This window comes from Ruegeria sp. BE3 (assembly GCF_056538865.1).
In genome coordinates this window covers 223988-279282 of the sequence record NZ_JBQFTW010000004.1, presented here as the reverse complement: position 1 = coordinate 279282, position 55295 = coordinate 223988, and the positions used below count along the sequence as shown (strand labels likewise).

56 protein-coding genes and 1 tRNA gene (1 of these 57 cut by a window edge) are annotated in these 55295 nt (G+C 58.8%); 23 read left to right on the top strand and 34 right to left on the bottom strand.

The genetic code is table 11. The annotated features are described in order from the left end of the window. Positions 1 to 7 precede the first annotated feature (7 nt). Together mce and ACR0AZ_RS12760 are read left to right on the top strand one after the other, a co-directional pair. On the top strand, positions 8 to 412 hold the full coding sequence (mce, locus tag ACR0AZ_RS12765; RefSeq protein ID WP_010441821.1) for a methylmalonyl-CoA epimerase: 405 nt from the start codon (positions 8 to 10) through the stop codon (positions 410 to 412). Between the two features lie 5 nt (positions 413 to 417). After that, a complete protein-coding gene (locus ACR0AZ_RS12760; protein WP_480470526.1) occupies positions 418 to 693 on the top strand; it encodes a DUF1467 family protein in 276 nt (91 codons plus the stop codon). Between the two features lie 4 nt (positions 694 to 697). Here ACR0AZ_RS12760 and ACR0AZ_RS12755 read toward each other — a convergent pair whose 3' ends face one another. The 3 genes from ACR0AZ_RS12755 to ACR0AZ_RS12745 all read right to left on the bottom strand — a co-directional run bounded on the left by ACR0AZ_RS12755 (position 698) and on the right by ACR0AZ_RS12745 (position 2357). Beyond that, complete coding sequence (locus ACR0AZ_RS12755) at positions 698 to 1396, bottom strand: EI24 domain-containing protein (protein ID WP_480667588.1); 699 nt, start codon at positions 1394 to 1396, stop codon at positions 698 to 700. Continuing rightward, complete coding sequence (locus tag ACR0AZ_RS12750; protein WP_480667587.1) at positions 1393 to 1971, bottom strand: nitroreductase family protein; 579 nt, start codon at positions 1969 to 1971, stop codon at positions 1393 to 1395. The genes ACR0AZ_RS12755 and ACR0AZ_RS12750 overlap by 4 nt, the downstream gene beginning before the upstream one ends. A gap of 137 nt (positions 1972 to 2108) precedes the next feature. Next, entirely contained in the window at positions 2109 to 2357 is a 249-nt protein-coding gene (locus ACR0AZ_RS12745) for a hypothetical protein (protein WP_480470523.1), read from the bottom strand. A 120-nt stretch (positions 2358 to 2477) separates the two neighbouring features. Here ACR0AZ_RS12745 and ACR0AZ_RS12740 point away from each other — a divergent pair, with 120 nt between their 5' ends. The 5 genes from ACR0AZ_RS12740 to ACR0AZ_RS12720 all read left to right on the top strand — a co-directional run bounded on the left by ACR0AZ_RS12740 (position 2478) and on the right by ACR0AZ_RS12720 (position 4402). Next, entirely contained in the window at positions 2478 to 3179 is a 702-nt protein-coding gene (locus ACR0AZ_RS12740; protein ID WP_480667586.1) for a M48 family metalloprotease, read from the top strand. Further along, complete coding sequence (locus ACR0AZ_RS12735) at positions 3179 to 3541, top strand: YigZ family protein (RefSeq protein WP_480658450.1); 363 nt, start codon at positions 3179 to 3181, stop codon at positions 3539 to 3541. Before ACR0AZ_RS12740 ends, ACR0AZ_RS12735 begins: the two co-directional genes overlap by 1 nt. A 68-nt stretch (positions 3542 to 3609) precedes the next feature. After that, on the top strand, positions 3610 to 3861 hold the full coding sequence (locus ACR0AZ_RS12730) for a DUF6455 family protein (RefSeq protein WP_480667585.1): 252 nt from the start codon (positions 3610 to 3612) through the stop codon (positions 3859 to 3861). A gap of 14 nt (positions 3862 to 3875) precedes the next feature. Beyond that, positions 3876 to 4136, top strand: a complete 261-nt coding sequence (locus ACR0AZ_RS12725) for a DUF6455 family protein (RefSeq protein ID WP_480470519.1) — start codon at positions 3876 to 3878, stop codon at positions 4134 to 4136. 8 nt (positions 4137 to 4144) lie between these two features. Then, positions 4145 to 4402, top strand: a complete 258-nt coding sequence (locus tag ACR0AZ_RS12720; RefSeq protein ID WP_480667584.1) for a DUF6455 family protein — start codon at positions 4145 to 4147, stop codon at positions 4400 to 4402. 5 nt (positions 4403 to 4407) lie between these two features. Here the strand turns inward: ACR0AZ_RS12720 and ACR0AZ_RS12715 are convergent, their stop codons facing one another. Further along, positions 4408 to 4650, bottom strand: a complete 243-nt coding sequence (locus ACR0AZ_RS12715) for a CDGSH iron-sulfur domain-containing protein (protein ID WP_480470517.1) — start codon at positions 4648 to 4650, stop codon at positions 4408 to 4410. 215 nt (positions 4651 to 4865) lie between these two features. Here ACR0AZ_RS12715 and ACR0AZ_RS12710 point away from each other — a divergent pair, with 215 nt between their 5' ends. Together ACR0AZ_RS12710 and ACR0AZ_RS12705 are read left to right on the top strand one after the other, a co-directional pair. Then, positions 4866 to 5054, top strand: a complete 189-nt coding sequence (locus ACR0AZ_RS12710) for a hypothetical protein (RefSeq protein WP_480470516.1) — start codon at positions 4866 to 4868, stop codon at positions 5052 to 5054. A 133-nt stretch (positions 5055 to 5187) separates the two neighbouring features. Then, positions 5188 to 5544, top strand: a complete 357-nt coding sequence (locus tag ACR0AZ_RS12705; protein ID WP_480667583.1) for a diacylglycerol kinase — start codon at positions 5188 to 5190, stop codon at positions 5542 to 5544. A 4-nt stretch (positions 5545 to 5548) separates the two neighbouring features. On the opposite strand, the gene rimO is transcribed toward ACR0AZ_RS12705, so the two are convergent. Next, positions 5549 to 6946, bottom strand: coding sequence for a 30S ribosomal protein S12 methylthiotransferase RimO (rimO, locus tag ACR0AZ_RS12700; RefSeq protein WP_480667582.1), 1398 nt, complete (start codon positions 6944 to 6946; stop codon positions 5549 to 5551). Positions 6947 to 7039: 93 nt separating this feature from the next. Here rimO and ACR0AZ_RS12695 point away from each other — a divergent pair, with 93 nt between their 5' ends. After that, a complete protein-coding gene (locus tag ACR0AZ_RS12695; RefSeq protein ID WP_480667581.1) occupies positions 7040 to 8968 on the top strand; it encodes an AsmA family protein in 1929 nt (642 codons plus the stop codon). Between the two features lie 27 nt (positions 8969 to 8995). On the opposite strand, the gene ACR0AZ_RS12690 is transcribed toward ACR0AZ_RS12695, so the two are convergent. The 4 genes from ACR0AZ_RS12690 to ACR0AZ_RS12675 are packed head-to-tail and all read right to left on the bottom strand — an operon-like array spanning position 8996 to position 13565. Beyond that, a complete protein-coding gene (locus ACR0AZ_RS12690; protein ID WP_480667580.1) occupies positions 8996 to 10492 on the bottom strand; it encodes a phosphomannomutase/phosphoglucomutase in 1497 nt (498 codons plus the stop codon). A gap of 15 nt (positions 10493 to 10507) precedes the next feature. Continuing rightward, positions 10508 to 11341: a 3-deoxy-8-phosphooctulonate synthase gene (gene kdsA / locus ACR0AZ_RS12685; protein ID WP_480470511.1), complete on the bottom strand. Its 834-nt coding sequence runs from the start codon at positions 11339 to 11341 to the stop codon at positions 10508 to 10510. Positions 11342 to 11347: 6 nt separating this feature from the next. Beyond that, positions 11348 to 12928, bottom strand: coding sequence for a KpsE/RkpR family capsule polysaccharide export protein (locus ACR0AZ_RS12680; RefSeq protein WP_480667579.1), 1581 nt, complete (start codon positions 12926 to 12928; stop codon positions 11348 to 11350). Beyond that, a complete protein-coding gene (locus tag ACR0AZ_RS12675; protein ID WP_480470509.1) occupies positions 12906 to 13565 on the bottom strand; it encodes an ABC transporter ATP-binding protein in 660 nt (219 codons plus the stop codon). The genes ACR0AZ_RS12680 and ACR0AZ_RS12675 overlap by 23 nt, the downstream gene beginning before the upstream one ends. A gap of 198 nt (positions 13566 to 13763) precedes the next feature. Between ACR0AZ_RS12675 and ACR0AZ_RS12670 the strand changes: the two genes are divergently transcribed. Together ACR0AZ_RS12670 and ACR0AZ_RS12665 are read left to right on the top strand one after the other, a co-directional pair. Continuing rightward, a complete protein-coding gene (locus tag ACR0AZ_RS12670; RefSeq protein WP_480471915.1) occupies positions 13764 to 14351 on the top strand; it encodes a uracil-DNA glycosylase family protein in 588 nt (195 codons plus the stop codon). Then, positions 14344 to 15132, top strand: coding sequence for an SseB family protein (locus ACR0AZ_RS12665; protein ID WP_480470508.1), 789 nt, complete (start codon positions 14344 to 14346; stop codon positions 15130 to 15132). The genes ACR0AZ_RS12670 and ACR0AZ_RS12665 overlap by 8 nt, the downstream gene beginning before the upstream one ends. A gap of 12 nt (positions 15133 to 15144) precedes the next feature. Here ACR0AZ_RS12665 and yghU read toward each other — a convergent pair whose 3' ends face one another. Further along, a complete protein-coding gene (gene yghU, locus ACR0AZ_RS12660; protein ID WP_480470507.1) occupies positions 15145 to 16020 on the bottom strand; it encodes a glutathione-dependent disulfide-bond oxidoreductase in 876 nt (291 codons plus the stop codon). A 245-nt stretch (positions 16021 to 16265) separates the two neighbouring features. Here yghU and ACR0AZ_RS12655 point away from each other — a divergent pair, with 245 nt between their 5' ends. Next, positions 16266 to 16784 carry a YHS domain-containing (seleno)protein gene (locus ACR0AZ_RS12655; RefSeq protein WP_480470506.1) on the top strand — a complete coding sequence of 173 codons (519 nt, stop codon included), beginning with the start codon at positions 16266 to 16268 and terminating at the stop codon, positions 16782 to 16784. 59 nt (positions 16785 to 16843) lie between these two features. On the opposite strand, the gene ACR0AZ_RS12650 is transcribed toward ACR0AZ_RS12655, so the two are convergent. Together ACR0AZ_RS12650 and metF are read right to left on the bottom strand one after the other, a co-directional pair. Then, positions 16844 to 17506: a DnaJ domain-containing protein gene (locus ACR0AZ_RS12650; RefSeq protein WP_480470505.1), complete on the bottom strand. Its 663-nt coding sequence runs from the start codon at positions 17504 to 17506 to the stop codon at positions 16844 to 16846. Positions 17507 to 17697: 191 nt separating this feature from the next. Continuing rightward, positions 17698 to 18564, bottom strand: a complete 867-nt coding sequence (gene metF, locus ACR0AZ_RS12645) for a methylenetetrahydrofolate reductase [NAD(P)H] (RefSeq protein ID WP_480470504.1) — start codon at positions 18562 to 18564, stop codon at positions 17698 to 17700. A gap of 94 nt (positions 18565 to 18658) precedes the next feature. Here metF and ACR0AZ_RS12640 point away from each other — a divergent pair, with 94 nt between their 5' ends. Then, complete coding sequence (locus ACR0AZ_RS12640) at positions 18659 to 19564, top strand: LysR family transcriptional regulator (RefSeq protein WP_480470503.1); 906 nt, start codon at positions 18659 to 18661, stop codon at positions 19562 to 19564. A 95-nt stretch (positions 19565 to 19659) separates the two neighbouring features. Then, a complete protein-coding gene (locus tag ACR0AZ_RS12635; protein ID WP_480667578.1) occupies positions 19660 to 20445 on the top strand; it encodes an inositol monophosphatase family protein in 786 nt (261 codons plus the stop codon). Between the two features lie 59 nt (positions 20446 to 20504). On the opposite strand, the gene bhcD is transcribed toward ACR0AZ_RS12635, so the two are convergent. The 4 genes from bhcD to bhcA form a co-directional block, all read right to left on the bottom strand. Then, the gene (gene bhcD, locus ACR0AZ_RS12630; protein WP_480667577.1) at positions 20505 to 21470 is read right to left on the bottom strand and encodes an iminosuccinate reductase BhcD; all 966 of its coding nucleotides are present in this window, start codon (positions 21468 to 21470) and stop codon (positions 20505 to 20507) included. Between the two features lie 77 nt (positions 21471 to 21547). Continuing rightward, the gene (gene bhcC, locus ACR0AZ_RS12625; RefSeq protein WP_480667576.1) at positions 21548 to 22711 is read right to left on the bottom strand and encodes a 3-hydroxy-D-aspartate aldolase BhcC; all 1164 of its coding nucleotides are present in this window, start codon (positions 22709 to 22711) and stop codon (positions 21548 to 21550) included. Positions 22712 to 22722: 11 nt separating this feature from the next. Further along, on the bottom strand, positions 22723 to 23694 hold the full coding sequence (gene bhcB / locus ACR0AZ_RS12620; protein WP_480667575.1) for a beta-hydroxyaspartate dehydratase BhcB: 972 nt from the start codon (positions 23692 to 23694) through the stop codon (positions 22723 to 22725). A gap of 10 nt (positions 23695 to 23704) precedes the next feature. Then, positions 23705 to 24895, bottom strand: coding sequence for an L-aspartate--glyoxylate aminotransferase BhcA (bhcA, locus tag ACR0AZ_RS12615; protein WP_480470498.1), 1191 nt, complete (start codon positions 24893 to 24895; stop codon positions 23705 to 23707). Positions 24896 to 25086: 191 nt separating this feature from the next. On the opposite strand from bhcA, the gene ACR0AZ_RS12610 reads away from it, so the two are divergent. Then, a complete protein-coding gene (locus tag ACR0AZ_RS12610; RefSeq protein ID WP_480470497.1) occupies positions 25087 to 25905 on the top strand; it encodes an IclR family transcriptional regulator in 819 nt (272 codons plus the stop codon). Between the two features lie 6 nt (positions 25906 to 25911). Here ACR0AZ_RS12610 and ACR0AZ_RS12605 read toward each other — a convergent pair whose 3' ends face one another. Both ACR0AZ_RS12605 and putA read right to left on the bottom strand, forming a co-directional pair. After that, a complete protein-coding gene (locus ACR0AZ_RS12605; RefSeq protein WP_480470496.1) occupies positions 25912 to 26655 on the bottom strand; it encodes a rhomboid family intramembrane serine protease in 744 nt (247 codons plus the stop codon). Between the two features lie 42 nt (positions 26656 to 26697). Beyond that, complete coding sequence (gene putA, locus ACR0AZ_RS12600) at positions 26698 to 30096, bottom strand: bifunctional proline dehydrogenase/L-glutamate gamma-semialdehyde dehydrogenase PutA (RefSeq protein WP_480667574.1); 3399 nt, start codon at positions 30094 to 30096, stop codon at positions 26698 to 26700. Between the two features lie 103 nt (positions 30097 to 30199). On the opposite strand from putA, the gene ACR0AZ_RS12595 reads away from it, so the two are divergent. Then, complete coding sequence (locus tag ACR0AZ_RS12595) at positions 30200 to 30685, top strand: Lrp/AsnC family transcriptional regulator (RefSeq protein ID WP_480658421.1); 486 nt, start codon at positions 30200 to 30202, stop codon at positions 30683 to 30685. A gap of 31 nt (positions 30686 to 30716) precedes the next feature. After that, positions 30717 to 31277: a tetratricopeptide repeat protein gene (locus ACR0AZ_RS12590; RefSeq protein ID WP_480667573.1), complete on the top strand. Its 561-nt coding sequence runs from the start codon at positions 30717 to 30719 to the stop codon at positions 31275 to 31277. Between the two features lie 158 nt (positions 31278 to 31435). On the opposite strand, the gene ACR0AZ_RS12585 is transcribed toward ACR0AZ_RS12590, so the two are convergent. After that, positions 31436 to 33079: a hypothetical protein gene (locus ACR0AZ_RS12585; RefSeq protein ID WP_480470492.1), complete on the bottom strand. Its 1644-nt coding sequence runs from the start codon at positions 33077 to 33079 to the stop codon at positions 31436 to 31438. A 188-nt stretch (positions 33080 to 33267) separates the two neighbouring features. Here ACR0AZ_RS12585 and ACR0AZ_RS12580 point away from each other — a divergent pair. The 4 genes from ACR0AZ_RS12580 to ACR0AZ_RS12565 all read left to right on the top strand — a co-directional run bounded on the left by ACR0AZ_RS12580 (position 33268) and on the right by ACR0AZ_RS12565 (position 38290). Further along, positions 33268 to 33341: transfer RNA gene (locus tag ACR0AZ_RS12580), tRNA-Gly, on the top strand. A gap of 140 nt (positions 33342 to 33481) precedes the next feature. Next, complete coding sequence (locus ACR0AZ_RS12575) at positions 33482 to 35302, top strand: ABC transporter transmembrane domain-containing protein (protein WP_480667572.1); 1821 nt, start codon at positions 33482 to 33484, stop codon at positions 35300 to 35302. Between the two features lie 159 nt (positions 35303 to 35461). Then, positions 35462 to 37351 (top strand): acyl-CoA synthetase, encoded by a 1890-nt coding sequence (locus tag ACR0AZ_RS12570; RefSeq protein ID WP_480470490.1) that lies wholly within the window; start codon positions 35462 to 35464, stop codon positions 37349 to 37351. 15 nt (positions 37352 to 37366) lie between these two features. Further along, entirely contained in the window at positions 37367 to 38290 is a 924-nt protein-coding gene (locus tag ACR0AZ_RS12565) for an alpha/beta hydrolase (RefSeq protein ID WP_480667571.1), read from the top strand. A 3-nt stretch (positions 38291 to 38293) separates the two neighbouring features. Here ACR0AZ_RS12565 and ACR0AZ_RS12560 read toward each other — a convergent pair whose 3' ends face one another. From ACR0AZ_RS12560 to ACR0AZ_RS12490, 15 genes are all read right to left on the bottom strand, one after another. Next, on the bottom strand, positions 38294 to 39130 hold the full coding sequence (locus ACR0AZ_RS12560; RefSeq protein WP_480658415.1) for an alkaline phosphatase family protein: 837 nt from the start codon (positions 39128 to 39130) through the stop codon (positions 38294 to 38296). Between the two features lie 149 nt (positions 39131 to 39279). Beyond that, the gene (locus ACR0AZ_RS12555; protein WP_480470487.1) at positions 39280 to 40917 is read right to left on the bottom strand and encodes an ABC transporter ATP-binding protein; all 1638 of its coding nucleotides are present in this window, start codon (positions 40915 to 40917) and stop codon (positions 39280 to 39282) included. Further along, positions 40914 to 41771, bottom strand: coding sequence for an ABC transporter permease (locus tag ACR0AZ_RS12550; RefSeq protein WP_480667570.1), 858 nt, complete (start codon positions 41769 to 41771; stop codon positions 40914 to 40916). The genes ACR0AZ_RS12555 and ACR0AZ_RS12550 overlap by 4 nt, the downstream gene beginning before the upstream one ends. Beyond that, positions 41768 to 42724, bottom strand: coding sequence for an ABC transporter permease (locus ACR0AZ_RS12545; protein ID WP_480470485.1), 957 nt, complete (start codon positions 42722 to 42724; stop codon positions 41768 to 41770). Before ACR0AZ_RS12545 ends, ACR0AZ_RS12550 begins: the two co-directional genes overlap by 4 nt. A 1-nt stretch (position 42725) precedes the next feature. After that, the gene (locus tag ACR0AZ_RS12540) at positions 42726 to 44312 is read right to left on the bottom strand and encodes an ABC transporter substrate-binding protein (protein ID WP_480470484.1); all 1587 of its coding nucleotides are present in this window, start codon (positions 44310 to 44312) and stop codon (positions 42726 to 42728) included. A 125-nt stretch (positions 44313 to 44437) separates the two neighbouring features. Next, positions 44438 to 46432 (bottom strand): CocE/NonD family hydrolase, encoded by a 1995-nt coding sequence (locus ACR0AZ_RS12535; protein WP_480667569.1) that lies wholly within the window; start codon positions 46430 to 46432, stop codon positions 44438 to 44440. A gap of 44 nt (positions 46433 to 46476) precedes the next feature. After that, positions 46477 to 47580: a glycerate kinase type-2 family protein gene (locus tag ACR0AZ_RS12530; RefSeq protein ID WP_480667568.1), complete on the bottom strand. Its 1104-nt coding sequence runs from the start codon at positions 47578 to 47580 to the stop codon at positions 46477 to 46479. Then, positions 47580 to 48017, bottom strand: coding sequence for a D-aminoacyl-tRNA deacylase (gene dtd, locus ACR0AZ_RS12525; protein WP_480667567.1), 438 nt, complete (start codon positions 48015 to 48017; stop codon positions 47580 to 47582). The genes ACR0AZ_RS12530 and dtd overlap by 1 nt, the downstream gene beginning before the upstream one ends. 33 nt (positions 48018 to 48050) lie before the next feature. Beyond that, on the bottom strand, positions 48051 to 48719 hold the full coding sequence (locus ACR0AZ_RS12520; protein ID WP_480470480.1) for a nitroreductase: 669 nt from the start codon (positions 48717 to 48719) through the stop codon (positions 48051 to 48053). Positions 48720 to 48778: 59 nt separating this feature from the next. Further along, entirely contained in the window at positions 48779 to 49870 is a 1092-nt protein-coding gene (locus ACR0AZ_RS12515; RefSeq protein ID WP_480667566.1) for a TFIIB-type zinc finger domain-containing protein, read from the bottom strand. Between the two features lie 34 nt (positions 49871 to 49904). Next, positions 49905 to 51053 carry an SPFH domain-containing protein gene (locus tag ACR0AZ_RS12510; protein ID WP_480667565.1) on the bottom strand — a complete coding sequence of 383 codons (1149 nt, stop codon included), beginning with the start codon at positions 51051 to 51053 and terminating at the stop codon, positions 49905 to 49907. Positions 51054 to 51075: 22 nt separating this feature from the next. Further along, complete coding sequence (locus ACR0AZ_RS12505; protein WP_480667564.1) at positions 51076 to 52032, bottom strand: DUF2927 domain-containing protein; 957 nt, start codon at positions 52030 to 52032, stop codon at positions 51076 to 51078. 14 nt (positions 52033 to 52046) lie between these two features. Continuing rightward, a complete protein-coding gene (locus tag ACR0AZ_RS12500; protein ID WP_480470476.1) occupies positions 52047 to 53237 on the bottom strand; it encodes a toxic anion resistance protein in 1191 nt (396 codons plus the stop codon). 30 nt (positions 53238 to 53267) lie between these two features. Next, a complete protein-coding gene (locus tag ACR0AZ_RS12495; protein ID WP_480470475.1) occupies positions 53268 to 54182 on the bottom strand; it encodes a 5-bromo-4-chloroindolyl phosphate hydrolysis family protein in 915 nt (304 codons plus the stop codon). 175 nt (positions 54183 to 54357) lie between these two features. Further along, on the bottom strand, positions 54358 to 55254 hold the full coding sequence (locus ACR0AZ_RS12490) for a pseudouridine synthase (protein WP_480470474.1): 897 nt from the start codon (positions 55252 to 55254) through the stop codon (positions 54358 to 54360). Between ACR0AZ_RS12490 and ACR0AZ_RS12485 the strand changes: the two genes are divergently transcribed. Then, positions 55235 to 55295, top strand: the 5' portion of a protein-coding gene (locus ACR0AZ_RS12485) for a nucleoside deaminase (protein WP_480470473.1). It continues 389 nt past the right edge of the window; the window shows 61 of its 450 coding nt (coding positions 1–61); the start codon lies at positions 55235 to 55237; the stop codon falls past the right edge of the window. The genes ACR0AZ_RS12490 and ACR0AZ_RS12485 overlap by 20 nt on opposite strands.

The following is a 55295-nucleotide window of genomic DNA, read 5'->3' as shown; positions in this document are numbered from 1 at the left end:
GAGTTCCATGATCGGTCGTCTCAACCATGTTGCCATCGCGGTTCCCGACCTCGAGGCCGCTTCAGCCCAGTATCGCAACGCTTTGGGGGCCAAGGTTGGCGCGCCGCAGGATGAGCCCGATCATGGGGTGACTGTCGTGTTCATCGAACTGCCCAACACCAAGATCGAACTCCTGTACCCGCTGGGTGAAAACAGTCCGATCAACGGATTCCTCGAAAAGAACCCGTCGGGTGGCATCCACCACGTTTGCTATGAGGTCGAGGACATCATCGCCGCACGCGACCACCTGAAAGAGACCGGCGCGCGCGTTCTTGGGTCGGGTGAACCTAAGATCGGTGCTCATGGCAAACCGGTTCTGTTCCTGCACCCCAAGGATTTCAACGGTTGCCTGGTTGAGTTGGAACAGGTCTGACGCCGATGACGATCACTGCTGCTCTGGTCCTGTTTGCGGTCATCTGGTTTCTGACCCTGCTGATCGTACTGCCGATACGGATTAAAACGCAGGGTGACCTTGGGGATATCGTTCCGGGCACCCATGCGGGTGCGCCGGAAGTGCATCACATGAAAAAGAAGCTCTGGATCACCACGGGGATAACAGTGATTCTTTGGGCGATCATCGCAGGCATCATCATTTCTGGTCTGATCTCGGTGCGCGATTTCGACTGGCTCAATCAGCTGGAACCGCGCGAGTAGCGCTTCAGGCGCGCGTGTTAGACAAACCGTGATAGAGATGGGTGAAAGTTGCGGCCCCCAGGATCGGGATCAGCAGGTTCACCAACGGTACCGACAAGGGAACGGCCATCAGAATCCCTGCCACCCAGATGGTGAGGCTGTGTTTTGCGCGCAGTTTCCGTGCCCCTTCGCGGCCTAATCGGCGCATGGCGGCGAGGGTGAAATACTCTCGTCCCAGCAGAAAACCGTTCATGCCCCAGAAAATGAACAACGCGAAAGGCGAGAACACGGCGTAGAGGATCAGAGCCAGGAGATTGGCGACGATCAGGACACCCAGAAAGCTGAGCGTGTCACGCAGCGCATCACCAAAGGGAATACGTTGGGCCGGAGGCAAGCCGGGATAATGCCGGTCCTCGACTGCTTGGGCTACTTCGTCGAGAAACATGGATGTGATTGCAGACGCCACCGGCACCATCAGGAATACTGACAGCACCATCATCAACAGAAACGACGACACGCTGAGCAGATCGTTCAGCCATGTCACCTCTCCCAGTATCGGCAGCGTCGCTTGTTCCCCGACCAGAACATTGATCAGCCAGAGAAACCCGGCATAGGCCGCCACCAGCAACGCGAAGGTCAATCCGACGCCAAGCAGCAGCACCTTGCGGAACCGGAGATCACCGATCTGGCCGAGCGCCTTAAGAAACGATTGAATGATGATCATTCCGAAACCCACTGGGTCAGAGCGGTGACATTGGGTCGTGGCCGTTCGGGTGGAGCCGTACCCTCGGTTGCGATGTGGATGAAACCCGCGATGGATTCGTTGTCCGCCAGACCCAGCGCTGCCTGACAAAACGCTCGATCATGGGATTGCCAACCCGACAGCCAGTTCGCACCCCAACCTGCTGCCAACGCGGCGTTCAGAAGCGCCAGGCAGACGGCCCCGGCGGAATAGGTCTGTTCGATTGCCGGGATCTTGTCCGAAGGTTTCTGTACTTCGATGACCGCGACCGCCAGATGTCCCATGTCGAACTGGCTGCGGGCCTTTGCAATCTCTTCCGGAGTCTTGCCGAGAGATTGACCGCACGTCTCGGTCAGCTCGGCCAAACGCTGCATTGCGCCCTTTTCGATGACAACGAACCGCCAGGGCTCAAGCTTGCCATGATCCGGGCTGCGCGCTGCGGCTGTGAGCAGGGGTAACAGCTCATCGCGGGTCGGGGCCGGGGCGACCAGAGTCTTCGCCGGGCGCGAGCGGCGCACTTGTAGAAAATCCAACGCAGCTTGGTTCTTCAGGGACATATGTTAATTTCCTTCACATGGGCAGTCTGTATGTCGGAGGCATGCCGACCGCTTTCAAGGGCAAACTGCCCCTGAAAGGATGACAAATTCAATCGGAAATACTGTCTGTGATCGGATACCAGGGCAGAACTTAGCTGCTATTCCTTGGGGCCATCGGTTTCGCGAATCTGGTAAACACCTTCAGGCAGGTCCAGTGCCGCAGCCAGATCACGCACCTGTTCGGGCGACAGCGTGATCTTCTGGATCTGATCGGTTCGGGTGTCCAACTGCTCGATAGTTACGCATTCGGCGAAGCTGTTGATCACAATATCTTCCTGCAAAGGCTTCGCGCCTTCATCCACCAGCGTGATGACTGTCGAGTCAAATTCGTGTTCGATAGAAAACATGAATGCAGAGTGCCGATCACGGGGCTGTAATGCAACCCGATAGGCGTGCAATCCGCGGTGGTCCCGTCTGGTAAGCCGGGTTATGCTCGACCACGGTCGAAGCGCCTGAAAGGAACCCGAATGCGCCGTCTTGCCCTGATGTTGGTGTTGCTTCTGACCGCGTGTGACACTCCGTCGTTGGTGGCCGTTCCAGCCGAGAACTGGAAGCCAAACTCTACGAGCAAGAAGACCACGGCCCGCAGCTTTGAGCAAGTCGGGCGCGATGTTGCAATTGCTGCCGGAAAAGAGTGCCGCCGCCGTGCGCCCTCAAGCAATTGCGACTTTGTCGTATTGGTCGATCTGAACCCCAATGCGCCTGCCAATGCATTCCAGACGCTAGATGACGATGGCCGTCCGCTGATTATCTTCACTCAACCGATGATCCGGTCGGCGCAAAACGCTGATGAAATCGCTTTTGTCATGAGCCACGAGGCTGCGCATCACGTTCTGGGTCATATCGCGCGGCAGGCTGCCAATGCGAAGGAAAGCGCGAAAATCTTCGGTGATCTCGCGCGAGAACGGGGCGAGGATGCGGCAGGCATCGAACGGGCGCAGAAATTGGGGGCTCAGGTCGGCGTTCAAAACTATACGCAGCAGTTTGAATTGGAGGCAGATCAAATGGGCACGGTGATCACCAATTCGGCCGGATATGATCCGCTGGTCGGCATGATGTTCTTTCAGCGCATTCCCGATCCGGGCGACCGATTCCTCGCTACGCATCCGCCCAATGCCAAACGGGTCGAAGCGGTCTTGCAAACGGCGCGTCAGCTGGGATTGCAGTAATGGCGGGTTTGACGCAGTTAGGCGTCGTCCTCAGCGATCGAGGATCAAAATACGCTGTGACGGGTGCACAGGTTACCAGTCGGGCCGAGGTGGATGCCGTGCTCGCCGATCTGAAATCCGACAAAGCCTATGCCAAGGCCACGCATAACACCTGGGCGGCGATGCTGCCGACAGGAGCGCTTAAGGCGGACGACGGGGAAACCGGCGCCGCGATGGTGATTTTGCGGATGATGGAACGGGCCGGGTTGTCGGACCACGTCATCATCGTAACCCGCTGGTATGGCGGTAAGAAACTTGGCGGTGACCGGTTTCGAAGGGTTCAGGACGCGACACGGGCCTATCTGGATCATTTGGGCCTTTGACCTGAGTCAAGGCGCGCTTGGCCGGATCGGATAGCTTTCCCAAAAGCGTGACAGGGAAAGGAAACCGCATGTCCCACCGCGAAACGCTCAAACGTCATGCCGGTCTTGTGGACGAGATGGCCACAACGCTGGGCGTAGATTTGCAGGAAGCCGCACTCGACGGAGCCGTGCGAATTGATGAATTATCAGAGGCCGTCCTGCGCTGTACAGGCTGCCCCAACCCAGGTCACTGCGAATCGTTTCTGGCAGAAACTCCGGCCGCGTCCCGAACCCCGGAATATTGCCGAAACCAGGAGTTGTTGCAGCGGTTGATACCCTAGGCTCGGGGGCTGTCATGACACAGCTCGGTCAGGTGATGACACATCTCAGGTTGGTGCTGCGCATGGCACGCACGACCGGTACAGATTTGGTCGCAGCGCATCGTGATGGTCATCTGAGCCAGCAGGATTGGGCCGAGATGATTCAGCTTTGCCGCGGATGCGAATGGGCGTGTGCCTGCCCGGACTGGATGGATGACAACAAAACCGCAGAACGCGCGCCTTGCACCTGCCCGAACCGGGATCGGTTTACAGCGCTGAAGCTCCGAGAGTCATAGGTGAGCAGATGCCACAGGTTCCATTGGGGGAAATCGAAACGCATTTCTGGCTAACACGCTCGGTCGCACGCTGTATGGGGGTATCCCTGACCGAAGCGATGGCCGAAGGTAAACTGACCCCCGACGACTATGCCCAAATCGTAACCCGCTGCCGCGCCTCTGATTGCAGCGAGAAATGTCAGGTCTGGCTCGCAGCCCAGCAGTCACGGGCCAAGGAAGCACCTGCGTCCTGCGCCAATTCGAAACCGCTGAACGACCTGCTTTGATCGCCTTACAGTTCGGCGTGAGATCCGTCACACAGTGGTGGATTTGTGCTGTGTTTGCAGCCGCAGAAGAACAGCTTCTTGTCACTCTCAGCGGTGTATTTCATCGGCTCCAGCCCGGTATCCTTATGCGAGCCATCACAGAATGGCTGACGTTGGGATTTGCCGCACGCGCACCAGAAATAGGTTTTTCCCTTGGTCACTTCGACCGGAAAGGGACCTTTTTGAGCAATGATCGGCGCATCTGACATTTGGCGTCTCCGTTGTTGGCTGGCATCAGAAACACAGTGTAGAGCGTGGAAATGAAAAGGATAGAGCACCGGTTCAGATCGCGGCCCCAGCGTCGTTCCGCCTTAATTCACAACCTCGTGATCGATTCGGTTGCCAGATCAGTAACTTGGTCTTATTCTGACACCGGCCCCGAAAAACTGGGCAATATCAGAAAAGTAATAGAGGATTGACGGACATGAAACTGAAATTTGCTGCCATCTGCGCTACAGCTGTTGTTCTGACTGCATGCTCGCAGCAGGAAGAGCCGACCCCGGTCTACATCCAGCCTGATTATGATAAGTACGGTACGCCCAGCTGTGCGGCAGGCTATGAACTGGCCACGACCGAAGCGGGCCAGACTGTCTGTAATCCGGTCACACAATAAATCGCCTGCAGGCGGTCCCGGTTGGGGCCGTCTGCATCCGTACCGCTTAGACCGCCGCATTCGAGGCGGTTTTTTCTTGCCTTTTCACAGTCGCTGCTGAACCTGTGGTCACGAATTTCCACCGGACGGACCTATGCGAAATTTCTTTACCCGCCTGAATGACCGCACCCGCTGGAGCTGGCAGGGCCTGCGCGTCACATGGCGTGACGAGTATTCCTTTCGGAGCTGGGGCTGGGCCAATCTGATCTCGGCCGCGCTTGCGTTTCTTCTGCCATTGGGCCCGACAGAACGGGCGCTGATTCTGATCATGGGTTTGCTGGTGCTGGTGGCCGAGCTGTTCAATACCGCCATCGAACGTGCTGTCGATCACACCTCAACCGATCACCATGCTCTTGCGGGGCAGGCCAAAGACGCAGCCAGCGCAGCGGTTGCGCTGACCGCCATTGCAGCAGGCGTGGCATGGGTGTTCGCGCTGATCGGGTTGTTCTGAGCGTTCAGCCTGACGACTGCAGCCGCCCCCACAGATCATACTCGCCAGCTTCATCGACTTCGACCGAGACGATATCTCCGGGCTTCAGAGCCTCGAACCCCTCGTCGATAAACAGATTTCCGTCAATCTCGGGCGCATCTGATTTGGTCCGGCAGGTTGCGGCTTCGTCATCGATCTCATCGACGATCACCTCAAGCGTCTGACCAACCTTCGCCGCCAGTTTCGCCTCGGAAATGGCCTGTGCCTTCTCCATGAACCGATCCCAGCGCTCTTGCTTTAGCTCGGCAGGGACGTGATCCGGCAGGTCGTTCGACCGGGCACCGTCCACGTTTTCATACTGGAAACAGCCGACGCGATCCAGTTGCGCCTCATCCATCCAGTCCAGCAGAGTTTGGAATTCAGCTTCGGTTTCGCCGGGATAACCGACGATGAAGGTCGAGCGCAGGGTGATGTCCGGGCAGATGGCGCGCCACGCTGTGATTTCATCCAACGTTTTTGCCCCCGCTGCAGGACGAGCCATGCGTTTCAGAACATCCGGGTGGGCATGTTGGAACGGAATGTCGAGATAGGGCAGCAAATTGCAGCCCGCATCCGCCATCAGGGGAATCAAATCGCGCACATGCGGATAAGGGTAGACATAGTGCAACCTTACCCAGGCGTCGAACTGCCCCAGCTCCCGTGCCAGATCGGTGATATGGCTGCGCACCTCGCGGTCTTTCCACGGGTTCATGTCATATTTGCGGTCCAGCCCATAAGCCGAGGTGTCCTGCGAGATCACGAGCAACTCGCGCACGCCGTTGTCGACCAGTTTCTCGGCTTCGCGCAGCACCGCATGGGCTGAGCGACTGGCGAGCTTGCCGCGCATATCGGGAATGATGCAGAACTTGCACTTGTGGTTACAGCCCTCGGAAATCTTGAGATAGCTGTAATGGCGCGGCGTCAGCTTGACGCCAGAGGCGGGCAGCAGATCGACATAGGGGTTCGGGTCTGGCGGCACGGCGGCGTGGACCGCATCCAGTACCTGTTCGTATTGATGAGGTCCGGTGACGGCCAAAATCCTGGGATGGTGTTCGCGGATATAGTCCGGCTCGGCCCCCAGACAGCCCGTCACGATAACCTTGCCGTTCTCAACCAGCGCTTCGCCGATGGCCTCCAGCGACTCGGCTTTGGCGCTGTCCAGAAACCCGCAGGTGTTCACAATCACGGCATCGGCGCCCGCATAATCCGGCGAAATGCCGTATCCTTCGGCCCGTAGCCGGGTCAGAATACGTTCACTGTCGACCAGAGCCTTGGGGCATCCCAAAGACACCATCCCAAGGGTGGGCTGGCCCCGTCGCGGAGTATCAGTGATCTGTGCTGAAGGGGCCAGATCAGGGCGGAGGTTTGGTGGGTTCGTACTCATGGCCGGGCATATAGAGGGGAAAGCTTCCCCTTGCAAATATTGCCCGCACAGGGCTGACTTGAAACAGAGCAGATAAGCCGGAAAGGCAGACCCATGAAGTGGCTCATTCGTATCGTTTTCCTTTTGGTTGCGGCCTTCGGGCTGGTCATTGGCGCGTTGCTGCTGATGCCCGGTGACAAGCTGGCGACCATTCTGGCCGAGCAGGTCAAAGCGCAAACGGGTCGTGATTTGAAGCTGTCGGGCGATGTCCGGCTGTCTTTCTGGCCGGTTTTGGGGATGGAAACCGGGCCGGTTACCTTCGGCAATGCACCCTGGGCCGGGTCAGAGCCGATGCTCAGCGCGCAAAGTCTGGCCGTTGGGGTTGATGCCTCTGCGTTGCTGTCGGGGGATATCCGCATCAAGCGGGTGCTGGCCGACAGTCCGGTGCTGCGATTGGAGCGGTCGGAGGGGCGCGGGAACTGGGAACTGCATCAGCCTGACAATTCCTCCGGCACCAGTGGATCGGCGCAAGCTGCTGAAAGCCGACCGGTCACGTTGGAGAGGCTGGAGCTAACTGATGCCCGGCTGGTCTATGTCGAGGACGGCGCGATCAGCATGGATTTTGCCAATGTCGACCTGTCTGCGCGCTGGCCCGGCATCACCGACCCTATGGAGATGCAAGCCAGCATGCCCGTGCCTGGAGGTGCGGTAGAAGTCGACCTGACGATCCCCGACTTGCCTGCCTTTTCCAACGGGGTGGTGACACCACTTGAACTGAGCCTGACCGCTCCGGGCGGAGATGTTCAGTTCTCAGGCCGGGTGAATCTGGCTGGTGAAATGGATGGCAAGACCACAGTTACAGCGCGTGACACGCATAAGATGCTGGCTGCGTTCGGGCAGGGCGGTGTAACGGTACCCGAAGGCTTGGGGCGTGTGGCTTCGGTCTCGGGGCAGATGACCTATACCAGTGATGGCCGGATTTCCTTGCGCGATATGGTCACGATTCTGGATAGCAATCGGTTGGATGGCGAAGCAGACATCCAGATATCCGATCCGCCGCAGATTACCGCGCGTCTGAAGGCCGGTGATCTCGATCTGTCGAAAGTGGCGGGAGAGGGATCATCTGGTGGAGGGTCGGGTTCGGACGGATGGTCGAAACAACCGATCGATGCCTCGTTTCTGGCGCTGGCGAATGGAACAATCCGCTTGCAGGCTAACTCAATTGCAGTGCCGGGCATGCGGTTTGGGCAAAGTGATCTGATGCTCAGCCTCGACCGCTCGCGCGCAGTTCTCAAGATGCAACCGGCTTCATTGTTTTCGGGCCAACTGAACGGTCAGGTCGTCGCCAACAACCGCAATGGCCTGTCGGTTGGCGGCAATCTGAAGGCTGACAATATCGATATCAAAGAGGCGTTGACCACGCTGGGGGATATCGAACGCTTATCCGGAACTGGCTCGGGCACGCTTGAGTTTCTGGGGGTTGGGCAGACTGAAGATCAGATCATGCGCTCGCTGAATGGCAAAGGCCGTATCGATGTGGGCAAAGGGGTAATCTCGGGGCTCGATCTTGACCGGCTGATGGGCCGCGGTGAGGGCGCGGGCGGAACGACTGTATTCAACAGTCTGACGGCCAGTTTCACGATGCAAAACGGTGATCTGACGAATAACGATCTGCTGATGCAACTGGACAATTTCCGCGCGGATGGGTCTGGGCGCGTGGGTCTGGGCGCGCGTGACATTGATTATCTGTTCACACCCGTAGCCTTGCGGGCCAATTCGGGTCAGGGCATCTCAGTCCCGGTTCGGATCGTGGGACCATGGAGCAACCCTTCGATCAAGCCGGATCTGAGCAAAGTCATCGAAGCCGCCGCCGAGGGCAAGATCAAAGAGCTGGAGGATGACGCCAAGAATAAGGTTTTACAAAAGGTTGGGGACGAGCTTGATACCACGATTACCGAAACCGGGCAGGTCGAGGATGCGTTGAAGAAGAAGCTTGAGGAGGAGGCCAAGAAAGGCCTTCTGAAGCTGCTTGGCGGGGATTAGCCGGGGGCGCACCACGCCCCCGAAAGATCAGATTGTCTGATCGTAGTCGCCAACGCCGGGTTCGGTGCGGATAACGGCGTCGATATCGGCAAAGATCGCGCGCATCTCGTCTTCGCTTTCACTGCTTTCACAAACCACGACAAGGTTCGGGGTGTTCGAAGACGCGCGCACCAGCCCCCAGCTGCCATTGTCCAGAATGACCCGCGCGCCATTGACGGTCACGACCTCTTTGATCGCACGACCGGCAAAGCTCTCACCCGCGTCGGCCTTGGCGACCAGTTTCTCGACCAACCGCTGCAGAATATCGTATTTCTCGGTATCAGCGGCGTACGGCGACATTGTGGGTGTGGACCACGTTTTGGGCAGCGCTTTGCGCAGGTCGGACATGCTCTGATCCGGATTGCGGTCCATCAGCTTGCAGATTTCCACCGCCACGCGCATGCCGCAGTCATATCCGCGCCCCACCGGTTCGGCCAGAAAGTAGTGACCCGATTTCTCAAACCCGGCCAGTGCGCCGATTTCCTTGACCCGGCGCTTCATATGGCTGTGACCGGTTTTCCAGTAGTCGGCTTTCACCCCATGGGCCTGTAGCTCAGGATCACTGGCGAACAGTCCCGTCGATTTCACATCAGCCACAAAGGTCGATCCCGGATAGAGCTTGGCCAGATCGCGGGCCATGATGACACCGACTTTGTCGGCGAAAATCTCTTCGCCTTCGTCATCCACTACCCCGCATCGATCGCCATCCCCATCAAAGCCAAGGGCCAGATCAGCACCGCTGGCTTTGACCGTGTCGGCCATGTCATGCAGCATTTCCATGGCCTCGGGGTTCGGGTTGTAGTTGGGGAATGTGTAATCCAGCTCTGTATGGCTCGGTACGACCTCGACACCAATGCGTTCAAAGATTTCAGGTGCAAAGGCGGCGGCTGTTCCATTGCCTGCGGCACACACGACCTTGAGCGGGCGGGACATTTTGAAGTCACCAATCAGATCGTCGATATAGGCCTCTTTCACGCCATCAACGAATTCATAGGACCCGCCTGCACGCGCAACGCCTTCGCCGTTCAGGACGATGTCACGCAGCTCTGACATTTCGTCGGGACCATGGGTCAGGGGGCGGTCAAAGCCCATTTTGACGCCGGTCCAACCGTTTGGATTGTGGCTGGCCGTCACCATCGCCACCGCAGGCACATCCAGATGGAATTGCGCAAAATAGGCCATAGGGCTGAGCGCCGGGCCGATATCTTTGACCTGAATACCTGCCTGCATCAGCCCCACGATCAGCGCGTTCTTGATCGACAGAGAATAGTCGCGATAGTCATTGCCAACCGCAATCACCGGCTCGATCCCGCGCTTATGCATCTGGCTACCCAGACCGAGGCCAAGAGCGGTCATGCCCGGCAGGTTGATCTCATTGGGGTATTTCCACCGCGCATCGTATTCGCGAAAACCGGTCGGCTTGATCATCGGGTCGCGCAAGAAACTCCAGGTGTTCGGGGTCACCTCGGCAAGGGGCTTGGTCATTACAAATCTCAATCGCTAAATTTGAATCGGGTTTTCTTTGGCGAGCGCATCAAAACGCATCAACGTGTCAATCAGATGGCTCATTTGATCCAGCGGAATCATGTTGGGGCCGTCTGATGGTGCATTGTCCGGGTCCTGATGCGTTTCGATGAACAAAGCGCCGACACCCAGCGAAACAGCAGCCCGCGCCATGACTGGAGCAAACTCACGCTGCCCGCCGGAAGAACCACCCTGACCACCTGGCTGTTGCACTGAATGGGTGGCATCCATGACCACTGGATACCCAGTTTTCGCCATCTGTGGCAGTGAGCGCATATCGGCCACCAGAGTGTTGTAGCCAAATGAGGTGCCGCGTTCGGTTAGCAGGATATTCTGGTTACCGGTGCTTTCGATCTTGGTAACGATGTTGGGCATCTCCCACGGAGCCAGAAACTGGCCCTTTTTCACGTTTACCGCTTTGCCAGTATTGCCTGCAGCCAGCAGCATATCTGTCTGGCGGCACAGGAAAGCCGGAATCTGAAGGATATCGACTGCCTCAGCCGCGATTGCGCACTGGGCTTCGGTATGAACATCCGTCAAAACTGGAATGCCCATGGTCGTGCGGATATCATCCAGCACCTTCAAGCCCGCATCAATACCCATGCCGCGCTTTCCGGACAATGAGGTTCGATTGGCTTTGTCGTAGGAGGCCTTGAACACATATTGCGCGCCTGCGGCATCGCAGGCCTCTTTCATGGTGCCTGCGATCATCTGGGCGTGATCGGCGGTTTCAAGCTGGCAGGGGCCGGCGATAATGGTCAGCGGAAGATCGTTGCCAACCGTCAGGTCGGCGATTTTTATATGTTTCATGGGTCTTTACGAGGATACCTGTTCACGAAGGACCGACGCGGTAAGCGAGATCATCAGGTAGATACCAGCAAATAACAGGAAAGCCAAAATCGTATTTTCGAACTTGCGCGGATAGCTGGGTTCATCGCTGGGCACCGGGTTCACCGAGACGGTCAGATAGCGCACTTTACGGTTAGCCTCGGTCCGGGTCGCTTCCATTTGCTGCATAGCGGTTTGCAGCATCATATCCCGTGCGACCAGATCAGCCTGAGCCATCTGGATCCGCACGCTCAAACGCGCCAGCGAGTTTTCGCCTGCCGAGACGTCCAGCATCTCGGCATTCAGTTCTTCGAGGACCACTTCGAGGCGCGCGATATCCGCGCGGACCCCATCAACCTTGGCTTGATTGGGGCGCAGATTGTCCAGCAAAGCCGCAAGTTGCAGTTCCTTGTCCTGCAACTCGAACTCGAACTGATCGATGCGCGCGCGTAGGCTTGCGATCACGCTTTGCGGATCAAGAATTGCGCCTTGCAGCTGAAGCTCGATCAAATCCTCCTGCGCCTGTCTGCGTGCGGCTTGCGCGGCTTCAAAGCTTTCTCGCGCATCGCGCATCTGGTCCTCACGCTTTTTCTCGGTCAGGCCATTTATGGTTTCCTCGGCGTAAGAGATGAGCCGTCTTGATAAATCTACTGAGATTTCAGGGCTCGGGGCCGCAACCTCCATGCGAATGATGCCATCGCTGGGGTCATAGCCGATCGTTATCATCCGTTTGTAGAGTTTGTAGGTTTCCTCGAGGCTTGCATCCGTAGATAGACGTTGGATCGGGTCAATCCAATCCTGCTGGAATATCTCGGCAAAACCGGTATCTCTTTCAAGCCGCTCCAACGCATCTTTGGATTCCAGAAATTCCTGTGTGGCAACTGAATCCTGCGCCGTGGCAAACTGAGTGCCTGCAAGGAAACCTCCGAACGACGCACCTCCACCATCGGCCTGCAAAATCGAAAACGCCGAGGCGCTGGCATACATCGGAGTGGCCACGCGGTAGAAGTAGGCTCCCACGATCAGTGTCGGCAACAGGACAAAGGCGGTCAGGCGCGCAAACAGCCCCATAAGTTTGCGACGACGACGGCGCGCAATGTCTTTCTGGATCTGACCAATCTCATACTCTCGCCGCTGGGTTGGGCTGAGTTCCGGACCAGGCAGATTCTTCTGTGAGTCTTTCGCGGTCTGCGGCAGATGAATTTTGATGTTGTCCTTCGCTACACTGCCGTCCTGTCCCGTTGTGTCAACAGCGGTCAGATCAAGCAGGTTGGCGCGTTGAAACGGATCAATTCCCTTTAGACGCAGCAGGCGAACCGCGTCATAGTCTGAGGTTGCCGCCAGGCCGTTTTTCTGCGCAAGCCGTCTTGCGACGCGCAGTTGCCGTCCTGTCAGCCCTTCCCGCTTGATCGCGTCCAACTCGGTCCCGGGCTGGACATCATTCGCGGCTTCGGGCGGTTGCGTGGCCTCACGAATACGCGCCATAGCGTCGGCGCGTGCCTGTGGCGTCCCCTCACCGCTTGGGGTGCGGTCGGGATTATATTTTCTAGCCTTGGGTTTGGTAGTCATAAAGCTGCTTCGCCTCTTCCAAGGTTTCAAACATATAGAGCTGACCATCCAGCAGAACCGCCGCCTGGCGCGCGAATTTCTCAAGCACTGCCGGGTTGTGCGAAACGATTACAAGCGTCGTGGTACGCAGTCTTTCCTGCAAGATGGCCCCGGCCTTCTTGTTGAATTCCACATCCGTTGTCGAGGGCATCCCCTCATCGATCAAATACATGTCGAAATCCAGAGCCAACATCAGCGCAAAGGTAAAACGCGCGCGCATCCCGGCCGAATAAGTGCCGAGCGGCTGGTTGAAATACTCCCCTAGATTGCACAGCCAACTGCAGTAGGCTTCGACATAGTCGGGGTCCATGCCATAGATCTTGGCGATGTAGCGCGCGTTCTCAAGCGCTGACAGGCGCTTGGCCACCCCGCCAGTGAACCCCATCGGAAACGAAACACGGCAGTCACGCCGGATCACACCTTCGTCAGGTTTTTCCAGCCCGGCCATCATGTTGATCAACGTTGTTTTGCCGGTTCCATTCGGGGCCAGCACGCCCAGCGAAGTGCCAAGTTCAACCCGAAACGACACCTGATCCAGAATCACCTTGCGGCGAGTTCCGGTCCAGAAAGACTTGCTGACATTATCAAATTCCAGCATGCGCGGCCTGTAGATCGCTCGGGTTCTTGTCGGTTTGAAAGCGTTGGTGCTACCGATCCATGTTGGCCACATTATGTCGAAATAAGAAACAAATGATCAATGCATATCCGGGGCTATGACGACGAAGTGTTGCAAGGGCTGGACGTGTTCGACCGCGCCTGTCTTGACCCGGTGCAATTCGCAACGCCTGATGACCCCATGAGTTCATTGATCGAAGACATACGCGCATGTCGCCTTTGCGCGGACAAGTTCGCCCAGACTGAAACCGCGCACCAGCCGCGCCCCGTGGTATGGTTCCGCCCCGGCGCACGTATCCTGATTGCAGGTCAGGCGCCTGGCGCGCGGGTTCATGAGTCGGGCCGCCCTTTTACCGATCCGTCGGGGGATCGCCTGCGCGAGTGGTTGGGGGTCGATGAGGCCACATTCTACGACCGCGACCGTGTGTCGATCGTACCGATGGCGTTTTGCTTTCCCGGATATAACGCGCGCAAGGCGGATCTTCCGCCCCCGCCGATCTGCGGAAAGACATGGCATGACAAAGTGATGGCGGCGCTGGGCGAGGTGCCATTGACCGTGCTGGTGGGCGGTCACGCACATAAATACCATCTGGGGGCCAAGACGCCAGTAACCGAAACCGTCAGCCGCTGGCGGGACCATGCGCCGCGGGTCTTTGCCTTGCCTCATCCCTCGTGGCGCAATACGGGTTGGCTGAAGAAAAACCCGTGGTTCGAGGCCGATCTGCTGCCGGTTCTGCGCGCTCGGGTGCAAGAGGTGATGAATGTCTGAAACCACAGCGCTCGATGCCGCACATGCCGCTATGGAGGCGGTCCCGCAAGACGATGCGGCGCGTCTGCGGTTTTTTGAGCGACTTGCCGATAGTGAACTGTTTCTGATGCTGACCGAAGAAGCCCGCGACGAGAATATCTCGCCCGAGCTGTTTGATGTCGCCGATGGACGCTTCGTGTTGGCCTTCGACCTTGAAGAACGTCTTGCGCGCTTTGCGGGTTGCCCCGTGCCATATGTTGCGCTGTCCGGTCGGGTTCTGTCGTCGATGCTTTCAGGGCAGGGGATCGGACTTGGGCTGAACCTCGAGGTCGCGCCCTCGTCGATGTTGATCCCGGCTGAGGCGTTGGCATGGTTGGCCGATACGTTGCAGCATGGTCCGGAAGAAGTGCAGCAGCGGTTGGCCGAATTCAGCCCGCCTGCCGGTTTGCCCGACGTCTTGCTGACTGCGCTGGATACCAAACTGGCAACGGCCGCCGGGCTTGCCGCCGCAGCGTTTCTGGTGGCAACGAAGACTCAGGATGGCGGTCAGGGCCATCTGCTGGGCTTTGTCGCCGCAATTGAAGGTGCGCAGCCCGCACTGGCGCGTGCGGTTTCCGAGGCTCTGACGTTTTCTGGTATCGAAGCCGGCGCGCTGGATGTGGGTTTCTTTGCACCTGATGAGCCCGCCGCGGCGGCTCTGGCCAAGGTCGGGCTGCGCTTTGATCTTCCGCAGCCTCAGACCCCGAGCATGGAAAGGGTCGCTCCGGGATCTGATCCTGCGCGGCCCCCGATTCTCAAATAGTCATCCGGCCAATCAATCGGCCGGTGCCAGCTTGTCCTGCGTGCGAGTTTCGAAGTCGCTGGCGTCGTGGCGCTCGTGCAATTGCGTATGCGGCTCACCAAAGGCGCGGTTGACCATGCGACCCCTCTGCACCGCGGGGCGTGCGTCGATTTCTTTGGCCCAACGCATGACGTTCTTGTAGCTCTCCACATCCAGGAACTCAGCCGCGTCATAAAGACGGCCCAGCACCAGCTGCCCGTACCACGGCCAGATTGCCATGTCTGCAATGGTATAGTCCTGACCCGCGATATAGGGCTTGTCGGCCAGTTCCCGGTCGAGCACATCCAGCTGGCGTTTGGCCTCCATCGCAAAACGGTCGATCGGGTATTGCCATTTCTCGGGCGCATAAGCGTAGAAGTGTCCAAACCCACCGCCCAGATAGGGTGCGCTGCCCATTTGCCAGAACAGCCAGTTCATGACCTCGGTCCGCTCGGTCCCGCTTTCAGGCAGGAATGCTCCGAACTTTTCAGCCAGATGGAACAGGATCGAGGCGCTTTCGAACACGCGGATCGGAGTGTCGCCCGAGCGATCCCAAAGGGCCGGGATCTTCGAGTTCGGGTTGGCGCCGACAAATCCAGAGCTGAACTGGTCCCCTTCACCGATATTGATCAGCCAGGCATTATATTCAGCACCCTCTTGGCCCAGGGCCAGCAACTCCTCAAGCATAATGGTCACTTTGACGCCGTTTGGCGTGGCTAGAGAATACAGCTGCATCGGGTGCTTTCCGACCGGCAGATCCTTGTCATGGGTGGCTCCGGCGATGGGGCGATTGATGTTGGCAAAGCGCCCGCCGCTTTCGCTGTCCCAGGTCCAGACTTTCGGAGGGGTATAGGTGGATTGTTCGCTCATCTCGTGCCTTTCCTTCAGAACCGGCCTGCGCGGCCGCTGCACCCACAGCTAATATTGCAGAACTCAAAGTCCAACCCCGAACGTGGCACGAACTTTGTAACATTCGGCGTGGTTCGGCTCACAAAACGCCGTCTGATGTAACAGCGGCGCGAGGGGGTCTTCGCGCGGTGCGAAAATCGCCTATTGTCTGGTCAGACCCCACAAGTCGGGTTCCTGGAAACCGTAAGGACATAAGGACCAACCACATGAAACGCTTTGCGCTGAGCCTTGCAGCAACAATCGCCTTTGCCGTTCCCGCATTTGCCGGAGATCAATATGTCGATGGCACCGGATTTGCCGTGTCGGGATATGACGTCGTTGCTTATCGCAGCCTTGATCAGGTCCCTGTCGGCCAATCGCAGCCCGAGGCCGTGCGTGGCCGCGCCGACTTCACAGCAGAATACAACGGTGCGACCTGGGCATTCGCATCCGCGGAAAATCGCGATAAATTCCTGGAAAACCCAGCCTATTACGCGCCGCAATATGATGGCCACTGTGCTTATGGTGTGTCGAAAGGCGGTAAGGTTCCAGCCAACCCGAACCTGTGGCGGATCGTCGATGACAAGCTTTATCTGAACATCACCGACGTGGTCGTCGGCTTCTGGGAAGAGGATGTACCCGCTAACATCAACCTGGCCGAAGGCAACTGGCCCGGTATCGAATCCGATGCGGCTTCGTCCAGCGTGATCCCGAAATTCACTTCGGAAGGTCCGATCTCGAACTGATTGCTTACACTGAACATTAAAGCCCGACCGCCAAGGTCGGGCTTTTTCTTTGGGCCGGTCTATCCGGCCAACTCAAATAAATCCCGCATGTGCTGATCCGCTTCAAAGCGTATCCTTACGCTCTTGGCGCCGGGAAACCTGCGCTCGCGGATGGGATCGGGGACAACGATTTCCCCAGAGCCCGAGCTTTTGGATTGAAATGACAGAATCTCGGTTTCGGCTTTTCTGCAACTGGTCAGAACCGAAGTCGGCAGCGCGACCCGGTTTGAACCTTCGCAAACCGAAGAGGCCACAAAATAGGTCAGATCGCGTCCGAAACAGCCGATTGCTTCCGGCACATGGTCCGACAGATCCACTTTGGGCTTCGCCACCTCATTCGTTTCGTTGTCGGATAGATCCGATAAGGCGCGTTCCGGGTTTAGCAGATCGCGGCAGGCTTCGATCTCATCCATGGCCAATTCGATCACGCGTTTTTTCAGGCGTGGTCTGCGTGGCATCGACGCACCAGATGACCCTTTGCAGGTCAATCCTTCATTGCGCAGAAAATCATATGCCGCCTTGGCCCGAGAAAACCCGTCGTAATCCCCGCCGGTATGATCTGGATGATCATGGAAGGCGACACTGCGCCAGGCGTCACGAATCTCGTTTGCACTGGCGTTTTGCGACAGGCCCAAAACCTGCAAGGCTTCGGCACGAGCCTTTATCTTGCTCACTGGCTCCATACTCAAATACTCGTTAAAACTACACTGACCCCAATTTGCCAGTGGTCACTTTTTTGTCAAATTTCACCGGGTATTAGCGTGGGCCTGCGCAACAGTTGTTAGGCCTGAGTTTCGATTGTCGCTGGTATCGTTTCCGCCCTGCAGATGAAAATACGCCACAGCCCCATTTGTGGAACCGGGGCGCATCAAAATCACGCTACATTCTGCAATTCAGCCCGAGGTGTGATGCCCAATGCAAAGCAGACGTCGCGCGTAAGCTCCGGGCGATTGAGCGTGTAGAAATGCAGCTTGTCCACACCACCGTCGATCAGGTCCGAGCACAGTTCTGTACAAAGTGCTGTTGCCAAAAGCTCCTCGCGATCATCGCGAACGGCTTTGTCAAAGGCATTCTCGACCCATTCAGGAATCCGGGTCCCGCAGCGCTGGGCAAAACGACGCGCTCCGTTCCAGTTTTCGATTGGCAGAATGCCGGGCACGATGGGTTTGTCGATGCCAGCCTTTTCGCAAGCGTCACGGAAGCGGAAGAACGTTTCAGCCTCAAAGAAGAACTGTGTCAGCGCCTCATCCGCGCCTGCATCCAGCTTTGCCTTCAGCCAATCCACATCCGCCCGCGCATCGTAGGCTTCGGGATGGATATCGGGATAGGCACCGACACGAATGCTGAACATTTCGGTTTCAGCCAGAGCTTCGATCAGTTCCACTGAATGGGCAAATCCATCGGGGTGCGGTGTGAACGCATCCTGACCTTTCGGAGGATCGCCCCGTAGTGCGACGATATTTTCGACACCGGCACGGGCAAACTTATCCGCGATCTCCAGCGTTTCTTGACGTGATGCATCGACACAGGTCAGATGCGCCGCGACCGGCAGTCCGGATGATTTGTGCAAGGTCGCCACCGCATCGCGGGTTAACTCGCGCGTCGTCCCGCCCGCGCCATAGGTGACCGAGACAAATCTGGGCTCCAGCGGGGCCAGTGTCTGGACCGTATCCCAAAGCCGGAATGAGGCCTCCAGCGTTTTGGGTGGAAAGAACTCGAATGAAATTTCAGGTTGGGTCATCACGGCCTCTCAGGATCAATTGCGCCCCTTGTGCCATGCTGGTGAATGTGAGACAAACTCATATTGTTCAAGAACAACATGAGTCATGTGATATATGCATATCGAGTTTCGACATCTGCGGACCATCAAGGCCATCCATGAATGCGGTGGTCTGGCGCGGGCGGCTGATCAACTGAACATCACGCAATCCGCGCTGAGCCATCAGATCAAGGGTCTGGAGGATCAAGCCGGGGTTGAGCTGTTTCTGCGCCGGTCGAAGCCGATGAAACTGTCAGCGGCAGGTCTGCGTCTGCTGCGATTGGCGGAACAGATTCTGCCGCAGGTCGAGGCAATGCAGCACGAGTTTTCCTCGCTGCGCGATGGGCGCACGGGCCGTATGCATATCGCGATTGAATGCCACGCTTGCTTTGAATGGCTGTTTCCGGTGCTTGAAGCGTTCCGCAAGTCATGGCCGGATGTTGATGTGGATATTCGCCCCGGGCTGGCCTTCGACGCGCTGCCCGCTTTGCAGAAGGAAGAGGTCGATCTGGTGGTCTCTTCCGATCCCGAAGATCTGCCCGGCGTCGAATTTGTCGAGCTGTTTGACTATAATGCAGTTTTCGTCGCCGCCTCGTCTCACCCTCTGGCCGAAAAGCCCTACATTGAGGCCGAGGATTTTCGTGGCCAGACCCTGATCACCTATCCAGTTGAACGCACGCGTCTGGATGTGTTCAGCCAGTTGCTGATCCCGGCACGAGTTGAGCCGGCCTCGATCCGGCAGGTCGAACTGACCGCCGTTATCCTGTTGCTGGTCGCCTCGAACCGCGGCATTTCCGTGCTGCCGGATTGGGTGGTGCGCGAGGTCAAGTACAACTCCGACTATGTCACCCGTCCGCTGACCAAAGAAGGCATCACTCGCAGGCTCTATGCTGCGGTGCGCAGTGAGGACCTTGAAAAACCTTTTGTTCAGGAACTGGTAAAGCTGGCCCGCACCGAGGCGCGCGCGCTTCAATCGCAGTAGCGCCCGGTGCAGGGCAGCCATGCGTATCATTCCTCTTGGCAAGGGCGCATTGCGCCAGTATACGCGCGGCTTGACCGAACAGGAGCCTATGGAAAATGGTTGGCAGTGCAAATCTCAACATCATGATCAAAGCCGCGCGCAAAGCGGGACGGTCTCTGGTCAAGGATTTTCGTGAAGTCGAGAACCTGCAGGTGTCGATGAAGGGCGCGGGCGACTTTGTGTCGAAAGCCGATATCGCCGCCGAGGCCATCCTGAAAGAGGAACTGCTGGGTGCGCGTCCGACCTATGGCTGGCTCGCCGAAGAGGGCGGTTCGATAGACGGCGAAGACCCGACCCGTCGCTGGATCGTTGACCCGCTGGACGGCACCACCAACTTCCTGCACGGGCTGCCGCACTGGGCGGTTTCAATTGCGTTGGAACACAAGGGCAAGATCGTCGCTGGTGTGATCTATGACCCTGCCAAGGACGAGATGTTCTTTGCTGAAAAAGGTGAAGGCGCGTGGATGAACGATACCCGCATCCGCGTCTCAGGCCGCCACCGCATGATTGAATCCATCTTCTCGACAGGTCTGCCGTTTGGTGGCCGCTCGGACCTGCCTGTGACTCTGCAGGATCTGGCCCGATTGATGCCCGCCTGCGCCGGTGTGCGTCGCTGGGGCGCTGCAGCACTGGACATGGCCTATGTGGCCGCCGGTCGCTACGAAGGCTTCTGGGAACGTCGTCTGAACGCGTGGGACTTGGCCGCCGGTATCATCATCGTGAAAGAGGCTGGAGGATTTGTTCAGGCACTGAACCCCGAAGGCAGCGTGCTTGAGGATGGCGAAGTGATCTGTGCCAATGAGCCGATCTTTGACAATTTCGCAAAGGTGATCCGGGGCTGACATCTAACCCCGGTCTATTGATCGCAGTGCGCGCGTCCGATCCGGGCGCGCGTTTTGGTTTAGAAGCCGACCTCGATCGCGATGCCTTGCTGGACCGCCAGATCGACAACAGCACTTGCCACTGCAAGATCCTGCAGCCCAACTCCGGTGCCGTCGAATAGGGTCACTTCATCATCGGAGGTGCGTCCGGGATGGGTGCTGTTGATGACCTCTCCGATCTGACGGATATCGCTTTCGGTTTTGGTTCCGGCGGCGACTGCATGCTGGCTTTCGCCCAATGTCACCGCCTGCGCGATCTCGTCCGTAAAGACATTGGCGCGGGCGATCAGGTCGGTGGCGACCTCTTGCTTGCCAACCGTGTCCGTGCCCATGCAGGCGATATGGGTGCCGTCCGAGACATGCTCGGACATCAGGTTCGGCGCGAAGGATGATGTGATAGTGATAATCACATCCGCCTGCACCATGGCGGGCAGGTCCACGGCCTCAAATGGCAATCCCGCTTTAACCGCGACCTTCTCAATGTTGGGCAGCATCTCGGGATGCAGGTTCCATCCGATGACTTTCTCGAAGGCGCGCTGTTCTAACGCCGCGCGCAGTTGAAATGTTGCCTGATGCCCTGCGCCGACCATCCCGATTACCTTGGCATCCTTGCGCGCCAGGTGGTTGATCGACACTGATGAGGCCGCTGCCGTACGCAGCGCGGTCAGAAGGTTGCCCCCGACGATGGCGCGGACGCGGCCTGTGTCAGGGTCGAACAGAAACACAGTGGATTGGTGGTTGATCAAGCCATGTGTTTCCAGATTGTTGGGCCAATACCCTCCGGCTTTCAGGCCCAGAGACATACCCGCACGGTCAAACCCACCCTTAAATCCATAGAGTGCATCCGCATGGCCAATCGCCTCGCGCACGACTGGGAAGTTATAGGCATCACCTGCGGCCATCGCGGCAAACACCTGTTCGACAGCGGTATAACTTTCCTTGCGACCCAGCAGAGCGCCGATTTCCTTTTCAGGGACGATGATCATCGCATATACCTTTCTTTATGATGACATCAAAAAGGGGCGGCACCGACGCGCCGCCCTTTGCTGCTTTTATCGGCAGATCAATAAGCCTTGCCGCGGGCCGACACCGGCCAAAGCGCCTCGACCTTGCCGCTCCGCACGCCCACATACCAGTCATGGACATTGCAGGTCGGGTCGCAGTGACCGGGCACCAGCCGCAGTTTGTCGTTGACCTTCAGCACGCCATCCGGGTCACCGATCACGCCGTGTTCGTCTGAACACTTGAGGTATTCCACGTCTTCGCGCCCATAGATGAAGGGCAGGCCGCTATCGACAGACTGCGCCTTCAGGCCTGCATCGCAAATCGCTTTGTCTGCCTTGGCGTGGCTCATCACACTGGTCAGGATGAACAGCGCGTTCTCCCATTCGCCCTGATCGATCCGTTCGCCGTTCTCGTCGAGAATGCGACCATAATCCGCATCCATGAAAGCGTAAGAACCGCATTGCAACTCGTTGTAGACGCCCGAATTGCTTTCGAAATAATACGATCCGGTTCCGCCCCCCGAAACCAGTTCGCATTCGATCCCTTCGGCCTTCAGCCCGTCGACCGCGTCTTTGACCATTGCAATGGCTATATCCAGCTTTTCCTTACGAGCCTCATAGGTGTCGAGGTGCTGCATCGCACCCTGATACGCCTGAATGCCGGTGAATTTCAGGTTTGGCGCGGCCTGTGTGGCCTTGGCGATTTCAATCACGGCGGGGGTTGTGGTGACACCACAGCGGCCCGCGCCGCAGTCGATTTCGACAAAGACTTCCAATTCAGTGCCATGCTTAGCGGCTGCAGCAGACAGGTCAGCAACATTTTCCACATCGTCGACGCAGACAATCGTGCGAGCGCCAAGCTGGGGCAGACGCGCCAAACGGTCGATCTTGGCCGGATCGCGCACCTGGTTCGACACCAGAACGTCTTTGATACCTCCGCGTGCGAACACCTCGGCCTCGGATACCTTTTGACAGCAGACACCAACCGCACCGCCGAGTTGCTCCTGCAGTTTCGCAACGTCTACCGATTTGTGCATCTTGCCGTGCACCCGGTGCCGCATACTATGCGCCTTGGCGTAGTCGCCCATCTTCTTGATGTTCCGCTCCAGCGCGTCCAGATCGAGGATCAGGCAAGGCGTCTGGATTTCCGACTCATCCATGCCAATCGCGGCAGGGATGTCATAGCCAACTTCGAGTTGATCGATATTCATGGGTTTGTTCATCCTGTTTCTCCTTACCCTGTCAGCCAGGGCAGTTTATCCAGATCCACGTTGCCGCCGGTGATGATCACGCCGACGCGCTTGCCTCGGAAGGTGTCGGGGTTTTTGAGGATCGTAGCCAGTGGCACTGCCGAGGAGGGCTCCATCACCACCCGGAGGTATTTCCAGGTCAGTTTCATGGCCTCAATGATCTCAGCATCGGAGGCGGTAAAAATGTCGGTCACATTGTTGGATACAAAGTGCCAGGTGTTTTCCTTGAGCGGTACCAGCAGCCCGTCGGCGATTGTTTTGGGCGCGTCATCCGCGATGATGTGCCCCGCCTTGAAAGAGCGATAGGCATCGTCTGCCTGCTCGGGCTCAGCCGCGTAGATCGCCGTGTCCGGCGCAAGGTTCGAGACCGTCAGACAGGTGCCCGAAACCATGCCGCCGCCGCCAATTGGGGCGATCACGGCGTCCACGCCATCGGTTTGCTCCAGCATCTCAGCCGAGCAGGTGGCCTGACCGGCGATGACGCGTGGATCGTTGTAAGGGTGCACGAACTCTCCACCCGTCCGCGCCTGTACCTCAGCAAACGTCGCTTCTCGGGAGGAGGTGGAGGGCTCACATTCGGTGATCGTACCACCATAGCGGCGCACGGCGTCCTTCTTGGCTTGCGGTGCGGTGCGCGGCATGACCACGTTGCAGGGGATGCTGCGTCGACCAGCGGCATAGGACAACGACAGAGCGTGGTTGCCGCTAGAATGCGTGCAGACGCCTTTTGCGGCCATATCGTCACTCAGGTCAAACACGGCATTGCAGGCCCCCCGCACCTTGAACGCGCCCGCTTCCTGAAAGTTCTCGCATTTGAAGAACAGCTGGGCGCCGGTCAGGTCATTCAAATAGTCCGAGGTTATGATGGGCGTGCGGCGAATATAGGGTCTGATCCGGTCATGCGCGGCGCGCATGTCGTCGATGGTCAGATCGGCCGCCGGGATATGGTCCAACATCGTTTCCTCCTCAGGCTGCGGCTTTGGCGTGGCCCGTCGGACCGGTGCGATAATAGTCCTGCGCCGCGGCCACGCCGCTGCCCAGTTCGATCGGATAGTTCAGATCCGCCATCGCCATCTCGATTGCACCCAGACCGGACAGCACCATCACATCCGTTAGACTGCCCAGATGGCCGATGCGGAAGGCTTTGCCGTTCAACTCGCCCAGACCGATGCCAAAGGACACGCCATAGGTGTTGAACGCATGATCGGTCAACACGTTGCTGTCATAGCCTTCGGGCACATAAATCGCGCTGACAGTGTCCGAGTAGAGATCGGGCGACTGCGCGACCAGTTTCAACCCCCAGGCATCGACCGCGCGGCGGACGCCCTCGGCAAGTCTGTGGTGGCGGGCATAGACGTTTTCCAACCCTTCTTCGAACAGCATCTTCAGGCTTTCGCGCATGCCATAGATCAGCTGCAGCGGCGGCGTATAGGGAAATCCGCCCGACGCATTCGCGGCCATCATGTCGCGGAAATCGAAGAAAGTGCGGGGCAGTTTGGCGGTTTCCATCGCGTCCAGAGCCTTGGGGCTGACGCACAGGATCGCCATGCCCGTGGCCAGCATGAACCCTTTTTGCGAGCCAGAGACGGCGATGTCCACGCCCCAGCGGTCAAACTCAAACGGCATCGAGGCCAGAGAGCTGACGCAATCGACGAACATCATCGCCGGGTGGTCGGCCGCATCCATCGCTTTGCGCACCGCTTCGATGTCCGAGCGCACGCCGGTTGCCGTTTCGTTATGGGTGACCAGAACGGTCTTGATCTGATGCGATGTATCCGCTGCAAGCGCGGCCTCGAACTGATCGGCGGGTGCGCCGGTACCCCAGGGGCATTCGATGACCCGAACGTCCAGACCATGCCGCTGACACAGGTCGATCCAACGATGGCTGAACACGCCGTAACGTGCCACCAATACCGTGTCGCCGGGGCTGAGGGTGTTGGTGATCGCAGCCTCCCAGCCACCGGTGCCGCTGGCGGGGAAGGTGACGATCTCGCCATCGCTTGTGCCGAACACTTTCTTGGTATCCTCAAGCACCGGTGCAAATGTCTCGACAAAGTCCGGCGCGCGGTGGTCCTGAGTTTGCACCTGCATCGCAAGCCGCAGGCGATCAGGGATATTGGTCGGTCCGGGAATGAAGACCGGGTTCTGGTTTGACATGGCTCTTGTCCTTTGCTCTCGAACCAAGTGTCACCCGTGTTTCGCTTTTTTGCAATTTTCTTGAAAAATATTTTCATTATAGATAGATAAATGGCAAGCAACTGAAATGTAATAGGTTTCAGTTTCTCGAAATTGCGCTCGATAGACCGTTGGAAACGACCGCGTCCAAAAGATCGGAGAGATCAGCCGGAATGGAATCGCAGAAAAGACCTCGTGGCAGGCCGAAATCACTGTTCAAGGAAAGCTCGGCGGGAACCATGCAATCGCTCGACCGCGCGTTGGGCGTTCTTACTACGGTGGCGCGGCTCGAACGTTCGGCGCTCAGCGATCTTGCGCGTGAAGTGGAAGTTCCGACCGCGACCACCCATCGTATCCTTGTGACCCTGCAGAAACATGGGTTCGTCACCTTCGATGAAGAACGCCAGGAGTGGATGATCGGGATAGAGGCTTATCGCACCGGAGCTTCGTTCCTACGCCGCAACAGCGTACTTGAGATTGGCAGGCCGATCCTGCGGCGTTTGATGCAGGAAAGTGGTGAAACGGCCAATCTGGCCGTGCCGGATGGCGGACAGGTTGTGTTCGTTGGGCAGGTCGAGACTCAGAACCCGATCCGGGCGTTTTTTCCGCCCGGCGCGCGGACGCCCATGTATGCCTCGGGCACGGGCAAGGCGATTTTGGCCGCGATGCGCGAAGAGCGATTAAGCAAATTGTTGGAGGCCAGCGCGCATATATCTTTTACAGCGAACACGAGGCTCCCTGATACAGGTCTGATGGAGGATCTGGCCCTGACCCGGCAACGCGGTTGGTCCCATGATCATGAAGAGCGCTATGAAGGTATGTCCTGCATCGGCGCGGCCATTTTTGATGATCGAGGTGAACCTTGCGGGGGTATCTCGGTTTCTGGACCGACCGTGCGGTTCAGCAAGGCGCGTGCGCCGGAGCTGGGAGCGCTGGTCACCCATGCGGCAGAAGAGATCACGCGGCTCAGCGGTGGACGGTTGCCAGAGTAAACAGCGCTATTTGCGCGGCACTTTTGGGATACGCGATTGCGATAACTTGTACTCGTGTTCGGGGTGCGGTGGGTGGCCGTGTGTCCGACTCCAGAACTCGGTTCCGCCGCGCCTGAGCCAGAGCGGGACGCAGAGCACCAGCCCGACAAAGAACCCTCCGGTATGCGCCCAATAGGCGACGCCGCCTTCATCCGGATTGCTGGACAGGCTGCCGAAGAATTGCAGACCCAGCCAAACGCCCAGCATCACAAAGGCAGGGATCGTGAAGACGCGGAAATAGACGATCAGAATCAGCAGGATATCCACTCGGGCTTTTGGGAACAAAAGCAGATATCCCCCCATCACCCCAGCAATTGCTCCGGATGCGCCGATGGTCGGAACCACCGAATCCGGGGCTGAAATCACGTGGATCAGGCCCGCCCCGATTCCCGCCAACAGATAGAATGCGAGAAACAGGAAGTGCCCCATTTCATCTTCGAGATTGTCGCCGAATATCCATAGAAACAGCATGTTTCCGGCCAGATGCATCCAGCCCCCATGCAGGAACATCGAGCTCACAAGCGTTTCCAGCGCGATACCGTCCGAGATGCGCGCCGGAATGACGGCATAGTCGAAATAAAACCGGTTGATCAGCCGCGCATCCTCCATGATCCCCACATAGCTGAGGAAGATCAGGATGTTGGCAGCCATCAGGGCGTAGACGACAAACGGAGTACGCCCCGAAGGGTTATGGTCACGGATCGGAAACATGGCGCGACGCTGGGCTTTTCGTCGCCCAGCGTCAAGGTCCGGTTATGCCGCACCTCCCAAAAGGGCGGCGTTGCCTCCGGCGGCAGTGGTATCGACGCAGACATGGCGTTCTCCCAACACGCGCGCGCGATCGGGCTGGCCGGGGATCAGAGCAATGATCGGGCCATCCCGCCGGGCCAGGTGCTGCTCGATCTGACGGGCGGTATCTTCGTCGCCCCACCACAGAACGCCCGAGAATCCGGCCAGGTTTTCAAGCCGGTGCAGATCCAGTGCCCCGGTCATCCGGATTGCCGTCCCACCCTGAGCTTTCACTGCATCGACCTGTGCTTGCGCGGCCTCAGGTCCAGGTCCCATGCACAATAGCGGTGGCCGTGCATATTCTGTCAGACGGTTCGATTCGCCAGTGGGGCCGGGCAGCGATTGGGTGCGGGGCGGGGCTGGCTGACCTTCGGGGGCGCCCAGCTCTGCCGCGCTTTCCCAGCTTGCTGAACTTGCCTGCCGATCCGGGGCACAGAACCGCGCCATATAGTTCGGGCCACCCGCTTTGGGGCCTGTGCCTGATAGGCCCTCGCCTCCGAAGGGTTGCGAGCCCACGATCGCGCCGATCTGGTTGCGGTTGACATAGATGTTGCCGGCATGGATCGCCTCGGTCACATGCTGCACCCGGTCATCGATCCGTGTGTGCAGACCGAATGTCAGGCCGTAACCTGTGGCGTTGATATCCGCGATTACCTTATCGATATCCTGTGCTTTGAACCGGGCGACATGCAGAATCGGGCCGAACACCTCGCGCTGCAGCGCTGCGATGCCAGGGATTTCGATCAGAGTTGGCGCGATAAACGTGCCTTCGGGTGGGGTGGAGAGTTCTTTCAGAACACGTCCCTCAGCGCGGGCTTTGGCCACGTGATCCGCGATGGTCTGCCGGGCCTGCTCGTCAATCACCGGACCGCAATCGGTTGAGATCAGCCACGGGTCGCCGACCTGCAAAGCATCCATTGCGCCCTGAAGCATGGTCAGAACATCATCGGCGATGTCTTCTTGCAGATAGAGGCAGCGCAGGGCTGAACACCTTTGACCTGCCGACTGGAATGCACTTTCGATGATCGACTGCACGGCCTGTTCGGGCAGGGCGGTGCTGTCCACGATCATGGCGTTCAGACCACCGGTTTCGGCGATCAAAGGCGTGCCCGGTCGCATATGCTGCGCCATGGCGATCCGAATTTTCAGCGCGGTCGCGGTCGATCCGGTAAAGGCCACGCCTGAGACCCGTTCGTCAGATGTCAGGGCCGCACCCACTTTCGGCCCACCCGGCAGCAGCTGCAAAGCATCGCGCGGAACGCCTGCCTCGTGCATCAATTGAATGGCACGGTGCGCGATCAGCGGCGTTTGCGGGGCAGGGGCTGCCAGCACGGCGTTCCCGGTAGCCAGCGCCGCCGAAATCTGCCCGGTGAAAATTGCTAAGGGGAAGTTCCACGGGCTGATACAGGTGAAAATCCCTGCAGGTTTGGCTGCAGGAATGTTGGCGGCGTAGTAGCGCAGGAAATCGACCGCTTCGCGTAGTTCGGCCACCGCATCGGGCACGGATTTTCCGGCTTCGCGGGCGAGTAGGGCAAACAGCTCTCCAAAATGCGCCTCATAGAGATCGGCAGCCTTGTTGAGCGCGGCAGCGCGCGTCTCAGCCGAGGCCTGCCACGGGCACGCGCTTGCCAGCGCCAGTTCCACGTCTGTCGTGCTGGCGGCGGCGACAGAACCGGGGCGATCTTGCGGCTGCGCCGGGTTTATGACGGGTGTGTCCGCCTCAGGCTGTGCGTCATCCGACAGCAAAGGTCGAGCGTACCAGTGATGGGCGCGGTAAGCATCGCGCGCGATATCGATTTGATCCAGGGTCGGCGTATGATGCAGATCGAACCCTTTGGAATTGGGGCGCTCCGGCGCGAACAGCTCGGGTCCGGTCGGTAGCGGCTTGGCAGGTGTTTGAACCGCCAGAAACGGGTCGGTTGCAACGATTTCCGGGGCGACATCCTCATCAACGATCTGGTTCACGAAGGATGAGTTCGCACCGTTCTCCAGCAAACGCCGCACCAGATAGGCCAGTAGATCCCGATGCGCCCCGACAGGGGCATAGATGCGGCAGCGCGAATTCTGCTTGTCACGCACGATCTGATGCAAGGTTTCGCCCATCCCATGCAGGCGCTGGAACTCGAACGGCTGGTCGTCGGCCATATGCAGGATCGCGCTGACCGTGTGGGCGTTATGGGTGGCGAATTGCGGATAGATGCGGTCGGTCATACCCAACAGCTTGCGGGCATTGGCGATATAGGACACGTCGGTCGCCGCCTTCTGGGTGAAGACTGGAAAGCCATCGACGCCCTCAACTTGTGCACGCTTGATTTCGGTATCCCAATACGCGCCCTTGACCAGCCGCACCATCAGCTTGCGGTTATGTCGCTCCGCCATCTCGTAGAGCGTGTCCAGCACCAATCCGGCGCGCGGGCCATAGGCCTGCACAACAATGCCGAACCCATCCCAGCCTGCCAGCGCGGGTTCGGCCATGACCTCTTCGATGACCTGCAGCGACAGGGACAGCCGGTCGGCCTCTTCGGCGTCGACGTTCAGACCCATGCCTGCGGCCTTGGCCAACAGCGCCAGCGCCCGCAGTCGAGGCACCAGTTCGTCCATCACCCGCCGTTCCTGCGCCAGCTCATAGCGGGCGTGCAGCGCGGACAGCTTGACCGAGATGCCGGGGTTCTCGCGGATGTCCTTGTGGATACAAGCCTCGGCAATGGCGGCGATGGCACGCGAATAGGACAGGTGGTAGCGGGCGGCATCGGCCTCGGTCCGCGCAGCCTCACCCAACATGTCGTAGGAGTAGGTGTAACCCTTGTCCTCCATCCCCTTGGCGCGCTTCATCGCGGATTGAATGGTTTCGCCCAGAACGAACTGACGCCCCATCTCTTTCATCGCGCGGCCCACTGCGGTACGGATCACCGGTTCACCCAAGCGCTTGATTGCACCGCGCAAGGCACCGACCGGCGAGGATTTGTCTTCGTCCAGGACCCGTCCGGTCAGCATCAGCGCCCATGTCGAGGCGTTCACCAGCGACGAGGATGATTGACCCAGATGCTTGCCCCAATCGGAGGGCGCGATCTTGTCTTCGATCAATGCATCGATGGTATCGGCATCCGGCACCCGCAATAGCGCCTCGGCCAGACACATCAGGGCCACGCCTTCGTCGGTGGACAGGCCATATTCCGCCAGAAACACCTCCATCATACCGGGGGAGGTGCTGGACCGGATATCGCGCACCAATTGCGCCGCGGCATTACAGATCGACGTTCGGTCGGGCTGTGACAGCGCGGCCTGAGTGATCAGGGCATCCAGAACAGCGGTCTGGTCGGCATAGGTTTGTGTATCGATTTTGGTGCGCAGGATATGTGACATGTGTACTCCGGGGCTTTTGCCTAATATATCGATGAAACAGCAGGCAAATGGACTGAATTTTCAGATTGAGCGGTCGAATAGACCGAAATCGGAGGTGTATCTGATGCAAAACGATTTATCCGACCTTGACCGGTTTGATCGGGCAATCCTGACCGCGTTGGCCGAAGATGGGCGGATCTCGGTAACGGACCTGGCGCGCAGGATCGGTCTGTCAAAATCGCCAACGCAGGCGCGGCTCAAGCGACTTGAGGCCGATGGGATCATCACGGGCTATCGCGCCATGCTCGATCCGATCCGTCTGGGGCTGGATCATGTCGCCTTTGTCGAGGTGCGCCTGGCCGACACCCGCGAAAAGGCTCTGGCCGAGTTCAACGCGGCGGTGCGCAAGGTGGCCGAGATTGAACAGGCCCATATGATCGCGTCGAACTTCGACTATCTGCTCAAGATACGCACCCGTTCAATGACGGAATACCGCACGGTTCTGGCCGAAAAAATCTCATCCCTGCCGCATGTTGCCAACACATCCACTTTCGTGGCGATGGAGGCGGTGAAAGAGACCGGGCTGCTGAACCCGCTAAAAAACGGTTGACGTATAGGCCGACGGGATCAGGTTAGAGAGGATGAAGCACACACTTGCACTTGTATTTCTCGCTACCTCTGCTGCGCAAGCCGCTGCTGACTGCCCCGTCGCGCCGGATCATACCTCCGGGATCGACGCGCTGATCGCGCAAGCCCAAGGCGCGGTGACCGAGCGCGAGGCACGGGGCATTTCAGGCCAGATGTGGCAGCTTTGGACCGATGCGCCGGATGTCCGTGCGCAAACCCTATTGGACCGCGGAATGTCTTTGCGCGAGGCATGGGATTTGGCGGGCGCGCTGACCGAGTTTGACGCTTTGGTCGCTTATTGCCCCGATTATGCCGAAGGCTATAACCAGCGGGCGTTTGTCAATTACCTCCAGCAAAACTATGGCGCGGCCCTCATTGATTTGGACCACGCGATAGCACTATCTCCGAACCATGTTGCTGCGCTGAGCGGGCGAGCATTGTCGTTGTTGGGGTTAAAACGCCTCGACGAAGCACGTGAGGCGCTGAATCACGCCCTTGAGTTGAACCCGTGGCTGTCCGAACGTGCTTTGCTCGCACCAGGTGGACTGCTTGATCCGCCGGGTGAAGATATCTGAGCCAAACGTCCCCGGTGCCGGTGCTAAGAGGCGGATGCTCGCCGTTCAACTAACCGATGAGCTCGCAATGGTGGTTTCTGCTTCGGCTGCCGCGAATGCAGAGCTTAGTACGACCGGCTGCAGCAGCAGGACCCTAGCGTTTCCGAACTAAAAACGACCTAGGCGGCTTTTGCTTTGCTGCGGCAATAGCAGGACGCATGTACCGGTATAGTTGCGCGGGCCGAGGCCTGATCCAGCAGCAGTTTGATATGCCGCGCTTCGGTTTCTTCTCGGCGCCGGACCAGACATTCGTGCAAGCCGTGCAGACTCCAAATATTGCGAGGGTGCTGACAGGCGCGGGCTAGTGTGTCGTCAAGGCCCAGATCGGCACGATAGACGGCCTCGGCCTCTTCGTATTGGCCAGCCTCCATCAACAATGCCCCCAATGCGTGACGGGTGGGCTGCATCCAGCCCCAGGGCTCGTCATAGACCAAGGCATCATCCAGTTCGACAGACCGGCGCAGATACGCCAAGCCACCTTCGTGATCGCCGGATTTGAACGCAATCTCTCCATCCATCATGGCCTCGCCGATCATCAAGACATCCTCTGCGGTGTTATTGAAGACCAGACGGCTTTCCGGCACGGCTTCGCGTGCCTGAACCGCAAGTGCGCGCGCTTCCTGCGCGGCATCCAATTGCCCGAGATTGGCCAAAGCTACGGCGCGCGCCTGATGGATCGCGGCTGTGGTGTAGCTGTACAACTCAGCATCCCCCGGCAGTGGCTCGTCCAGAATTTCCTGCCACATGCCAAAGCGGACCATAACGTGGATCTTCTTGCCGTAGAAAGATTCGAACAGGTCCGGGAAAAAGCGGATCACGTTGTCGGGCAGCATCCGCATCAGTTCCTCAGATGCAGCCAGCGCTTTTTCGGGTTGTCCAAGGAACATTGCGCCATAGGCTTCGAAATGCACGTTGTGGACGCGGTAAACCGTATAGAAGTTCTCACCCCCCGCCATCGCTTCGTATTTCTGGTCGACGGCGGCGGCGCGATGATTGCGCCAGACGACATTCTGATACTCGCCGCAGAGAACGTCGATATGCGTGGCCATATGCACCAGATGTCCGCTGTCGGGCACCAGATCGACCAGCCGGTCGCCATGTTGCAGGGCCTTCTCGGGTGTGGGCGACATCTCCATCAGGTGGATATACATATGAAGCAGGCCGGGGTGGTCCCACGCGCCCGGCAACGTGTCAAAGGCGCGTTCCAGCACCGTTTGCGCTTCGGTGGTTGATGCACCTTCAGCGGGCACCCCGTTCTTCAGATCCCAAAGCGTCCAAGGGGTGCGATTCATTAGCGCCTCGGCGAAGATCGAGGAGACCTCAAGGTCGTCCGGATATGCGGCATAGACTTGGCGCATCGAATCCGAGAACGCGTCATTCCATGGCCCGTAATCCTCAATCGTGGGATCTGTTGGAAATCGGTGGGCGATGGCCTCGATCAGCGCGGCTTCGACCGGGCTAACCCGCTCGCGCAGCGCCATCGCTGCGTCGATCGCCTGATGTGCTCGTTCCAGCGTGGCCACTTTTTCATCGGGCTCAAAAAACTCCCAAGGTTTATTGTAGTTGGGGCCGATTGCATAAGCGACGCCCCAATGTGCCATGCCGCAGTCCGGATCCTGAGCTATGGCCTGCTCAAAACAGTGCGCTGCCGCTTCATGATTATACCCAAACAACCAGATCAGCCCCTGATCGAACAGGCGCTGCGCATCTTGAGATCCAGTGGTAATCCTGCGTTGGTAGGTGCCAAGGTCAAAATCGGTCATTTGGAATATCCCCCATGGTGTACATGCGCAGACGCTCAGCAGTGCGCTGTGTCGCGGATTTCCACACAATATCACATTTCTGTGATCAATGCCGGAGCGAGATAAGCCGAGGATGGCAAAACCAAACAAATAGGTGATTTCGCTTCTTGACGCCCGGGGGCGCATGGACTACTCAGCCCAGACGCTGAGCGGGTATAGCTTAATGGTAAAGCCCCTGCCTTCCAAGCAGGCTATGTCGGTTCGATTCCGTCTACCCGCTCCAGTTCAGCCCCTCCGCCGAATGCGTCAAAAGGCCCGGATCGTGTCCGATTTGCGCCCAATGCTTGACCCCATCGGCCTCTGCCGCCAAGAAGCGTTGAAACGCGCCAGATAACGGCGATGACCAGAAGACAAGGGCCAGACATGGCAAGAACACGCTCAGCCAGTCCAGCGAATGCACAGGCGCCCGGTGCGCATGAAGAGCGGGCCGGGTCGAAGAAGATCGGCGTATTGCGGTCGCTGTGGCCTTTCATGCTGCCGTATCGCTTGTTGATGATCGGTGCGACTTTGGCGCTGATCCTGACTGCCAGCATGACATTAATGCTGCCTTTGGCTGTGCGCCGTGTGGTTGATAATTTCCGTATTGAAGATGGCGAGCTTCTGGATTGGTATTTTCTGGCCGCTCTGGTCATTGCTGGTATCCTCGCCATAGGCACGGGTATTCGATATGCGCTGGTGACCCGACTGGGTGAGCGCGTGGTGGCCGATATCCGAAAGGCTGTATTCGACCGCGTGATCGGGATGAGTCCCGAATTTTACGAACGCATCATGACCGGAGAAGTCCTGAGCCGGATCACCACCGATACAACGCTAATCCAGTCGGTGCTGGGCTCGTCGGTGTCGATTGCCCTGCGTAATCTGCTGATGTTCGTAGGCGGATTGGTTTTGATGTTGCTGACTTCGGCCAAGCTGACTGGGATGGTTCTGCTGCTTATTCCGTTGGTCGTCGTGCCGATTCTGGTGCTGGGTCGCCGGTTGCGGGTGATCAGTCGCGAAAACCAGGATTGGATTGCGGCGTCATCGGGAAACGCGGGCGAGGCGTTGGGAGCGGTGCAGACCGTGCAAGCCTTTACCCATGAACAGGCCAGCCGGGCGCAGTTCGGTGAGATGACAGAAACTTCGTACGAAGTTTCTCTGCGCCGAATCCAGACCCGTGCGATTCTGACGGTCATCGTTATCTTCCTCGTTTTCTCGGGCATCGTCGGCGTGTTGTGGATGGGCGCGAATGACGTGCGTAACGGGGTGATGACCGAGGGCGTGCTGATCCAGTTCGTGATCTATTCGATCATCATGGCAGGTTCGGTTGCTGCATTGTCGGAAATCTGGAGCGAACTGCAGCGCGCAGCGGGCGCAACCGAGCGGCTGGTCGAGCTGCTGAACGCTGAGGATACAGTCAATGATCCGCTGCAGGCTAGAGCTCTGCCTGCGCCAGTCCGGGGCGAGATTCACTTTGACGATGTGACTTTCCGCTATCCCGCCCGCCCGGATGTCGTCGCATTGGATCATTTGTCGCTGCAGATCAAACCCGGGGAAACGGTGGCTTTTGTCGGCCCGTCTGGTGCGGGCAAGACGACCGTGATCCAGATGATCCAGCGGTTCTACGATCCGGATGCCGGGCAGGTCAGCCTCGACGGGTGCGATCTGCGCGACCTCAATCGTGACGACTTCCGTCAGCACATCGCGCTGGTGCCACAAGACCCGGTGATCTTCGCCGCCTCGGCACGCGAGAATATCCGCTTCGGCCGCCTTGATGCGACGGATGCCGAAGTTGAGGCCGCCGCCCGCGCTGCTGCCGCGCATGACTTCATCTCGGCTCTGCCCGAAGGGTATGACAGCTTCGTGGGTGAGCGCGGCGTAATGCTTTCAGGTGGTCAGAAACAGCGTATCGCCATCGCGCGCGCCATCCTCCGCGATGCGCCGGTGCTGCTGTTGGACGAGGCGACCTCGGCGCTGGATGCGGAAAGCGAACGCGCGGTGCAAGGCGCAGTTGATAATATGAGGGCAGGGCGTACCACGCTGATCGTGGCGCACCGGCTGGCGACCGTGAAGAAGGCTGATCGTATTGTCGTGCTTGAGGCGGGACAGATCGTAGCGCAGGGCACGCATGATGATCTGGTGGCGCAGGACGGCTTGTATGCCCGTCTGGCGCGTTTGCAGTTCACCGACGGAGTGGCCGCAGAATAAAGTGACGCTCCGGCACATCTTGTTTCGCCGTAGCGTCATTCTACATTTTCCCGAACCTGATCGCTAAGCCCTTGCTTGCGCATGCGGTGTTTTGCTTCCATCTTGGAGGCACAAACAAACCCGTGCGCGACACGGGAGACAGATCAGGGGAGGAGCCACATGGCCTTTGTGGGATTGGAAGACAAGGCGCGCATCGAGCAGGAGATGGCGTGGGAAGACCGGGATGTGCCCGTCACCTTCCATCAGCTGTTGTCGCGGACGGCGGGCAAGTTCCCGAACCACAAGGCGATCAGCTTTCAATTGCTATCCGGCCCGACTGACAAGGCAGAGACGCTGACATGGTCGGAGCTGCTGGGCAAAGTCAATCAGGCAGCCAACCTGTTCCGCTCGCTAGGCATCGGCGAAAAGGACGTGGTGGCTTATGTACTGCCCAACTGTAACGAGACGCTGGTTACCATGATGGGTGGCGCGGTTGCAGGGATCGTGAACCCGATCAACCCTCTGCTTGAACCCGAACAGATTGCCGCGATCCTGCGTGAGACCAAGGCGAAGGTCGTGGTCACGCTGAAATCCTTCCCCAAAACCGATGTGGCCCAGAAGGTGGAAGAGGCCGTGCGCCACGCGCCGGGGGTCAACACGATCCTCGAGATTGACCTGAACCGCTATCTGACGCCGCCCAAATCCTGGCTCGTGCCGTTCCTGCGCCCCAAGATGGGCGACAAGGAAAAACTGGCCCATGCGGATTACAAGAACTTCAATGCCGAGTTGAACAAGCAGCCGAAAACGCTGAATTTTGAGGACAGTCAGGAAGACCGCGTCGCCTGTTATTTCCACACCGGCGGCACAACGGGCATGCCAAAGGTAGCACAACACAAATACTCTGGCCTGATCTACAATGGCTGGTTGGGCAACACGCTGCTGTTTGACGAAAACGACGTCATCATGTGCCCGCTGCCGATGTTCCATGTCTTTGCGGTGCATGTGATTGTGATGGCAGCTGTGTCCTCGGGGGCGCATGTGATTTTCCCAACGCCCGCTGGCTATCGCGGGGACGGCGTGTTCGACAATTTCTGGAAGCTGATCGAACGCTGGAAGGTCTCGTTCATCATCACCGTGCCAACCGCAATCTCGGCCAAGATGCAGCGCCCGGTTGATGCTGATATTTCAAGCGTGAAAACCGCCTTTTCAGGCTCAGCCCCGTTGCCCGTCGAACTGTTCCGCCGCTTCGAAGAAGCGACAGGCGTCACCATCGTCGAAGGTTACGGCCTGACCGAGGCAACCTGTCTGGTGTCGTGCAACCCTGTGGATGGCGAGAAGAAGATCGGCTCGATCGGTATTCCGTTCCCCTATACGGATGTCAAAATCCTGCAGGACGGACCGGATGGCCCTAAAGAATGCGGCGCAGATCAGATCGGTGAAATCTGCATTTCGAACCCCGGCGTCTACGCGGGCAACACCTATACCGAGACAGACAAGAACACGAACCTCTATCATTTCGACAAATACCTGCGCACAGGCGATTTGGGACGGTTTGATGAGGATGGTTATCTCTGGATCACCGGGCGCGCCAAAGACCTGATCATCCGGGGCGGTCACAATATTGATCCTGCCGAGATCGAAGAGGCCCTGCTTGGCCACGAAGCCGTCGCCTTTGCCGGGGCCATCGGCCAGCCGGATGCGCATTCGGGTGAGGTGCCTTGTGCGTTTGTGGAGCTGGTCGAGGGTGCCTCAGTTACCGAAAAAGAGCTGATGGAGTATTGCAAGGTCCACGTCCACGAACGCGCGGCGCAGCCCAAGCATATGACCATTCTGGATGAGCTTCCAAAAACCGCGGTCGGCAAGGTGTTCAAACCGGATCTGCGCAAACAGGCCATCACCCGCATCTACAATGGTGCCCTAGAAACTGCAGGTGTCGCGGCGCGCGTTGTGTCCGTAATCGATGACAAGAAACGCGGGCTTGTCGCACAGCTTGACGCGAACGGGTCTTCCGAGGACGATGTGGCCAAGGTGCTGGGGGCATTCACCCGGCCGTGGGAGTGGTCTGAGTAAGCCGCGGGAGGGACAATGGACTATGAACGCCTGATCGACGAAGAAACCTGGGCGTTCATACGTCGCACGGCCGAAAGCTATCCTGATGACGCGGTCGATATGTCCATCGAAGATCAGCGTCGCGTTTATGATGCGATGTGTCAGGAGTTTCGTCAGCCTCGTCCATCGGGTGTTGAAGTAGAAGACCGTGACGCGGATGGTGTTGCGGTTCGCCTCTATACTGCGGGTGATCCGACCCGAAGCGTTGTGTATTTTCATGGCGGGGGGTTCGTCGTCGGCGGTTTGGACAGCCACGACGATGTCTGCGCCGAGATTTGTGTGCAGACCGGATACCGCGTCGTGTCGGTCGACTACCGGCTGTGTCCGGAACATGCGCACCCCGCCCAGTTTCAGGACAGCTGGACTGCAACCTGCTGGGTTGCCCGGGAATTCGGCGATCCCATCGTATTGGCCGGGGACAGCGCGGGCGGCAATCTTGCCGCAACTGTTGCACATCATGGCCGGGGGCGGTTGGAGAATGTGCTCGGGCAGGTTCTGATCTACCCGGGGCTGGGCGGGGATCCCTCGTATGGCTCATATATCGAACACGCTAACGCCCCGATGCTTACGCGCGATGATGTCCTATTCTACCAATCGATCCGCTGTGCGGGCGACGTGCCGGATAATGACCCAACATTTGCGCCTTTGCAGGATCGCGATTTCTCGAACCTCCCGCCTACGGTTGTGGTGACAGCCGATTGTGATCCGTTACGCGATGACGGGCCTGCCTATTGCGAGCGCATCACAGCCGCCGGTGGGCATGCGCATTGCGTCAATGAACCCGGGCTGATCCACGGCTATTTACGCGCCCGAAGCACGGTAAAGCGTGCCGCCGACAGCTTTGAACGAATATCGGTCGCCATCGAGGCGCTGGGGCAGGGGATCTGGTCCTACGATTGAAGCCTAGATCAGGAAAGGTTCGGCTTTCATCGTGTCTGCCACGGGCGCGCCCATCCGGGTCAGGATGGTCGGTGCCAGCTGTAGCTGATCGATCACCGTAGCGGCCTCAGGACCTCCGGCGTCACCGAAGTAATATAAGGCTGTCTCCTGTTGCAGCGGACTGCGCCCGCCGTGGTGGCCGCGCTCATCCTGGCCGTGGTCAGCTGTAACGATGACCTCGTACCCCAGTTGCCGCCAGCGGGGGATGAAAGGGGCGAGCATTTCGTCCGCGACAAAACAGGCGTGATCCATCTCGGGGCAGTCGTGGAAGAAACGGTGGCCCATGCTGTCCAGCGTGCAGGTGTGCAGAATGCCGTAGTCCAGCCCGAAGCGCAGGCACAGGTTGGTGAGCGAAGCGAACAGATCCACATCGCATGGTGTCATCTGGTTGGCTTTGCCATAGCCGGTCATGGTGTGGAACCGGCCATGGTTGATGGTCTTGCTGTCCGGCTCGTCATATTCCACGTCGCGAACGTAATCGAACGGGTGGCGATTGAAGAACTGCGACCAATAGCTGTGGGTGACGGCGCCTGTCACTCCCCCGACCTCACGCACCTGGCTGAACACATCCTTATAGCTCAGACGGAAAACGTTGCCATTGCCGGTACAACCATGCTCTTGCGGTGTCACGCCGGTGTGGATCGACGCATAGCAACTGGCCGAGGTGGAGGGCAGGACGGCGCGCAGCTTCCACACGCGGGCTTCACCGGTGTCGACCCAGCCTTCGAGGTTGCCAAAGAGGCGGCGGAAATTGCGCCATGGGACGCCGTCGAGGATGATCAAAAGCAGTTTGCGGTCCATGTTTCAGCCTTCTTTTTGCTCTTTCCAGTGACCCTATTGGATTCGCGATTCCAAGGGCGTCCGTTCGCGCCCCCAATAGCAAAATCCCGACACCTGTCATCGGACAAGATGTCGGGATTATGAGATTTCATGGAACTGTTACGATGTGATCAGTTGCCGGCGCTCTCCATCTTGCGATGCGCGACAACCTCTTCCAGCCAACCCAGATGCATTTCTGGCACCGAGCTGAGCAGAAGGTCGGTATAATCATCGAACGGCGGGCTGAGCACCTGGCTTTTCGAGCCGTAGCGCGCGACGCGTCCCTGATACATCACCGCAATACTGTCGCTGATCGCACGCACCGTCGCCAGATCGTGAGTGATGAACAGATAGGCCACATCCTCGATCTTCTGCAGGTCCAGCAGCAGTTTCAGGATGCCATCCGCCACCAGTGGATCGAGCGCCGAGGTGACTTCATCGCAGATGATCATCTTCGGTTTGGCCGCCAGCGACCGCGCGATGCAGACACGCTGTTTCTGACCACCCGACAGCTCCGCCGGATACCGATCGATGAACTTTTCGCCCAGTTCGATTTCATCCAGCAGTTCGATGATCCGCTTGCGTTTCTCGGCCCCGCGCATGTTGAAGTAGAACTCCAACGGGCGACCGATGATAGTCCCGACGGTTTGGCGCGGATTCATCGCGACGTCAGCCATTTGGTAGATCATCTGCAATTCACGCAGGTCCTCGCGAGAGCGGCCAGCCAGATCAGGGCTGAGCTTGCGCCCTGCAAAGGTGATCTCTCCATCACGCGGCGGCAGCAGGCCAGTAATCACCCGCGCCAGTGTGGACTTACCTGAGCCGGATTCGCCCACGACCGCCAAAGTCTGCCCCGGATGAAGCTCAACATTGACGTTGTGCAGGACGTCGAAATTCAGACCCTTGTAGCGCGCAGTGATACCCTCGACGGTCAGCACAGGTTCTGGCGTGGGTTTCTTTTCTTCGTGCTCGATGGACCGGACCGAGACCAACGCCTGAGTGTATTCCTCCTGCGGGTTGTTGATGATCTGATCGGTTGTGCCGTATTCAACGGTATTACCCATCTTCAGAACCATGATGTCATCGCTTACCTGCGCAACAACAGCAAGGTCGTGGGTGATATAGAGAGCGGCGACACCGGTATCCGCAATGGCCTCTTTGATGGCCATCAGAACGTCGATCTGCGTGGTTACGTCCAGCGCTGTGGTGGGCTCGTCGAACACCACCAGATCCGGTTCCGGACATAGGGCAAGTGCAGTCATGCAGCGTTGCAGCTGGCCGCCCGAGACCTGGTGCGGATAGCGATTGCCGATATTGTCGGGGTCAGGCAGACCCAGCTTGGCAAACAGCTCGCGCGCGCGGGCCTCGGCCTCTTTGCGGGTGAACTTCTTCTGTTCGACCGCGGCCTCGACCACCTGATCCATGATCTTCTTGGCCGGATTGAACGACGCCGCAGCGGATTGGGACACATAGGTGACCTCACCCCCGCGCAGTTTGCGGATATCACGCAAGGATGTCTTGAGGATATCGCGCCCGTTGACCCAAACCTCGCCACCGGTGATTTTCACACCTCCGCGGCCATAGGCCATCGAGGCCAGACCGATGGTAGACTTGCCCGCCCCGGATTCACCGATCAGCCCCAGCACCTTGCCGCGCTCAAGGTCAAAGCTGACCCCGTGCACGATTTCGATGTCATGGGGTTTCTCACCCGGCGGATAGACGGTCGCGCCGATTTTGAGGTCGCGGACCTTGAGAAGGGTATCACTCATCCCCGGCCTCCTTTCAGCGATGTGGTACGGTTCAGAACCCAGTCAGCCACAAGATTGACCGAGATTGCCAACGTCGCGATGGCGACAGCGGGCAGCAGGGCGGCGGGAATGCCGTAGACGATGCCTTCCTTGTTCTCTTTCACGATGCCACCCCAGTCAGCCTCGGGCGGTTGCACGCCGAGACCCAGGAATGACAGAGTCGAGACGAACAGCACGGCGAAGATGAAGCGCAGGCCCATCTCGGCCACCAGCGGTGACAGCGCGTTGGGTAGGATTTCGCGGAAGATGATCCAGGCGATCTTTTCGCCCCGCAGACGCGCGGCTTCGACATAGTCCATGACGGTGATGTCGACGGCAACAGCACGGGCCAGACGATAGACACGGGTCGAATCCAGCAGACCCATGACGACGATCAGGATCGGGACGGTCACCGGCATCACCGAGAGGACCACGAGGGCGAAGATCAGTGTCGGGATCGACATGATCAGATCGACAAAGCGCGACAGCACCTGATCGACCCAGCCGCCCATCACCGCCGCAAAGAAGCCCAGGACCGAACCGGTCACGAAGGACAGTATCGTTGCAGCCGTCGCGATGAAGATGGTGGTACGCCCGCCATAGATCATCCGGCTCAGCAGATCGCGGCCGATATTGTCGGTGCCCAGCCAGAAACTCGACTCGGTGAAACCTTCGGGAGCGATCCCAAGCATGATCTCGATCTTCGAGGGTTCCCACACACCGCCGACAATTTCAGCCATGCCGTAAGGCGCGATGAGCGGCGCGAACAGCGCCACGAGAAAGTAGAGGGCCGTCAGGAACAGCCCGATCAGTGCAGAAATAGGGATGTTCTTCATTTCGGATGCCTCAGACGCGGGTTGGCCAGGATCGAGACGATGTCTGCAATCATGTTGAGGCCGATATAGACGGCGGCGAAGATCAGACCGCAGGCCTGTACCACCGGAACGTCACGTTTCGCCACGTGGTCAACAAGGTACTGTCCCATGCCGGGATAGACGAACACCACCTCGATCACCACGACGCCGACCACCAGATAGGCCAGGTTCAGCATCACCACGTTGACGATCGGAGCGATGGCGTTCGGGAAGGCGTGGCGCGCGATAACCTGAAACCCGGTCAATCCCTTGAGCTCGGCCGTCTCGATATAGGCCGATTGCATCACGTTCAGAATTGCCGCGCGGGTCATGCGCATCATATGTGCCAGTACCACAAGCGTCAGAACCATCACGGGCAATGCAATCGCCTGAAGCTTCTGCAGCAGGCTCATGTGGTCACCGATCATCGCAACGGATGGGAACCAGCCCAGCTTCACCGCGACGAAATACATCAGCAGATAACCGATCAGGAATTCCGGGATCGAGATTGATGCCAGCGTAACGGCCGAGATCAGCTTGTCGGGCCAGCGGTCCTTATAGCGCACCGCGATCAGACCCAGAAGGATTGCCAGAGGTACCGAAATCAGGGCGGCCCAAAAGGCAAGAAACAGAGTGTTGGACATGCGTTGACCGATACTCTCGGCAATGTCACGACCATTGGTCAGCGCAGTACCTAAATCACCCTGCAACGCGGCAAATAGCCAGTCGAAATAGCGGGTGATGGCGGGTTCATTCAATCCCAGCTCTTCGCGCAGGTTGGCGAGGGCTTCGGGCGTAGCGGACTGACCGAGGATGGATTGGGCCACGTCACCGGGCAGGATGAGCGTGCCCACGAAAATCAGCACAGATACAGCTAATAGCAGCAAAAGGCCCAGCGCAATGCGCTGGACCACAAGTTTCATCGCGATTCCCATATCAGGCAGCAACCCACATGGTCATCGGAGCGTAGAAGTTGTTCAGATCGAATCCGTTCTCGGAATCGATCCAGCCATCCACGTCCGAAGTCGTCGCGTCGATGAACTGGTTGAACATCGGACAGATCAGGCCGCCTTCATCACGCAGAATGGTGGACATGTCGGCATACATCTGGATCCGCTTTGTTTCGTCCAGCTCGCCGCGGGCTGCGAACAACAGCTGGTCGAACTGTTCGTTATTGAACCGCGTGTCATTCCAGTCGGCGGTCGACAGATAAGCGGTTGAGAACATGAAATCCTGCGTCGAGCGACCACCCCAGTAGCTGGTGCAGAAAGGCTGTTTGTTCCAGACCTCAGACCAATAGCCGTCATTGGGCTCGCGCTTAATCTCGATATTGATACCGGCAGCGCCACAGGATTGCTGGAACAGAGCTGCTGCGTCTGGCGCACCCGGGAACGAGTTGTCAGATGTGCGTAGCAATACCGCTCCGTCAAAGCCTGACTGCTCCAGATGGAACTTGGCCTTGTCCGGATCGTATTCGCGCTGCTCCAACTCGGTAAACAGCGGGTATGAGCTGTTGATTGGTGTGTCGTTGCCAATCGAGCCAAAGCCGAACAGGATTTTATCGACCATTTCTTGGCGGTTGATGCCGTACTTCAGCGCCATCCGCAGGTCTTTGTTGTCGAAGGGGGCGGTGTTGGCGTGCATGATGAACACATAGTGCCCCGGACCAGACGTAGTGCGCAGGTTGATGTTTGGCGCGCGGCCAACCAAGTTTGCCGTGCGCGGCGGTACGCGGTTGATCATATGCACCTGACCCGACTGCAGCGCCGCGACACGCGCGGTGTCGTCGTTGATGACGATCAGTTCGATCGTGTCGGCATGGCCAACATTATCATCCCAGTAGTCGGGGTTCTTTTCACCAACGAAGCGCACGCCGGGTTCGACATCGCTCAGGACATAGGGACCGGTTCCGATTGCCGCGGTTGGATCGTCTTTACCACCATTGGGTTGAATGAGCAGGTGATAGTCGGTCAGCAGATAGGGCAGGTCGGCGTTGGGTTTGTCCAATTCGACAATGAATTTATCACCCTCGACGCTCATGGCCTTGATGCCGCGCAGCAGTCCAAGCGCACCTGACTGCGATTCTTCGCCGGCGTGGCGCTCCATTGTGGCCAGCACGTCGTCGGCGGTCATGGTCTTACCGTTCGAGAAGTTCACACCCGAGCGGATCTTGAAGGTCCAGACGCGTGCATCGGCGGACGCCTCGAAGCTTTCGGCCAGACGCGGCCACAGACCGCCTTTGGGGTCCAGTTCCAGCAGCGGTTCGCCCCACAGACGCAGAACCTGCGTTGCGGTCGCGTTTGCGGCCAGCGCCGGATCGAGGCTGTCAGAGGAGCCGCCGCCCTGAATACCAACGCGGATGGTACCGCCTTTGACCGGTCCTGCCGCCCGTGCCGCGGTTGCGAATACGCTGCCCGCCATTGCGACGGATACACCCAGAGCAGCTGCCCGGCCCATGAATTCACGGCGCGACATCCTGCCTGCCGCCACGAGTTTAGACATGTGAGTGAGTTGATCGTTCATCCAGAAATCTCCCAATTGGTTGGATGGTTAGCCCGTTTTCGGGCTTTTTATTGACGCATGAGTCAAACTAGGCGCATTTCAGGCCGACGGGCAAGCAATAATCTGTCACCCAATGGGCCTGAAAGTCATATAAGCTTGCGTGGTATGGTATCCTCTAGCTTTTTCGAAAAAACCAAAACCTCGTTTTCATAGGCGTTTATCTGTGCGCGCAGGAAAAAATGCTCGGAATCCGACCACATTTCACACTCGGTTTCGGTTCTGAGTTGGATATCATCCCGTTCCAGCTCTTGCGTCCAGCGGCATTCGCCGCGGGCCGACAGGGGATCGTCTGGATGGATTGACCATTTTTCATATGCAGTGCTGCCGTTGATCAGGCCATGCATCTCGTCGCGGATTTTCCCGAAGTCATCCTCGATGATCATATGCGTTTGACCCGTGTTCATGTCGATCTCGACCCTACGCGCGTTGTGCGATTCGCGCACTGTCGAGACTGGACGGGGGGATTCGGCATCTGGCGGAGCAAAGCCGCACTCGTCCCTGTGGCCCAGCTCACGCGTTGGCACGACGATTTCACCTCTGGTCAGGTGCAGCTCTGCTGTTTCGGGTGAGGGCCAAATCAATGGCCAATAGGCGCTTGAGATTGCGACCCGCAAGCGATGCCCCTTGGGTATGCGATAGGCAATATGATCAAGGTCCAGTTCGATGTCATAGCTCTCACCAGGGGTCAGAGTGATTGGCTCGGCGTGGTCTTCGCGATGCGTCAGATTCAGTACACCATAGGTGATCCGGGTCGAGGCCCCGTCGGGGTGCAGATGGTTCAGCCGAACGGCAATCTGAGCCTGCGATTTGTCGGCACTCAGGCGCAGCCGGATTTTGGGCGCGCCGACGATCTCGATATCATCGCCCAGTGGGGTGCTGTCGAAACAGGCCGACAGCGCATCGTCGCTCCGCTGGTCACCCGGCATGTCGGGACCAAGCCAGATCGCGCAATATTCTCCGCCTTCCATCCCGCATGTGTGCGGTGACCGGATGCGTGCATCCAGCGGGCCATCGCTGCCTAACCCGTCATCTGCGAGGCGCATTGCCACCGTAGGAAGATGCGAGGTCGCCCCCACGGTCTCGGCAATCCATCGTCCCGGTCTTTCACTGTACCAGCGCGCCGGTCGGACGCCGTTCATCACATAAGCACGATAGTCGGGATCATCCGTAACGCCGGTGTCTTCGCCCTTAAGCCAGTGATCCCACCAGCGCAGTGCCTCTTGCAGAAACCCGATGCGAGGCTCGGGGATCGCAAAATGCGGATATTTGTGAACCCAAGGGCCGACGATTCCTTTCGCTGGCGCGTCGAGCGACTCGACCAGCAATGGCACAGTGTTCTTGTAGGCGTCGCCCCAGCCGCCCACAGCAAGAGTGGCCGCGCGAATTGCGCTGAAATCTTCGCAGACCGAACCATGCCGCCAATAGGCATCGCGCGCCTGATGGCGCAGCCAGACCGATGGCAGGAAAGGTTCAGCTTCAAGCCGTTTCAGCCAGAGATCACGCCAGTTTTCCCGTAGCGCGGGGTCCGGCGCGCGCGACGAATAAGACCACATCGTCGCCCCCCAACCCAGATTCTCGTTCAGCAGACACCCGCCTTTATAATGGATGTCGTCGGCGTAACGATCCGCCGTTGAGCAGAGCGTGATGATCGCTTTCAAAGCCTCGGGCTGCATCGCGGCAACCTGCAGGGAGTTGAAGCCGCCCCAGCTGATCCCCATCATCCCGACCGAACCGTTGCACCAGGGCTGATCTGCTAGCCACCGGATCACCTCAACGGCGTCATCCAGCTCCTGTTGCGTGTATTCATCCTCCATCAGCCCTTCGCTATCGCCATTGCCGCGCATATCGACCCGGATGCAGGCGTAGCCACGCTTGGCAAACCACGGATGGGTCAGCGCATCGCGCGTCGTCGTTCCGTCACGTTTGCGGTAGGGCAAGTGCTCCAGAATAGCAGGAACAGGATTGTCGAGCGCATCCATGGGCCGCCAGACGCGTGCCGACAGGCGGCAGCCATCGGGCATGACGATACCCATGTCGGCGATGTCTTCGATTTCACGAAGTGTATTGGGGGGCTGAGCCATGGGTCTGATCTCCGGGCCGAAACTGACCCGGCCAAGATGTCAGATCAGTCCCGGATTGCAATCACCAGATCCATGACATTTGTGCCCGTGGGACCCGTAATCAGTAAAGCCCCGGCCTTATCAAGGAAACTGCCGCTGTCTGCACGGTCAAGATAACCTTCGGCCTCGTCCGCCCATGTCTCACCTGTCACGATCGCTCCGGCCGCATCTGTTGGTCCGTCGGTGCCATCGGTGCCCCCCACGATGACCGTCAGATTTGGTTGTCCGGCGATCTCACGCGCCAGAGCCAGAGCCAGCCCCTGATTGCGTCCTCCGCGCCCCGGGGTGTCGGGCAGGACAACCGTCGGTTCGCCTCCGAACACCATCACACCGTTCGGCATATCGCGCAGCTGCGCGCCGATCCGGGTTGCGACGGTTAAATAGTCGTCATGCATCGCTTCTTCATCGGCCAGAACCTGAAACCCGGCCTGTTGCGCGGTCAGCGCCGCCGCATGGCGGGCATGGGCATTGGATGCGATGATCGAGGTTTGTGCCTCAAAATCCGGGGTATCTGGCAACGAACCGATGCCCGATCCGATCACGCTCAGATCGTCGCCGGGTACATCTGAAATTGCCAAAACCGTTGCGCGCGCGCCGTGAAAATGAGACAGCAAACCACCGCCCTTGATCCGGGACAGTTTGCGCCGTTCTGCATTCATCGCACCGATATCCAGACCATCTGCCAGCAGTTGGCGATTCAACGCTTCGAGATCGTCCAGTGTTTTGCCCGGCACGAGGTCCTCGGCCAGCGACGAAGCGCCGCCCGACACCAGCAACAGCAGATGGCTACTGGCGGGCAGCCCCTCAACGGTTTCGCGCAGGGCGCGCCCTCCGGCCAGGCTGCGGGCATCGGGAACCGGGTGCGAGGCTTCAAGAACCTGGATATGCGCGGGTAGCCCCTCACCATGGCCATCCTTGGTTACTACCAGTACGGGCACATCGCCAAACCGCTCTGCCGCCGCACGCGCCATCGCGCCTGCAGCTTTTCCAACGGCCAGTATCTGGTCGGGGCGGTCCATGCCTTGCGTCGCATCCAGAGTCGACCGATAGCCATCAACGGCTGCGACGCCCGCGTGCCAGAACTCTAGTGCCTGTTGAGAAGTCTGCATCAGCTTTCCATCCAAATCGTGACTGGCCCATCATTGACCAGTTCCACCGCCATGTCGGCCCCGAACACCCCGGTCTCGACCGGAATGCCCAAAGCTGCCAATTTGCGCGCGAACGCTTCATACAGTTGCTCACCTTCGGCCGCGGGCGCTGCCGCTGAAAAGCCGGGCCGGTTTCCCCGCGAGGTATCCGCTGCAAGTGTGAATTGGCTGACCACCAGCGCCGAGCCCTGAACATCCAGGATCGAGCGGTTCATCTTCCCTGCTTCATCCTTAAATATTCGCAGCTTCGCAATCTTTTCCGCCAGTTGCACGACCTGAGCCTCACCATCCCCTTGCATCGCGCAAACCAGGATCATCAATCCCGGCCCAGATTGACCGATCACGGCGCCATCGACGCGAACCGAAGCTCGGGAAATTCGTTGAAGCAATGCGCGCATGTTCTTGTCTTCTCGTTCAGTCAGGTTTCGGGCTCAACCGCGCCACTCGATAATCTGCTCAACCTCGGCGCGTTCTGTCCGAAACGCATTGGCCGGGTGATCAGGGTCGGGATAGCCGAAAGAGATCGCGCAAAGGATGAGGCGATCTTCCGGGATGTCGAAATAGCGATGCAGAAACGGGCCATATGATGCGACCGCTGCTTGCGGAATGGTGGCCACGCCTAAGGCTTGAGCCGCCAGAGCGAACCCTGTTACGAACCCGCCGCAATCCATCGCGCCGTATGCGCCCAGCTCTGCCGGGCTCGACAGGATCGCACAGTGCGGCGCACCGAATAGAGAAAAATTTTCCATCATCTGCCGGGCCGAGGCAGCGCGGTCGCCTTTCTCAACCCCCACGGCGTCATAAAGTGCCCAACCGCAGGCGCGTCGGCGCTCTTGATAGACGCCGGAATATCGAGTGGGGAAGGGCAGGTCAGGGGACGGTGTGCCGCTTGTTGCCTCTTGCAGGAGAGCCGCGCGGAACGCGTCGGTCTCAGGCCCGCCGATGATCGTCAGCTGCCATGGTTGTGCGTTGCACCAGCTGGGCACGCGGCTGGCACTGGCCACGATCTGTTCGATCTGATCGCGGGGCACAGGATCAGCCTTGAACGCGCGGCAGGAATGGCGCGCTTGCAGCAACTGTTTCAATGTTGAAAAGGTCACTTGGCCCTCCGATCCGGTCGGCGCGAAGATGACCTGATGGTGTGCGATGCGCAAGGCCGCTATTGCTGACCGGTGGCCACCAGATAGCCAACTCCTGCCGCTATCAGCAGACCCAGAACGACAGCGATGGTGATCTTGATTGCGGACCATGGCCTCTCACCCTGAACGCGTCCGGTCCGGCCATTGACCACAAAGCGATAAGTCTGGCCGCGATACTTGTACGCGGCCATCCACACCGGCAGGAGGATGTGCTTGAACGTGACATCACGCACGTCCGTGTCGATCGCATGAATGCGCTGCCGGTCCCCACCTATGTCAAACCGGATATCGCGTTCGATCACGCGGGCCATGTGCGCACGCGCCTCGGCATAACCGTCCTGCAATTCAACGGTATAGGCTTCGGCCCGGAACCCGGCCAGATACTCTGGCTGATAGGGCTCAAGCGCGGGCAGGTCCCATGGCTCCAGCGCATCGGTATAGGACTTTGGCAGGGACCGAGAGGCAAGCACCAGAACATCATCAAAGAACCGCGCCACGCGTCCCGATTTCGGCGTCCAGCGCACCTTTGGCACCTGCTGCTGCACACGTTTGCCGTCCCGCATCACGGTGCGGGTTTCGTAGTATACGACCCCGCGTTCGCCCCGATAGCTCGATTTGGTGTCGGCGTCGAAGGTCCAGTAGGGCACATAAATGCCCTGCATTTTTCGCCCTTTGCGCGCATACTCCTTAAGGCCGTTCGGCGCGAACCAAAGCCGCCCCAACCAGTCGCCCATCGCTTTGTGGGCACTGCGTTCATCCAAGGCGAACGGCAACACGCCGCGTGGTTTGATGTGACGGCTCACGCCCGTATCCGTAACCACCGGAGTGGCGCAGAACGGACATTCAGCCGCATGGGTGTTCGGGTCGAACTCGACCTGCGCGGCGCAGTTCGGGCAGGTCAGTACGCGGGTTTCTTCGATCTCGCTGTCTGGTAACCGCTCCGCGATGGCTGCGTCGAAATCCAGTTCGCGCAAGCTGGCACCGCCCCACGGACCCGATCCAATGGGTTCGGAATTGCCGCAATGATCACAGGTGAGCGTGCCGTCACCAGGGTTGAACCGGTAATCCGCCCCGCACTGATCGCAGGGAAAACGGTGTTCGTCTTTGGCCATTCCAGATTCCGATCTCAGGTTGCCAATGGCCAGATCACGCGCCCGGAGGCGGCGGGGGCAGGATCGTGAACAACTGCGCCAGCTCCTGCACGTCACCCGCCTTTTTCCACCCGTCCTGACCAGCCGTCCAGACATGCGTCTCGCGCGTCAGATCCCCGTCAGCGGCCATACGACCCATCTTGGCCTTCGAAAACGGCCCGCTGGTTTGTCCGTCAACCGCGATATGCCACACATGTTCGACGGGTGGCGGAGGCGGCGTTGCCGCATGCGCCGAGGGTTGCGGGGCAGCGGGGGTGGAACCGCCCCAAGGGCCGCTTGGCTGACCCGCTGCCATGTTCGACATCTGCTGCGCCATCGCCATGCCCATTCCCATGCCGAGCCCTGCACCCATGCCGCCGCCCTGACCGGGGTTGTTGGCCGCCGCCGTCATCGCTTCGGCTGCCGAATATTGCGTGAACTTGCCCAGATCACCGGCAAGACCCATCGAGGTGCGTTTGTCTAGCGCCGCCTCCACTGCAGGCGGCAGTGAGATACTCTCGATGTAGAACTCGGGCATCTCCAGCCCGTAACCGTCGAGAACGGGCGAGACTTCCGCAGCGATCAGCTTGCCCAGATCGGCGGTGTTGGCCGCCATGTCCAGAACCGGGATGCCGGAACCGGCGATAACGCGGCTGAATTCCTGCACGATGATGTTGCGGATCTGAAAGCTGATCTCGTCCATAGTGAATTCACCATCGGTACCGACGATCTCGATCAAAAACTTGGCCGCATCTTTCACGCGCACTGTGTAGGTGCCGAACGCCCGAATGCGGGTGGGCCCGAACTCGGGGTCGCGCAGCATGATCGGGTTCTTGGTGCCCCATTTCAGGTCATTGAACCGGGTCGTGTTGACGAAATAGATCTCTGACTTGAACGGCGACTGAAACCCGTGATCCCAGTGCTGCAGCGTCGTCAGGATCGGCATATTGTTGGTTTCGAGCATATAGAGACCGGGTGTGAACACATCTGCCAGCTGCCCCTCATGCACAAAGACCGCCGCCTGACCTTCGCGCACGGTCAGCTTGGCCCCGTATTTGATCTCGTGCCCCTCACGTTCGAACCGCCAGACCATGGTGTCGCGGGTATCATCGACCCAGTGAATGACGTCGATGAATTCGCCGGTCAGAAAATCAAAAATTCCCATTGGATTACTCCTGTCTTCGGGGTCAGAGCGACTGCCCCATCAATTCGCGTGCAATGATACGGACCACCGGGCGCGCCTCTTCAGCGGTCATGCCAGAGCGCAGGCGTGGGTCGTAGAGGATGGTCAGCAGCTTCTCATCATGGCTGGTGAGCAAGGCAAACTCGTCATCATCATTGAAGATCGACGGTCGGGCCTGCGGGCTGTCGTTTGGCAGACCCAGCCCCTGCGCAAGCTCTTCGTGGATACAGCTGAGGCGCACAAGGTCGGGATGCTCGGACCGGATCAGGGCGACCGCTCTTGTATAAGTCTGCGGTGATCCGCTCGAGGCTGAGGCAAAGACGAAGCAATAGAACGACCGTGGCAGCTTATCAAAAAGATCAAGTTGCGCCTGTCCGATGCCGGGAATCAACTGCCGCAGCCGCGCTTGTACATAAGCCGTGTCATCTTCACCCGCCACAAAGACGTGGAAATTTGCGTTGCGGCTTACGGTTGAGACCGGATGGCCCGTCAGCCGGGATAAGCGATCCGCATAGGCATTGATCTGAGCCGTGTCCAACTGCCGGACCTCAGGCGCGACCGAAGGGCCGAACTCAGGTTTGATGCGAACTGCGGCTGACCAGCGGCTCAACTGCCTGCGTGTCCGGCCTGCGCCGTTTGACACGCCCTGACCGGGATATTCGTTGTAGAAGGCGATCGTCTCGAAATTGCGGGCCAGATCATCCGCGTCGTATGGCGTATCCGGACCCCCTCCATCCGTGCGCAGCAAGCCGCGGGTCAACAGATTGTTCTCTACACTCTGATAATACCGTGCTAGATCGAGGCTTGCGGCAGAGGGTTCAACATAGGCGTTGCTGGGCTCCTGCGGCTGAACCGGGCGCGGCTCGGGTACGACCGAGGTGGTCAGTACCTCGTCACAGCTGGCCAGAGCTAGCAGTGACAGGCCAAGCACAGCAGCGTTGATCCTTGGAAACGGCCACACGCGCGTTGTTCCCCTTACCCGGGAACGGCGGTTCCGGCATTGTCGCCAATGCCATCCTGTCGCGCCTTTGCCGCAGCTAGCGTATCGCGCAGCTCCGCTTCCATCTTCTGCAACTCCTCTTCGGCTGCGGCGCGTTTGGCTTTGCCTTCATCCGCAATCGCAAGGCTTTCGTTGATCGTGCCGATCAGGTCTGCATTGGCCTGCTTGACCGCTTCTATGTCGAACACGCCGCGCTCCATCTCTTCGCGGATCATCTTGTTGGATTCGCGCAAATTAGCCGCGTTTGAGGTCAGCAATTCATTAGTCAGGTCATTGGCATCGCGAACCGCTGCGGCCGCTTCGGCGCTGCGCTGAATGGTGACCGCTTGTGCCAGCTGCGTCTCCCACAGTGGCACGGTGTTGACCAAAGTCGAGTTGATCTTGGTCACCAGCGATTTGTCATTCTCCTGTACCAACCGGATCGAGGGCAGCGACTGCATCGTCACCTGGCGCGTCAGTTTCAGATCATGCACCCGGCGTTCAAGATCATCTCGCGCGGCGCGCAGATCGCGAAGTTCCTGCGCTTTCATCACCTGCTGGTCCTCGGGCGCGGCCTGAACCTCGGCCTCTTTCTCAGGAATGTCGTGGCTGTCCAATTCGGTCAGCTTTTCTTCTCCAGCCGCGATGTAAAGCGCCAGTTCGTCATAGAAATCCAGCGTCTTTTCATAGAGCAGATCAAGGGATTTGATGTCTTTCAGCAGCGTATGCTCATGCCCCAGCAGGTTGTCCGTGATCCGGTCGATCTGGCTCTGAACCTCTTCGTACTTCGCGGTGAATTTAGCGAAGGGTGCGGCCTTGCCCAGCAGTTTTTCCCACCAGCTGCGTTCACGCCGAACGTCCAGCTCGCTGACCGAAAAGCCACGGATCGTTGTGACGATGTTGCGCAGGCTGTCGCCCGCTGGCCCCACATCCTTGTTTCGTACATCGGCCAGCATCGCCTGGCTGATCTCTTGCAATTCTGCCTGAGCAGAGGAGCCGAATGACACGATCGAATTGGTGTCGTCCATGTCGATCTCTCCCATCCGTTTGCGGATCTCGGCGCTCACGGGCTCGTCCGCCTCTTCCAGCGGGATAATGTCGGTCCGCGGTTCGGGCAGCGTTACTGCAGTCACTTCCTGCACCAGCGTTTCCGCTTCGACCGCTTTATTCTTGATATCATCGGACATGGGGATAATCCTCGTTCAAATAGTGGCCGGTCAATCCAACCGGACGCCTTCGCGCTGCAACCGATCGCGCAGCACATCAATTTCAACCGTCAGATCACTACGGTCATCCAATAGCATTTTTCGCGTCCGCGCCGCGAAATTCTGTTCCAGATCGTCCAGAAGTGCCGAGTAATCCTCAAGCGCTTGCACATCGCGGGTGCGGGCGTAGACGTCCGAGAACTTCACGGTCGCATCGCGCGCACCCTGCAAGTAGACCGTCAGATACTTCCTGGCACCCGCCAGATCACGCGGATCTTCCTCGACCGTGCGAAACAGATCGCGGGCGGTGTCCTGAAAGCGTTCGACACGCGCTTCGATACGGCGGTCACCGGCGCGTTTGATTGCATCGGTCATCTCGGTCAGGTGGGTCTCGGCATCTTCAACCACGCGCGCCACGCGGTCTTGCTGGAAGGTATCGATCCCCTCCATCCCTTTGTCTTTCATCGGGTCGAGGCCGAATGCGACCGAATGCAAAACAGTTGCAGAGACGCCAAACAACACTGGGGCCAGCAAGCTCACTTGTGAGGCTGTTTCAGCGCCCAGAAACTCGGTTCGGTACGAGGCCAGAGCAGCGCCCAAGCCAGTCAGAACGCTGGAGAAAATCTTGCGCGGAAAGGCAGGTCTGCGTGCGGTGCGGCGTGCGTTGTACGCGGCCTCGGCCCGCAATCCTTCGCGCAGCAGGAAGGCGGCCGCAGTCAGCAGCCCCGCCGCGACCAAGCCGATGGTCATGCCGATGGCGCCGTCGTTCAGCGACAGGAATACCAGCGGAATGGCGGGAACAAACAGCACATTCGCGCGCGCGCCTGCGGGTTCGACACGGGCGCCATCAAACTGACCGCGTCCAGACTGATCCTGTGCAGAAGCATCGCCTTGCGGGCTGAATTTGCCGCCGTATCGTTTGGCCATATCCTTACAGGCCCCCCAGCAGACCGGTGCAAACGCCGAACAGCAGCACCAACAGGGCCGCATAGGCCAATTTTTGTACTCCGGTGCCGGACATGGTGCCCCCCAACTATGGCTGTCACAGAAAAGTTAGGCGATACGCGGGCTTGGCGCTAGGGGGAAGGTTGAATAACCCGCGTCACTTGCGAGGTTTCTTGCCGACCGCCGGTCTTTTGCGTTGTGGTCGTGCGGGTCGCTTTGCCGGAGCTTTACCGCCATCCTCAGCGCCGAGCCCCAGTTGGTCGCGCATGACACGGCGGCGGATTTCCTCAACCTCGCCGGATTTCAGATCGCCCAGCTGGAATGGGCCGTAAGAAACCCGCAAAAGTCGGTTCACCACATAGCCGATATCTTCGATGGCGCGACGGATCTCGCGGTTCTTGCCTTCGCGCAACCCGATGGTCAGCCAGGCGTTCGCACCTTGCTGACGGTCCAGTGTGACTGTCATGGGTTGAAACCGCTCTCCGTCAATCACCAGACCCTTGCGCAGCGGTGCGAAGTCTTCATCCTTGGGCCGCCCGTTCACCCGCACCCGGTATTTGCGCAGCCATCCGGTCGAGGGCAGTTCCAGCTTGCGCTTGATGCCGCCATCATTGGTCAGCAGCAGCAACCCTTCTGAGTTCAGATCGAGTCGCCCAACGCTCATGACCCGCGGCATATCCTCGGGCAGGTCGTCAAAGATTGTCTTGCGGCCCTTTTCATCGCGCGCTGTGGTCACCAGACCCGGCGGCTTGTGATACAGCCACAGGCGCGAGGGTTCGGGTTCCGATACCGGCCTACCATCGACAGTAATTTTGTCCTTTGAGGTGACGTTAAGGGCAGGGCTGCTAATCGCCTTGCCGTTCACCGTCACACGACCGGCTTCGATCATGCGCTCAGCCTCGCGGCGCGAGGCGACGCCGGCGCGGGCCAGCACTTTGGCGATCCGGTCGCCGGGAGGAGGGGTGTTGGTCATCCCCCGGCCATAGCCTATCCCGGCGGCTTGCGAAAGGCAGGTTTCTGAGGCAGTCAGAGGTATGGAGTTCAGATCGCACATGAAACTGGCGCTAGAGCAGGCGCAAGCTGCAGCGGATCGCG

What these genes read in the sequence shown, in the direction of transcription:
- ACR0AZ_RS12755 (WP_480667588.1), bottom strand. Translation starts at nt 1,396, where the DNA reads ATGATCATCATTCAATCGTTTCTTAAGGCGCTCGGCCAGATCGGTGAT.
- ACR0AZ_RS12720 (WP_480667584.1), top strand. Translation starts at nt 4,145, where the DNA reads ATGCCACAGGTTCCATTGGGGGAAATCGAAACGCATTTCTGGCTAACA.
- rimO (WP_480667582.1), bottom strand. Translation starts at nt 6,946, where the DNA reads ATGAGTACGAACCCACCAAACCTCCGCCCTGATCTGGCCCCTTCAGCA.
- ACR0AZ_RS12750 (WP_480667587.1), bottom strand. Translation starts at nt 1,971, where the DNA reads ATGTCCCTGAAGAACCAAGCTGCGTTGGATTTTCTACAAGTGCGCCGC.
- bhcB (WP_480667575.1), bottom strand. Translation starts at nt 23,694, where the DNA reads ATGTTGGACCATATCCCGGCGGCCGATCTGACCATCGACGACATGCGC.
- yghU (WP_480470507.1), bottom strand. Translation starts at nt 16,020, where the DNA reads ATGAGCGAACAATCCACCTATACCCCTCCGAAAGTCTGGACCTGGGAC.
- ACR0AZ_RS12495 (WP_480470475.1), bottom strand. Translation starts at nt 54,182, where the DNA reads ATGGCCAAACGATACGGCGGCAAATTCAGCCCGCAAGGCGATGCTTCT.
- ACR0AZ_RS12550 (WP_480667570.1), bottom strand. Translation starts at nt 41,771, where the DNA reads ATGAAGAACATCCCTATTTCTGCACTGATCGGGCTGTTCCTGACGGCC.
- ACR0AZ_RS12675 (WP_480470509.1), bottom strand. Translation starts at nt 13,565, where the DNA reads ATGCTGGAATTTGATAATGTCAGCAAGTCTTTCTGGACCGGAACTCGC.
- ACR0AZ_RS12555 (WP_480470487.1), bottom strand. Translation starts at nt 40,917, where the DNA reads ATGAGTGATACCCTTCTCAAGGTCCGCGACCTCAAAATCGGCGCGACC.
- ACR0AZ_RS12595 (WP_480658421.1), top strand. Translation starts at nt 30,200, where the DNA reads ATGCAAAACGATTTATCCGACCTTGACCGGTTTGATCGGGCAATCCTG.
- ACR0AZ_RS12680 (WP_480667579.1), bottom strand. Translation starts at nt 12,928, where the DNA reads ATGACTACCAAACCCAAGGCTAGAAAATATAATCCCGACCGCACCCCA.
- ACR0AZ_RS12545 (WP_480470485.1), bottom strand. Translation starts at nt 42,724, where the DNA reads ATGGGAATCGCGATGAAACTTGTGGTCCAGCGCATTGCGCTGGGCCTT.
- ACR0AZ_RS12760 (WP_480470526.1), top strand. Translation starts at nt 418, where the DNA reads ATGACGATCACTGCTGCTCTGGTCCTGTTTGCGGTCATCTGGTTTCTG.
- ACR0AZ_RS12605 (WP_480470496.1), bottom strand. Translation starts at nt 26,655, where the DNA reads ATGTTTCCGATCCGTGACCATAACCCTTCGGGGCGTACTCCGTTTGTC.
- ACR0AZ_RS12515 (WP_480667566.1), bottom strand. Translation starts at nt 49,870, where the DNA reads ATGGCCAAAGACGAACACCGTTTTCCCTGCGATCAGTGCGGGGCGGAT.
- ACR0AZ_RS12560 (WP_480658415.1), bottom strand. Translation starts at nt 39,130, where the DNA reads ATGGACCGCAAACTGCTTTTGATCATCCTCGACGGCGTCCCATGGCGC.
- ACR0AZ_RS12585 (WP_480470492.1), bottom strand. Translation starts at nt 33,079, where the DNA reads ATGACCGATTTTGACCTTGGCACCTACCAACGCAGGATTACCACTGGA.
- ACR0AZ_RS12650 (WP_480470505.1), bottom strand. Translation starts at nt 17,506, where the DNA reads ATGGAGCCAGTGAGCAAGATAAAGGCTCGTGCCGAAGCCTTGCAGGTT.
- ACR0AZ_RS12570 (WP_480470490.1), top strand. Translation starts at nt 35,462, where the DNA reads ATGGCCTTTGTGGGATTGGAAGACAAGGCGCGCATCGAGCAGGAGATG.
- ACR0AZ_RS12590 (WP_480667573.1), top strand. Translation starts at nt 30,717, where the DNA reads ATGAAGCACACACTTGCACTTGTATTTCTCGCTACCTCTGCTGCGCAA.
- ACR0AZ_RS12710 (WP_480470516.1), top strand. Translation starts at nt 4,866, where the DNA reads ATGAAACTGAAATTTGCTGCCATCTGCGCTACAGCTGTTGTTCTGACT.
- ACR0AZ_RS12540 (WP_480470484.1), bottom strand. Translation starts at nt 44,312, where the DNA reads ATGAACGATCAACTCACTCACATGTCTAAACTCGTGGCGGCAGGCAGG.
- ACR0AZ_RS12510 (WP_480667565.1), bottom strand. Translation starts at nt 51,053, where the DNA reads ATGGGAATTTTTGATTTTCTGACCGGCGAATTCATCGACGTCATTCAC.
- bhcD (WP_480667577.1), bottom strand. Translation starts at nt 21,470, where the DNA reads ATGATCATCGTCCCTGAAAAGGAAATCGGCGCTCTGCTGGGTCGCAAG.
- ACR0AZ_RS12640 (WP_480470503.1), top strand. Translation starts at nt 18,659, where the DNA reads ATGCATATCGAGTTTCGACATCTGCGGACCATCAAGGCCATCCATGAA.
- bhcC (WP_480667576.1), bottom strand. Translation starts at nt 22,711, where the DNA reads ATGAACAAACCCATGAATATCGATCAACTCGAAGTTGGCTATGACATC.
- ACR0AZ_RS12565 (WP_480667571.1), top strand. Translation starts at nt 37,367, where the DNA reads ATGGACTATGAACGCCTGATCGACGAAGAAACCTGGGCGTTCATACGT.
- ACR0AZ_RS12745 (WP_480470523.1), bottom strand. Translation starts at nt 2,357, where the DNA reads ATGTTTTCTATCGAACACGAATTTGACTCGACAGTCATCACGCTGGTG.
- ACR0AZ_RS12575 (WP_480667572.1), top strand. Translation starts at nt 33,482, where the DNA reads ATGGCAAGAACACGCTCAGCCAGTCCAGCGAATGCACAGGCGCCCGGT.
- ACR0AZ_RS12730 (WP_480667585.1), top strand. Translation starts at nt 3,610, where the DNA reads ATGTCCCACCGCGAAACGCTCAAACGTCATGCCGGTCTTGTGGACGAG.
- bhcA (WP_480470498.1), bottom strand. Translation starts at nt 24,895, where the DNA reads ATGTCAAACCAGAACCCGGTCTTCATTCCCGGACCGACCAATATCCCT.
- kdsA (WP_480470511.1), bottom strand. Translation starts at nt 11,341, where the DNA reads ATGAAACATATAAAAATCGCCGACCTGACGGTTGGCAACGATCTTCCG.
- ACR0AZ_RS12735 (WP_480658450.1), top strand. Translation starts at nt 3,179, where the DNA reads ATGGCGGGTTTGACGCAGTTAGGCGTCGTCCTCAGCGATCGAGGATCA.
- dtd (WP_480667567.1), bottom strand. Translation starts at nt 48,017, where the DNA reads ATGCGCGCATTGCTTCAACGAATTTCCCGAGCTTCGGTTCGCGTCGAT.
- metF (WP_480470504.1), bottom strand. Translation starts at nt 18,564, where the DNA reads ATGACCCAACCTGAAATTTCATTCGAGTTCTTTCCACCCAAAACGCTG.
- ACR0AZ_RS12725 (WP_480470519.1), top strand. Translation starts at nt 3,876, where the DNA reads ATGACACAGCTCGGTCAGGTGATGACACATCTCAGGTTGGTGCTGCGC.
- ACR0AZ_RS12665 (WP_480470508.1), top strand. Translation starts at nt 14,344, where the DNA reads ATGTCTGAAACCACAGCGCTCGATGCCGCACATGCCGCTATGGAGGCG.
- ACR0AZ_RS12535 (WP_480667569.1), bottom strand. Translation starts at nt 46,432, where the DNA reads ATGGCTCAGCCCCCCAATACACTTCGTGAAATCGAAGACATCGCCGAC.
- ACR0AZ_RS12655 (WP_480470506.1), top strand. Translation starts at nt 16,266, where the DNA reads ATGAAACGCTTTGCGCTGAGCCTTGCAGCAACAATCGCCTTTGCCGTT.
- mce (WP_010441821.1), top strand. Translation starts at nt 8, where the DNA reads ATGATCGGTCGTCTCAACCATGTTGCCATCGCGGTTCCCGACCTCGAG.
- ACR0AZ_RS12610 (WP_480470497.1), top strand. Translation starts at nt 25,087, where the DNA reads ATGGAATCGCAGAAAAGACCTCGTGGCAGGCCGAAATCACTGTTCAAG.
- ACR0AZ_RS12670 (WP_480471915.1), top strand. Translation starts at nt 13,764, where the DNA reads ATGAGTTCATTGATCGAAGACATACGCGCATGTCGCCTTTGCGCGGAC.
- ACR0AZ_RS12490 (WP_480470474.1), bottom strand. Translation starts at nt 55,254, where the DNA reads ATGTGCGATCTGAACTCCATACCTCTGACTGCCTCAGAAACCTGCCTT.
- putA (WP_480667574.1), bottom strand. Translation starts at nt 30,096, where the DNA reads ATGTCACATATCCTGCGCACCAAAATCGATACACAAACCTATGCCGAC.
- ACR0AZ_RS12715 (WP_480470517.1), bottom strand. Translation starts at nt 4,650, where the DNA reads ATGTCAGATGCGCCGATCATTGCTCAAAAAGGTCCCTTTCCGGTCGAA.
- ACR0AZ_RS12695 (WP_480667581.1), top strand. Translation starts at nt 7,040, where the DNA reads ATGAAGTGGCTCATTCGTATCGTTTTCCTTTTGGTTGCGGCCTTCGGG.
- ACR0AZ_RS12740 (WP_480667586.1), top strand. Translation starts at nt 2,478, where the DNA reads ATGCGCCGTCTTGCCCTGATGTTGGTGTTGCTTCTGACCGCGTGTGAC.
- ACR0AZ_RS12690 (WP_480667580.1), bottom strand. Translation starts at nt 10,492, where the DNA reads ATGACCAAGCCCCTTGCCGAGGTGACCCCGAACACCTGGAGTTTCTTG.
- ACR0AZ_RS12530 (WP_480667568.1), bottom strand. Translation starts at nt 47,580, where the DNA reads ATGCAGACTTCTCAACAGGCACTAGAGTTCTGGCACGCGGGCGTCGCA.
- ACR0AZ_RS12500 (WP_480470476.1), bottom strand. Translation starts at nt 53,237, where the DNA reads ATGTCCGATGATATCAAGAATAAAGCGGTCGAAGCGGAAACGCTGGTG.
- ACR0AZ_RS12635 (WP_480667578.1), top strand. Translation starts at nt 19,660, where the DNA reads ATGGTTGGCAGTGCAAATCTCAACATCATGATCAAAGCCGCGCGCAAA.
- ACR0AZ_RS12705 (WP_480667583.1), top strand. Translation starts at nt 5,188, where the DNA reads ATGCGAAATTTCTTTACCCGCCTGAATGACCGCACCCGCTGGAGCTGG.